The following is a 52,451-nucleotide window of genomic DNA, read 5'->3' on the forward strand; positions in this document are numbered from 1 at the left end:
ATGGAGGGGTTGGTAAGGGGGTAGGGGGCGCGCGCTCTCTCCCTCTCTCTCTCCAGAATGGAGGAGTAATCCCTCCAAGATCGTTACGCTACCTTGACAAAGTTCCTGTTTTGTTCTAGCTGTTCCGCAGCGGCAGACGCGGGGAGTGCGCATGCAGACAGCGACGGAGCAGCGGCGGGCTTTTGCAATTTGGTTGCGGACGGGGCGACATGTGCGCCTTGATGAAGGCGATCCCATCGAGGTCAAGTTCAACCCTTGGCATGATCCGGCTAATGGTCGTTTCACCTTCGCAGGAACCGGCAGTACCGCAAAGGGAGGCTTCGGCGTCGCCGGGAATCGGAATCGGAAGCGTGTTCCGCCATATGGAGACGATTCTAAGCTCAAGCCCATCGCGTCGCTTGAAGAGGCAGACGCATGGAAAGCGAGCGAATTGGCCAAGCATCCGGGGGATCCGGATTGGCGAGAAGCGATCGAGACTCGGTACCGCTACTATCAAAATCATTTCCGTCCCCCTTCCGCCTCACCGCCGCCGCCTCTGTCTTCTCTGACTGAGCGCGCGGAATTCGTCCGCGGTGGAGCGAGCGGCGGTGGCGGAGGATCTAGCGGTAGCTGGGGAGGGCCGCCGATTGCGAAGGATTCGGGCGTAGGAGATTCAGGCGGAGGTGGAAGCTTCGGCGGTGGAGGGGGCAGCGGGAGCTGGGAAGCCCCACCTGTCGATAAGCGCTCCGCAGATACCCACAGATATCGCGCCGGCACAGGCCTCGGCAGTCAATCCGATCAGCCAACTTGGCGGCACGTGTTTCGCAACGGCTATGACTATGAGATCGACGAGCGCGAGCGAACGCGGCGAGTCTCAGGTGTCTTGGTTCTTGCGCCGCCGCAGCCTCGATCGAGACGTCTTCAACGCAGTGCCGGTGGCACCGATCGACTGCCGAAGGACGATGGCGGGCATTACATCGCACCGCGCTTCAACGGGCCGACTGAGGCGTTCAATCACTTCGCACAGGACTCGAACGTCAACCGGGGCCGGTATCGGGCCATAGAGGATGAATGGGCGCGAGAGAAGCGTGCGGGACATTGGGTTACGGTCGCGATCGTACCGCATTTTCGAGCACTCTCTCAGCGTCCTACCACGATCGATGTCGTCTTCTATGTCGATGGCGTGAAGCGAAGTGTGAAGCTGCCCAATGAGCGGGAGGGAGGAGCGCATGTCCGCTGACGAGACGGAGCGTCTGCTTTTGGAGATTGGACAAATGCTCGCGGAGGATGCCGAGTATCCCGTCGAGAACAGCTTGCTCCATGCGGAGGTCGATCCTGAGATGATTGCGCCTGCAGTTTTCAAGGATGGTGGTAATCACGTCATGTACAGGGATGTGGATCTGGATCGATGGAGTGAGATATTACTCGATCTCTGGTATGCGCAGGAGGGGCCGGCGCGCTGGTCTGAAATCGAATATTTCATTCGTAGCGGGCGTTTCGAAGTACAGTATTTTTACCCTGATGATCCGAGCCGTGCCGGGAGTTTCTTGGAGCGTCGTCGCGATTTGACGCGCCGCTACTACGGCGACAAGCCTGTCCTATATCCGCCCTGGGAGGAGGTTGGGGGCCCCTCCTACACCCTCTAAAGTGAAAGCGGCGCGGAGCGCGACCGATGGGTTTCGAGGCTGGTGTGACGGTGTGCCGCCTCGACCGGGGATACCCCTCCGTCGGGCCTTCGGCCCGCCACCTCCCCTTGCAGGGATGGATCGCGACTCCCAATAGGGATGACGGCGCCGCGCCACTGCGCTACAGCCGCCGCTCCCATTCCCCATTGGATTGCTCAATGACGCTTTATGCTCGTTTCGCCGCGCATCTGAATCTGGCCCTGGATGCGCTCGTCCTCGCCGGTGATCTGCCCGGCGGGCTGGAGCGACGCGCGATCACCGTCGAGCCGCCGCGCGATCCGAGCCATGGCGATCTCGCCACCAATGCCGCGATGGTGCTCGCCAAGCCCGCCGGCACCAATCCGCGCGCGCTCGCCGAGAAGCTGGTCGCCGAGCTGGAGAAGCTGGACGAGGTCGCCGCCGTGTCGGTCGCCGGTCCCGGCTTCATCAACCTGACGCTCCACGAGGACAGCTGGCGCGGCGAAGTCGCCGCGATCCTGCAGGCCGGTGCCGATTATGGCCGCTCGTCGCTGGGCGCGGGGACGACGGTCAACGTCGAATATGTCTCGGCCAACCCTACAGGTCCGATGCACATGGGCCATTGCCGCGGCGCGGTGGTGGGCGATGCGCTGGCGAGCCTGCTCGAATATGTCGGCCACAAGGTGATCCGCGAATATTATGTCAACGACGCGGGCGGCCAGGTCGACGTGCTCGCCCGCTCGGCGCATCTGCGCTACCGCGAGGCGTTGGGCGAAACGATCGAGATCCCCGAGGGGCTCTATCCGGGCGATTATCTGAAGCCGGTCGGCCAGCAACTCGCCGCCGAGTTCGGCGACAAATATGTCGACGCGCCCGAGAGCGAATGGCTGGCGCTGTTCCGCAAGACCGCGGTCGCGGCGATGCTCGTCATGATCAAGGACGATCTGGCGCTGCTCGGCATCCATCACGACCTGTTCTCGTCCGAGGCCGAGTTGCAGGCCGCCGGCAAGCCCGAACAGGCCGAGGCATGGCTGCGCGAGCGCGGGCTCGTCTATGACGGCGTGCTTGAGGCTCCCAAGGGCGAGACGCCCGAGGATTGGGAGCCGGTGGAGCTGCCGCTGTTCCGCTCGACCCAGTTCGGGGACGACCAGGATCGCCCGATCAAGAAGTCGAACGGCCAGTGGACCTATTTCGGCGCCGATCTCGCCTATCACTTCCAGAAGGCGCAGTCGGCCGACCAGCTGATCGACATCTGGGGCGCCGACCATGCCGGGACGGTCAAGCGGATCGTCGCCGCGGTGCAGGCGCTGACCGGCGGCGAGACCCGCTTCGACGTCAAGCTCGTCCAGATGGTCCGCCTGCTGCGCGCCGGCGAGCCGGTGAAGATGTCCAAGCGCGCGGGCAATTTCGTCACGCTGGCGGACGTGGTGCGCGAGGTGGGCAAGGACGTGGTGCGCTTCACCATGCTCACCCGCAAGGCCGATGCCCAGATGGACTTCGACTTCGCCAAGGTGCTGGAGACCTCCAAGGAAAACCCGGTCTTCTACGTGCAGTACGCCCATGCCCGGGTGGCATCGGTGCATCGCCGCGCGGCCGAGGCGGGGATCAGCCTGGACGAGGCGGCGGACCTGTCGCTGCTCGACGGGCGCGAGCTGGCCGTGGCCAAGCTCGCCGCGCAGTTCCCGCGCGTGGTGGAAGCGGCGGCGAGCGCCCGCGAGCCGCATCGCATCGCCTTCTATCTCTATGATCTGGCCGCGGAATTCCACGCGCTCTACAATATGGGCAACGACTCTGCCGATCGGCGTTTCCTGGTGGTCGAGCAGCCGGCGCTGACCCGCGCGCGGCTGTTCCTCGGGCGCGCGGTGCAGCAGGTCATCCGCAACGGTCTCGCGCTGATGGGCGTGGAGGCGGCCGAGGAGATGTGACGGCGATGCGCGGCCGGTACGACGACAGCGAGCGGCTCCCCTGGCTGGAGACGGTGGAGGAGGCCTATGAGGAGCCGCGGCAGGGCCGCGTGTTCGTCACGGTCTTCCTCGCCCTGCTCGTGCTGGGCGCGGCGGGCGGCGTCTATTACTGGCTGCGGCACCAGGCCGCGCGCGACGGCAATGGCGCGCTGATCGCGGCGCCGGCCGAGCCCTACAAGGTGCGGCCGGACCAGCCGGGGGGCATGCGCGTCGACGGCGAGGGCGACATCGTCTTCCGCACCAGCCAGGGCGGGCCGAGCGAGGCGGGGATCAATGTCGGCGCGCTGCCCGAGGCGCCGGTCGAGGGGCAGAAGCCGCGCCCGACGCCGCGGACCGGCCCCAAGGCGAGCAGCAGCGCGACGATCGCGCTGCCTGCACCGACGATCGTCAAGCCGACGCCGACGCCAAAGGTGGCGGCGGCGGGCCTGGCGGGCGAGGGGGCGGGGGCGCTGGTCCAGCTCGGCGCCTTCCCGAGCGAAGGCGCGGCGAACATCGCCTGGACGCGGATGTCGAAGCGGTTCGGCTATCTCGCGCCGCTCGGCAAGCTGGTAGTCCCCTTCGCCACGCCGGATGGCAAGACCGTGTACCGGCTGCGGGTAAACGCCGGCAGCAATGGGCAGGCGCGCGAGATTTGCGGCAAGCTCAAGGTCGCCGGCGAGAACTGCTTCGTCGCGAGCTGAAGGGGGTTGCGGGCGAGGGCGGATCGGCTAGGCCTGCGCCCATGAAGCCCGTGATCTTCGGCCTGTCCGGCCCGACGCTTACCGACGACGAACGCGCCTTTTTCCGCGAGGCGGCGCCGCTCGGCTACATCCTGTTCAAGCGCAATTGCGTGGATCCCGCGCAGATGCGGGCGCTGACCGACGATCTGCGGAGCTTGAGCGGGCGGGCCGACTTGCCAATCCTGATCGACCAGGAAGGCGGCCGCGTCGCGCGGATGCAGCCGCCGGTCTGGCCGGCCTTTCCGGCGGGCGCGGCGTTCGACGCGTTGTACGAGCGCGCGCCGATCTCGGCGATCGAGGCGGCGCGGGCCAATGGTCAGGCGCTTGCCGCGATCCTGCGCGAGGCGGGGGTGACGGTGGACTGCGCGCCGCTGCTCGACGTGGCGGTGGAGGGCGGCACGCCTGCGATCGGCGACCGCGCGTTCGGGCGCGATCCGATGCGGGTGGCGGCGCTCGGCCGTGCGCTGCTGGACGGGCTGGCGCGCGGCGGCGTGGTCGGGATCATCAAGCACATGCCGGGGCATGGCCGGGCGATGGTCGACAGCCATCTCGAATTGCCGCGGGTCAAGGCGAGCGCCGAGGAACTGGAGGCGGACCTGCTGCCGTTCCAGCGGCTTGCCTCCGCGCCGATGGGGATGACCGCGCATATCGTCTTCGAGGCCTGGGATGCCGAGCTGCCCGCGACGCTCTCGCCGACGGTGATCCGCGAGATCATCCGGGGCCGGATCGGTTTCGACGGGCTGCTGTTCACCGACGATATCGACATGAAGGCGCTCTCCGGCACCGCGGGCGAAAAGGCCGAGCGCGCGCTGGCGGCGGGCTGCGACGTGGTACTCGATTGCTGGGCGCGGATGCCGGAGATGGTCGAGATCGTATCCCGGATCCCGGATGCGCCGGCGGCGTGCCTCGATCGGCTGGCGCGGGCGATGGGATCGGTCGGCGCGGCGGAGGACGTGCCGCTCGCCGAACTGCTCGCCAAGCGGGATGCGCTGCTGGAACTGAGGTGAGCGTCTCCTCCCCCAGCTTGCTGGGGGAGGGGGACCGCCGCCGAAGGCGGTGGTGGAGGGGCCGCGCCGGAAGGCGCGGAATGCATCCGCACGCCTACCGCCGCGTGCCGCGGCGGCCCCTCCACCATTTGCTGCGCAAATGGTCCCCTCCCGTGCGTGGCAGGGCAGGATTTGCCTGGGGGGCGTGCCCCTCCTATGACCACCAGGTGGACGGGGGCGACGACATTCTGAAGATCGAGGTCGAGGGCTGGGAAGGCCCGCTCGACCTGCTGCTCGCGCTCGCCCGCACGCAGAAGGTGGACCTGCGCCAGATTTCGATCCTCGAACTGGTCGAGCAGTATCTTGCCTATGTCCATGCCGCGCGCGAATTGCGGCTGGAGCTCGCCGCCGACTATCTCGTGATGGCGGCGTGGCTCGCCTATCTCAAATCCGCGCTGCTGCTGCCGCGCAACCCCGCCGAGAGCCCGAGCCCCGAGGAACTGGCGCTGCGCCTGCAGCTCCGCCTCGAACGGCTGAGCGCGATGCGGGAGGCGGGCGCGCGGCTGGTCGCGCGCGACCGGATGGGGCGCGACGTCTTCCCGCGCGGCGCGCCGGAAGGCCTGCGCGTCCAGCGCCAGGCCAAATGGGAAGTGGAAATCTACGACCTGATCGCCGCCTATGGCCGGATCAGCGCGCGGACGCGGCCGGTGATGCATGTCGTCGCCCACCGCGACGTGATGACGCTGGAGGCGGCGCTGGAGCGGCTCTCCACCCAGCTCGGCACGCGGATCGACTGGGCCGTGATCGAAAGCTTCCTGCCCGAAGGCGCCAGCGACCTCTTCCGCCGCTCGGCGCTCGCCTCGTCCTTCGTCGCCGCGCTGGAACTGGCGCGGCAGGGGCGGCTGGAGATCCGCCAGGACGCGCCCTTCGCGCCGCTCTACCTCAAGGCGATCCCGGTATGATCGACGCGGAGGATCCCATCCGCGCGGTCGAGGCGGTGCTGTTCGCGTCCGAGGCGCCGCTCAGCGTCGACGAGATCCGCGCCTATGTCGGGCCGGAGGTGGATATCCGCGCGGCGCTGGCGGCGCTCGGCGAAACCTATGCCGGGCGCGGCATCGAGCTGGTCCGCCGCGGCGATCGCTGGCATTTTCAGACCGCCGCCGATCTGGCGCACCTGCTCCGCCGCGACCGCGAGGACAGCCGCAAGCTGAGCCGCGCGGGCATCGAGACGCTGGCGATCATCGCCTATCACGAGCCGGTAACCCGCGCCGAGATCGAGGCGATCCGCGGCGTGCAGATCTCCAAGGGCACGATCGACGTGCTGATGGAGGCAGGCTGGGTGCGCCCCGCCGGTCGCCGCGAAGTGCCCGGGCGGCCGCTGATGTATGCCACCACGGCGGGGTTCCTCAGCCATTTCGGCCTTGCCAGCCGGCGCGACCTGCCGGGGATCGAGGACCTCAAGGCGGCGGGGCTGCTCGACCCCGTCGATCTCGCATTGGAACAGCTCGATGCGGCCGAGGCGGCGGCGGAAAGCGAAACTGTCACGGGCGAGGAATAGGCGGGTCCTCCCGGATTCGGCCGGTACAACCATGGTACAGGGTGATCAGCCGTTGCCGTGGGGAGCCGCGGGCCTTAGATAGGTCGAGATATCAAGGAGAATTCTCATGGGTAGCTTCAGCCTGATGCACTGGCTGGTCGTCGGCATCATCGCCATCCTGCTGCTGGGCGGCGGCCGTTTCTCCCACATGATGGGTGACGTCGCGAAGGGCATCAAGAACTTCAAGAAGGGCATGGCCGAGGACGATACCCAGACGCCGCCGACCCGGATCGAAGGCAAGCCGGCGCCCGAGCCGGGCTACACGCCGGAAGCCGAGCGCGCTCGCGAGGAGCAGCGCTGAGCCTCTGCCGGGGCGCCGCTACAGCCCGGCGGCCCGGACTTTGATCGCAGCGCGCCGGGGCGACCGGCGCATGCCGTGCGAGTGGATGCGCCGACAGAATGTTCAATATCGATTCCGGCGAGTTTTTGGTCGTGGCCATCGCCGCCCTCATCTTCATCGGGCCGAAGGACCTGCCGCGGGCGATGCATTTCGTCGGCAAATGGGTCGGCAAGGCCCGCGCGGTGGGCCGGCAGTTCCGCTCGGGCATCGATTCGATGGTGCGCGAGGCCGAGCTGGCCGAGCTCGAGAAGCAATGGGCGGCGGAGAATGAGCGGATCATGCGGCAGTATCCGCCGCAGCCGCTCGCCGCGCCCGACACGGTGCCGGCGATCGAGCATGTCGCGCAGGATCCCGTCTCGCATGAGCATGTCCCGCACGAGGGCGATGTCCCGGTGATGACGCCGCAGCCGGAGATCCATGCCGACCCGGCGCCGGTCGAGGTTTCCGCGCCGAAGCCGGCCGCGAACGATTCCAAGCCCGTGCCCCCTGCCAGCGAAGTGAAGCCGTGAGCGAGATCGACGACACCCAGGCCCCGTTGCTCGACCATCTGATCGAGCTGCGCAAGCGGCTGATCTGGTCGATCCTGTCGCTGCTTTTGGCATTTGGCGGCTGCCTCTATTTTGCGCGCGGCATCCTCTCTTTCCTCGTCGCGCCGCTCAAGACGGCGGGGCAGGCGAGGATCATCAACACGGACATCTTCGGCGGCTTCCTTGTCGAGGTGAAGGTGGCGTTCTTCGCCGGGCTGATGATCGCCTTCCCGATCATCGCCAACCAGCTGTGGCAGTTCGTCGCACCCGGCCTCTATCGCCGCGAGAAGCAGGCGCTGCTGCCGTTCCTGCTCGCCACACCGATCCTGTTCATCGCCGGCGCCTCGATGGCGTACTTCGTCGCGATTCCGGTGGCGCTGAAGTTCCTGCTCGGCTTCCAGGGCAATCTCGGCGGCGTCGAGCAGACCGCGCTCCCGGATGTGAACAACTATCTGAAATTCATCATGCAGTTCATTTTCGGCTTCGGGATCTCGTTCCTGTTGCCGGTGCTGCTGATGCTGCTCGAACATGCCGGCATCGTCACCTATGAGCAGTTGAAGGGCGCGTGGCGCTATGCGATCGTCGCCTCGGTGGCGATCGCGGCAGTGCTGACCCCGCCGGACGTGGGATCACAGCTGCTGCTGGCAGGCCCGCTGGTCGGCCTCTACTTCTTGTCGCTGGTGGCGATCTACTTCACCCGGCGGCGGCGCGAGCGTACGGCGGCGACCGAGGCGGAAGCGGCGGAATCCGAGGCCGAGGCCAAGACCGCCGAATGAGCGAAGCCCCAGCCGCAGGGGTGCGGCAGGGGCTCGCCAAAATCCTTACTTGGACTTTTCGGCCGCGTTGGCGACGGTGTCGCCCGCCGAGGCCACGTCCTTGCCGGCGCCTTCGACGGTGTTGCAGGCGGCGATCAGCAGGGTGCCGGCGAGCGCGGCGCACGCGATGAGTTTACGCATCGAAATTCTCCTTCATTCCCCGTTTGCCGGGACGGAAGGTTCAATGCGGCGCGCGTGGAAACGTTCCTGCAGCCCGGCGCAGCGGCGCCGGGGGGAAGCTTTATCCAGCGATGTCAGGAAGGAAGTAGGCCCGGAAGCGTCACCGGGGGGGGGAGGGTAGACGCTTCCGGGCCCATGTCGTGGACAGCGAGAGCGGGGGGGCAAAGGTCGCTATCCGAAGTGTAGAACGTCGCCCCCGTCGCGGGGTTCCACCGCCCGGACGCTTTTTTTCAGAAGCGGCCGGTGATCGCGATCGTGGTCTCGTAGGCGCCGACCAGCGGGTCGTGATGCAGCTGGGTGCGCAGCTGGCGGGCGAGGCCCAGCATCACGCGGCCATAGCGCTTGTCGACCAGCCCCTCGAAGGTCGGGCCGCCGACCAGCGCGGGCGAGGAGACGCGCAGCACGGCGCGGTCGGCGTCTTCGGGCGCCTTGATCGAGATGCGGATCTGCGCGGCCGCGTTGCAGCTGACCGCGAGCTCGATGATCTCGGTGAGCAGGAAGGAGACGGCGATCGCCACGTCCTGCGTGACGAGCAGCGATTCGACTTCGAGCGTGATGCCCATCCCGCGCGCCTGCTCGGAGGCGGTGGCGCGCAGATTGGCGGCGAGCTCGCCGATTACCGAGCGCAGTTCCAGCCCGCGATTTTCCTCCATCTCGGCATAATGGTGGCGGTGGACCACCGCGAGCGCATCGACCCGGCGCTGGATCGAGGCATAGGCGTTGGCTGCCTCCTCGCCGCGGGCGGCGCGGGCGTGGAAGTTGATCAGGCTGGAGATCACCTGGAGGTTGTTCTTCACCCGGTGGTGGACCTCGCGGGTGAGGCGGGTCTGCTGCACGAGGCCCTTGGCGAGGTCGGCCTCGTGCGCCTGCACGGTGCGGCTGATTTCGCTGAACGTGTCGCCCAGCTCGCGGATTTCCTGCGCGGGGATGGGCCCCAGCCGCTCGGTATCGATCACGTCGCCCGGCTGATAATTGGCGACGCTGCTGCGCAGCTGGCGCAAGGGGCGGATCAGCAGGATGTCGACGACGAACCAGCCGATCGCGGCGGCGGCGATCCACATCACCACCAGCAGCACGGTCGCGATCACCAGCGGCGAGGTGATCGGTGCGCCGGGCATGGTGGTCTCGAGCGCGAGATCGTCGACGCCGAGGTTGCTGCGCACGCTCTTGCCGCGATCGAGCGGGCCGTTGTCCTTGAGGGCGCGGAGCGTCAGCCGGTCGCCATGGCCGATCAGCGCCGCGCCATATTCGGGGACGAAGCCGCTGGGGCGGGCGAGGCCGGCGAGCAGGTCGCGGGGATAATAGGCGGTGGCGGTGGCGCCGTCGCCACCGCTGATCCGGAGCAGCAGGCCGCCGGGCACGATTCGTGCGGCGACGTCGCTGCGGGGGGTGTCTACCATGCGGATCTGCTCGAACGCACGGCCGCACAGCGTGCGCCCTCGACGGTCGAGCACGACGAAATGCGCCCGGCCCTGCGCGGCATAGGTGCCGGCCAATCGGGTGCAGCTGGGGGCATCGTTCGGATCGCGTTCGAGCGCGGCGAGCGCCTCGCCGAGCTGCGCGACGTGATTGGCGAGCAGATTTTCGAGATTGCCCGCGCTTTCCTGCGCGGTGACGCTCAGCCGCTCGCGTGCCTCGTCATCGGCGCTGCGGGTGGTCTGCAGCGTAGTGAACAGCGCGATGAGCGCCAGCGGCAGCAGCGCGCCGACCAGAATCAGGAAAACCTTGGCGCCGGTGGGCAATCGCCCGAGCGCCGCCGAGAAGCCTCGGCCGCGGAGCGGAGAATCCAGGCCGTTCATGGGTGGATTCGTTTAATCGAGCTTCTTCAGCAGGTCGAGCAGGTCATCCGGCACCGACTCGTTCAGCGTCTCGTCATATGTACGGCGCAATACGTCACCCACATCGGCGCTGGGGCGCGGCTTCTTGTCGCTCCCCCGCTCCGGCTGCGGCTGCTTGCCCTGATCATCTTTAGCGGAATGCACCAATTCCCCCCTAAGGGTCCGGAAAATGTCCGGACACCCGGACGAATGAACGATGTGACCGCTACCGCGAATAGTGATAACGACGCCGAGTGCAAGCACCCGGCGTCGCGATAACCATCCACGCGGTCCGGACGATGAAACCAAAGAGCGCCTCGATTGTTCCACCACCGATGCGAAATCCGGGGAGGGGCTTCTTCGGGTGACGGAATCGATTGAAATACCGCCCGTCGGGGCCGACAAAGGCTCCCGAACCTGATGGAGAAAACACAGCTCATGTCGCTTGGTCAGCAACTCGCGCCGCACCTTCCGCTCCTGCGGCGCTATGCCCGTGCGCTCACCGGCAACCAGGCCGAAGGCGACCGCTATGTCCGCGCCGCCCTCGAAGCGATCGTCGAGGCACCCGATCAGTTCCCGCGCGACGTCGATGCGCGGCTCGGCCTCTATCGCACCTTCCAGGTGATCTGGCAGTCGAGCCAGTGGGACGACAGCATCGACGCGGTCGAACAGGGCAGCGATGCGGAATCGATCGCGCGCAAGCGGCTCGCGCGCCTCACCCCGCTGTCGCGCCAGGCGCTGCTGCTGACGACCGTCGAAGGCTTCCCGCCCGAGGACGCCGCCTATCTGATCGGCGAGCAGCCCGCCCGCGTATCCGAGCTGGTCGCCGAGGCGGTGGCCGAGATCGAGCGTCAGACGCGTACCCGCGTGATGATCATCGAGGACGAACCGCTGATCGCGATGGATCTCGAGCAGATCGTCCGCGACCTCGGCCATGACGTGACCGGCGTCGCCGTCACCCGCGACGAAGCCGTCGCGCTGGCGATGGAGGATCGCCCGGGCCTGGTGCTCGCCGACATCCAGCTGGCCGACGACAGCTCGGGCATCGACGCGGTGAAGGACATCCTCGCCGAATTCGCGGTGCCGGTGATCTTCATCACCGCCTTCCCCGAGCGTCTGCTCACCGGCGAACGCCCCGAGCCGACCTTCCTGATCACCAAGCCGTTCCAGCGCGAGACGGTGAAGGCGACGATCAGCCAGGCGCTGTTCTTCGACGAGGCGACCGTCCCCGCCTGAGGCTAAAAAGGGCGGGTTCCACCCGGTACGGACCTAAAACGGTTTTCGGGTGTTTAGCATGTTATGGCTGAGCAAGACGAACCCGCCCACCTTTCCACGGATCGTGCCCGCGCCGGCACCACCCCTGGAGTGACGCGCTACGTGCTGATCATCGGCACGCTGCTGGTTATTGTGATTTTTGCTGTTATCTTGTTGGTTTGACGAGAAATGCTGCACAGCACGGTGCTTGACATCAAGCCGTCCGACCCCAGCTTGCCAACGAACCGCGACGCCCTGCGCGCTAACGATCGGGATTGCATGACCGAAGCTACCCACACGGATCACGACGAACCGGGCACGCCTGCGGCCCCGGTGGAACATGTTTCGCTGTCGGATCCCGAATTCAAGACGCAGCTGGCACAGGTGATCCCGCACCTCCGCGCGTTCGGTCGCTCGCTGTCGGGCAGCCGCGATCTCGCCGACGATCTGGTGCAGGAAACGCTGCTCAAGGCATGGGCCGCGCGCAAGCGCTTCCAGGCCGGCACCAACATGCGCGCCTGGACCTTCATCATCCTGCGCAACCTCTATCTCAGCCAGATGCGCCGTGCGCGCTTCAAGGGCGAATGGGACGATCTGGTCGCCGATCGCCTGCTGGCGGCCCCGGCGAGCCAGGATCGCCATGTCGAGCTGGCCGACATGCAGCGCGCGCTGCTCCATTTGCCGCAGCCGCAGCGCGAGGCGCTGATCCTCGTCGGCGCGGGCGGCTTCGCGTACGAGGAAGCCGCCGAAATCTGCCAGGTGGCGGTCGGCACGATCAAGAGCCGCGTCGCCCGCGGCCGCGTCGCGCTCGAAGCGCTGATGTCGGAAGGGCAACTGCCTTCGCGCCGCTCGACCTCCCTCAACGAGGATGGCCGCACCGCGCTCGACACGATCATGGGCGAAGTCGAAGACCTCAGCCGCGAGCGCTGAGGCGCGCCTTCGGGCTCCGGAAGGCTACGGATATCCATGGAAGCCTCCGCGTGACACGCTCCTGTCATACGGAGGCTTTTATGCGACTCGACCGCTTCGACGACCACCAGACCGGCTTCGGCCCCTGCGTGGCGACCATGATGGCGCTGCTGGCGATCGGCGCGCTGGTGGGCGGCATTCTCGCCCGACTGGCCGTGCTGACCCACTAAGCATCGCAAGGCTCTTGCCACCCGCCTGCGCTTCCCCCATATGCGCCGCGGGAGTCGGGCGGACGGGATCGTCGCCAACCCGGTCAGGTCCGGAAGGAAGCAGCCGTAACGATTTCGTCCCGGGTCGTTCCGGCTCCCACCCATCACCCTGTATCGCTGCATCCGTGAAGCTCCCGATGGCGCACCTGCGCCCTGGGCCGCAAAAGCCGTGCGTGCGGCAGCGGAGGGGCGGGCATGCGACGATCGAGCGGCGACATCGGGCTGTTCCTGCTGCTGGCATTCGGCTTTTCCTGGACGATCTGGATACCGATGGCGCTGCTCGGCGTGGTCGTGCGGCCGGGCACGCTGCCGACGCACTTCGGCGGGCTGCTCGGGCCCTGGGTTGCCGGCAGCGTGTGCATGCTGGCCTCGGCACCGAAAGCCGCGCGCGCGGCGTGGCTCCGCCGGCTGATTCGCCTGCCCCAGGGGTGGTGGGGCTGGATGCTGGCGCTGACGCCCTTCCTGCTGATCGCCGCGTTTTTGGTTGCCGCTGCGTGGACGGGCCATCCGATCGCGCTGGGCGCGCTGCTGCGGTTCAGCGGGCTGCCGGTCCTCTCGCCCTTGGCATTGTTCGTGATCGTGCTGGTGGTGAACGGCTATGGCGAGGAGGCGGGGTGGCGCGGCACTCTGCTGCCGCGCCTGCAGGCACGCTATGGCGCGATCGGCGGCGTGCTGGCGCAGGCCATACTCTGGATCGCCTGGCACGCCCCGCTGTTCTGGATCGTCGCGACCTACCGCGGCATGGGGCCGGCGATGCTGGTGTTCGGCTTCGGCTTGGGGCTGGTGCTTGGCGGGTTCGTGCTGGCGCAGGTCAGCGCCGCCTCGCGCGGCAGCGTGCTGGCGGCGGCCTTGTGGCATACCGGCTATAATTTCGGCACGGCGACCGAGGGCGGGGTGCTGCTCCAGGCCGGGCTTTCCGCCATTGTGATGACGTGGGGGGCGGCGCTGCTGCTCTGGGCGCTCGCCTCGCCCGCCGGTCGCCGCGCGATCACCGTGCCGGACTTCGACAAACGCCGCGCGAGCCCCTAGATAGGATCGTGATGTCCGATTCCCTGCTTGGCCTCGAAGAACCGCCGCAGCCTGCGAAGGCCGAAGCCTATCGCGTGCTCGCCCGCAAATACCGGCCGCAGACGTTCAGCGCGCTGATCGGCCAGGATGCGATGGTCACCACGCTGGGCAACGCGATCCGCCGCGACCGGCTGGCCCACGCCTTCCTGCTGACCGGCGTGCGCGGGGTGGGCAAGACCTCCACCGCCCGGCTGATCGCCAAGGCGCTCAACTGCATCGGCCCGGACGGGCAGGGCGGCCCGACGATCGATCCCTGTGGGCAGTGCGAGCCCTGCCGCGCCATCGCCGAGGGGCGCCATATCGACGTGATCGAGATGGACGCCGCCAGCCATACCGGCGTCGACGACGTGCGCGAGATCATCGAGGCGTCGCGCTATGCGGCGGTTTCGGCGCGCTACAAGATCTACATCATCGACGAAGTCCACATGCTGTCGAAGAACGCGTTCAACGCGCTGCTGAAGACGCTGGAGGAGCCGCCGGGGCATGTGAAGTTCCTGTTCGCCACCACCGAGGTGAACAAGGTGCCGGTGACGGTGCTGTCGCGCTGCCAGCGCTTCGACCTGCGCCGCATCCCGGCCGAGCTGCTCGCCGAGCATTTCGCCAGGGTGTGCGCGGCCGAGCAGGTCGAGGCCGAGCCCGAGGCGCTGGCGCTGGTCGCCCGCGCGGCGGAAGGCTCGGCGCGCGACGGGCTGTCGATCCTCGACCAGGCGATCGCGCATGCGGGGCTGGAGGGCGAGGGGGTGAAGGCGGAAGCCGTGCGCCAGATGCTCGGCCTGTCCGACCGCGGCGCGAACCGGGCGCTGTTCGGCACGCTGGTCGAGGGCCAGGCACAGCAGGCGCTGGCGGGGCTGCGCGCGCAATATGATCTCGGCGTCGATCCGCTCGCGGTGCTCCGCTCGCTGCTGGAGACGGTGCACGGCGTGACGCTGGTCAAGCTCGGCACGCACCGCCTCGCCGGCCAGTCGACCGAGGAGCGCGAGGCGATGGAGGGCTGGGCGAGCCGGCTGTCCTTCCCGGCGCTGCACCGGCTATGGCAGCTGCTGCTGCGTGGGCATGACGAGGTCGCCAAGGCGGCGCTGCCGATCGAGGCGACCGAGATGGCGCTGCTGCGGGTGATCCACGCAGCGCAGCTCCCCGATCCGGGCGAGCTGGCCAAGCAGATCCTCAGCGGCAGCATCGCGGTGCCCGCCGGTGCGCCGGCCGCAGCTGCGCCTGCCGAGCCTACCGCGCCGGCGCCCGCGACGGTGCAGGAAACCGGGCCGGTGCTGCCGACCAACCTCGCCGAACTCGCCGAGCATCTCGAGGCGCATCGCCGCCTCCAGCTCGCGATGTTCGTCCGCGATTATATGCGGCCGGTGCGCTTCGAGGGCAGCGAGATCGATTTCGGCGCGGCGCGGCCGCTGCCGCAGGATTTCGTGCGCGAACTGGGCGGGGCGCTCAAGGACAGCACCGGCGTGCACTGGAAGGTGACGCTGGTCGAGGGTGCCACCGCGCGGACGTTGCGCGAAGAACAGGCGGCGGCGGAAGCGGCCGAGCGCGAGGCGGTGCTCGCCTCGCCGATCGTTGCCGCCGCGATGCATGCTTTTCCTGAAGCCGAGTTGATCGGCTGGACCAAGACCGGGAGTGACGGATGAAGAGTCTCGAAGAAATCATGGCCATGGCGCAGAACGTCCAGGCCGAACTGACCAAGGCGCAGGCCAATCTCGACACGGTCGAGGTCGAAGGCGTGTCCGGCGGCGGCCTGGTCAAGGTGAAGGCCAGCGCCAAGGGCCGGATCATCGGCATCGCGATCGACGATTCGCTGGTCAACGTCGCCGAAAAGGCGATGCTGGAAGACCTGCTGGTCGCGGCGTTCAACGATGCACGCGTCAAGGCCGATGCGGCCTCGTCGGAAGCGATGAGCAAGATGACCAGCGGCCTGCCGCTCCCGCCGGGCTTCAAGCTCCCGTTTTGAGACAAGGGGTTAGGGAACCATAACTTCATCCCCTCGGTTGCTGTCGCCAGACGAACCGAGGAGAGATGATCATGGCCGAACGTATCGTTGAAGACGGCGTGGCGACCGACCGCGCGAGCCACACCACGGTGATCGAGCGCCGCAGCGGCGGCGGTGCCGGCATGGCACTGATCGGGCTGGCGGTGCTGATCGCCGTGGTGATCGGCGCCTTCTACCTGTTCAACCAGAATGCCCGCGAGAACGCCAAGACCGACGCGGTGACCAGCGCGGCGAGCAGCGTCGGCGATGCCGCGAAGGATGTCGGCGACGCAGCGAAGGATGCGGCGAAGTAGGGGCTACCCCAACACTCGTCATCCCGGCGGAAGCCGGGATCCATTGGCTTCACCGCTACGGCTCATGCTGCTTCGGAGTGGCGAATGGATCCCGGCTTTCGCCGGGATGACTGCTTAGATGGCGCTCACTTCAGGCAGCGATCCAGCCCGTTCCCCGCCACCACGTTGATCCGCGCATTGATCTTGTTGCCATAGCGCCGGGTGAACCCGCGCGGGTCGATCGCGGCGCGCTTCTTGGGCAGCGGCAGCACCGCGGCGATCAGCGCCGCCTCGCGGTCCGAGAGCTGGGATGCGTCGTGGTGGAAGTAGCGCATCGCCCCGGCGTTGACGCCGTAGGTGCCGATGCCGGTCTCGGCGACGTTGAGGTATACCTCCATGATCCGCCGCTTCCCCCAGATATTCTCGATCAGCACGGTGAACCAGGCCTCCAGGCCCTTCCGGAAATAGCCGCCGCCCTGCCACAGGAACACGTTCTTGGCGGTCTGCTGGCTGATCGTCGAGCCGCCGCGAATCTTGTGCGTGCCTTGGGCATTGCGCTGATAGGCCTTCTCGATCGCGGCGAAATCGAAGCCGTTGTGCTGGCAGAAGCGTGCGTCCTCCGCCGCGATCACGGCCCGGGCCATGCTCGGATCAATGCGGCTCAGTGGCATCCAGTCCTTGGTCACGCCATGCCCGGCGAACACGTCGCCGATCATCGTCCAGGTGATCGGCGGCGGCACGAAGCGATAGACCGTCACCATCAGCAGCGACAGCAGCACGAAGCCGAAAACGAACTGGACCCCCAGCACGATCAGCCGGCGCCACCAGGGCTTGCGCGGGTGGGCCGAGGAACGGCGGGGGGAAGAGGGGCGGGCGCGATTCTTGCTCACGTACCCGCCATGCCCCAGCCGGGGCGGTTCCTGCAATCACCTGGCAGGAACCGCGGCGCGATCAGTGGGTGGCGAGCAGGCGGCGATCGCCCGCGAGGCGCATCATCGCCTTTTGCAGCTTCTCGAACGCACGCACCTCGATCTGGCGGACGCGCTCGCGCGACACGCCATAGACCTGGCTCAGCTCCTCGAGCGTCTTGGGATCGTCGGTCAGGCGACGCTCGGTGAGGATGTGCTTCTCGCGCTCGTTGAGGTCTTCCATCGCCGAGACGAGCATGTCGTGGCGGACGTCCGCCTCCTGCGCCTCGGCGACGGCCTCATCCTGCAGCGGGCCTTCATCGGCAAGCCAATCCTGCCACTGGCTCTCGCCATCCTCGCGCATCGGCACGTTGAGCGAGGTATCCCCGCCCATCGCCATGCGGCGGTTCATCGAGGTGACCTCTTCCTCGGTCACGCCCAGATCGGTGGCGATCTTGGCGAGGTTCTCCGGGGAGAGATCGCCATCCTCGAACGCGTCGAGCTTGGCCTTCATCCGGCGCAGGTTGAAGAACAGCTTCTTCTGCGCGGCGGTGGTGCCCATCTTCACGAGCGACCAGCTGCGCAGGATGAATTCCTGGATCGAGGCGCGGATCCACCACATCGCATAGGTGGCGAGGCGGAAGCCGCGATCGGGCTCGAACTTCTTCACGCCCTGCATCAGGCCGATATTGCCCTCGGAGATCAGCTCCGAGACGGGCAGGCCATAGCCGCGATAGCCCATCGCGATCTTCGCGACGAGACGCAGGTGCGAAGTGACCAGCTGGGCCGCCGCATCGGTGTCGCCATGCTCCTGGAAGCGCTTGGCGAGCATATATTCCTGCTCGGGGCTCAGGATCGGAAATTTCTTGATCTCGGCCAGATAGCGATTGAGGCTCGCCTCGCCGCCGAGCGCGGGAATCGTCGCGGGGACGTTGCTGCCGCTAGCCATGATCGTTTCTCCCTTTCCAACGGGCGCCGGTCCGAACGGGGGGACTCGGGCGCCCAAAACTCATACGAGAAGCTGGTTGAACAGTTCCTGCATGTCTGCAGGCATTACGCTATCGAACGCCAAAGCGTTACTTTTGATCGGGTGGATGAACCCGAGACGTGCCGCATGCAAGGCCTGGCGCTGGAAACCCAAGCTTGCCAGAAGTCCGCGGTGCGCGGAACGCATACTTCCATATAGAGGATCACCCACCAGCGGGTGGCCGATCGACGTCATGTGCACGCGTACCTGGTGGGTACGTCCTGTCTCCAGCCGGCATTCGATCAACGTCGCATCGCGAAGCTGGTTCAATCTTGTCCAGTGCGTGATCGCATGTTTGCCGTGGCCGGGCGCGCAGACCGCGATCTTCTTGCGGTTGCTTGGCGAGCGGGCGAGCGGCGCGTTGACCGTGCCCGAGGCGGCGAGCACCCGGCCGCTGGCGATCGCCTGGTAGCGCCGGTCGATGCTGTGCGCCTTGAACTGGGCGGCGAGGCCGACATGCGCGCGATCGGTCTTGGCCGCGACCATCAGGCCCGACGTGTCCTTGTCGATCCGGTGGACGATCCCCGGCCGCGCGACGCCGCCGATGCCCGAAAGCTGGCCGGCGCAGTGGTGAAGCAGCGCGTTGACCAGCGTGCCGTCGAGATTGCCCGCCGCCGGATGGACGACCAGCCCCGCGGGCTTGTCGATCACGATCAGATGCTCGTCCTCGAACACCACGTTGAGCGGGATGTCCTGCGCTTCGTTGTGCGCGGGCGCGGGATCGGGCACCACGACCTGGAAGACCGCACCGCCCACCGCCTTGCGGGCGGGGTCGCGGGCGAGCGCGCCGTCCGGGCCGGTGACGGCGCCGGAGGAAATCAGCGCCTTCACGCGTTCGCGCGACAGCGTCGGCAGCGCATCGGTCAAGGCACGGTCGAGCCGCCAGCCATGCGCCTCGTCCGCGATCCGCGCTTCTAAGATGGAAACCCCCTGATTCATGTTTTACCGGAAATGGGCATGGGCGTTATGATTTCAATATCTATACTGGCCGGTATGAAAAAAGCTGCGACGGCTGCGGCGCCGCGGGAAGCGTGCGGGCTGTTGCTGGGGGCAGGAGGCAGGATCGAACGCTTCACCGAGTGTGCAAACGTTTCCGATGCGCCCGAGATCCGCTTCGAGATCGATCCCGCCGCGCTGTTCGCCGCGCTGCGGGCGGAGCGGGCGGGCGGGGATGCGCTGCTCGGCTATTGGCATTCGCATCCGAGCGGGGATGCGGCGCCCTCGCGCACCGATGCGGCGATGGCGGCGCCGGACGGGAAGCTGTGGGTGATCCTCGGCGGGGAGGACGTCACCTGCTGGCGGGCCGGGGATGCGGGCCGGTGGGACAAGTTCGCGGAAGAGGCACTGATCCTCGTTTAGAATCCGGAAGCGCCGCGTCCTCCCCCTGGCGGGGGGAGGATACGGTCAAGCGAGTTCTGGAGCGTGGTCCCCCGCTGCCAGCCCCGCCAGCACCAGCCGTCCGCAGGCGATCATCTCGCTGAGATGCGCGGCATAATGGTAGCGGATCGTCGGGAAGCCCTCGGGGTGGAACGCCCGCCGGCTAGGGCCGACGTGGAGCAGGAAGCGGTTCGCCTCGGCGCGCTTGAGCAGCCGGCGGACGTGCGGCTGCGACACGCCGAAGCGCCGGGCCAGTTCGGTGAGCGGCACGCTTGCGCCCGCGATCGGCACGAACGCATCGTCGGTGCAGGTCAGGGCCAGCGTGTGGAGGATGGCACAGCCGGCCAGCGGGTGCAGGAACGAGGCGCGGAGGCTGGGGAAGGGATCGGGCTCGCTCGCCAGCGCATAGAGCCGGCTCGCCTGGACACTGAGGAAATGCTGATAGTGCTTGGGGTCTTCCAGTGCTTCCGCAATGGCTGCCAGCGCCGGATCGAGCATCGCGGCGGGCTCCAGCGCTGCCTGGATGTGCCGGCACCAGGCGCGCTGGAAGGCAGGTGTCGTCCGGTACCCATGGTCGGCGGCGGGGGCGAGCACGCCGATATGCTGCATGAAGTCGATCAGCGCGGCGGCGCGGTTGGCGGTCAGCAGCCCGGTAGCTGCGCAGATCTGTCGGAGCAGGGTAAGGGTGAGGCCGCCGCGGGTGTCGAGATAGGCCGCCGACATCGCCGTTACATAATGGCCGGCATCCTTGAACACCGCGGCCAGCGTGCGATCGGACTCCGCAACCGCGAGGATGTTAGCGGCAAAACACCGCGCAGCTCTTCCGAAGTCCGGGTGCTGGGCGACCTCGATCCAGTGCGGGGGCAACGCCCCCGGATCCGTTGTTGCCGCCTGAAGCACCGTCATCGACCCTCAAATCTAGGTTGCACCCGCTAGCATGCGACTTTCGCCAAAAACAATTCGATTCCGTAACAAATTCGGGTTTTTCGCGTCAGTGCGCCTCTGCCGCGATCTGACGTAGTGCCTGCTCAAAGGCTTCCGGTGGCTGCCCACCGGAAATCAGGTAGCGCTGGTCGATGACGATGGCGGGCACCGACTGGATGCCGCGCGACTGCCACAGCGCCTCCTCGGCGCGCACTTCCTCGGCATAGCGGCCCTCGTCGAGCACGCGCGCGGCCTCCACCGCATCGAGCCCGGCCTGTTCGGCGGCGGCGAGCAGCACGTTCCGGTCGCCGGGGTTCTTGCCCTGGGTGAAATAGGCGGTGAACAATGCCATCTTCAGTCCGCGCTGGTCGCCGACCAGCCCGGCCCAGTGGAGCAGCCGGTGCGCGTCGAAGGTGTTGTAGATCCGGGACTCGTCGCCCATCGCCATGGTGAAGCCGAGTGCCGCGGCCCGCTCGCGGATCATCGCGCGGGTGCCGGCGGACTGTTCGGGCGTCGCGCCATATTTGCGGCCGATATGCTCGACGATGTTCTCGCCCTCGGGCGCCATTGCCGGGTTGAGCTCGAAGGGATGGAAGCGGATCTCGGCGGTGACCGCGTCGCCCATGCGGGAAAGCGCTTCCTCCAGCCCCTTCAGGCCGATCACACACCAGGGGCAGACGATGTCGGAGACGAAGTCGATCGTCAGGGTTCGGGCCATTGATGCGCGCTCCTGCAAGGCTCACGTTCGGCGCTAGACCAGACCGAAGCGTCTGAAAAGTCTGCGGTTGGCGCGCGCAGCCGGAACGATCCAGGCCTTCCTCACGTTAACCGGTCCGAATTTCAGGGAGAGATACAATGCTTTGGACGCTCGTCGTAATCCTGGTCATCCTGTGGTTGCTGGGCTTCTCGTTCCACATCGCCGGCGGGATCATCCACATCCTGCTCGTGATCGCGCTCGTGATCGGCCTGATCCAGCTGTTCACCGGTCGCAGGGTCTGACGCAGAGCCCGGCGGGACGCATCCGCCCCCGCCGGGCCGCCTAGGCGAAGAATACCGGGCCTCGCGCCCCCCCCCATGCTTTTCTACCCCGCCAGCAAGCGCAGCACTTTCGGCGCTTTGTATCGCGACTGCAGCGCACCCCTAGTCGTCCGACGAACGCCACCGATCGCGTGAGGATGCCGCCACGATGCTTGCAGCTTCCCATCCGCTGCGCCAAAGGGGATCCACAGCTGGAGCCTCAGAACTTGAATATCAGCCCTACCGAATTCGCGAGTCTGCTTTGTTCGCGCCTGTGCCACGACTTGCTGAGCCCCGTGGGTGCGCTCAACAACGGGCTGGAACTGCTTGCCGACGAACATGATCCGGAGATGCGCGCCCGCTGCCTGGAGCTGCTGGCGGAGAGCGCGCGGGCAAGCGCCAACAAGCTGAAGTTCTTCCGCCTCGCGTTCGGCGCCGCCGGCGGATTCGGCGAGACGGTCGACACGCGCGAGGCGCAGGCCGCGCTCGAAGGGCTGTTCGGCGACAATCACCGGGTGAAGATCGGCTGGATGGTCGAGGAGCCGGTGATGGCCAAGCAGGCGATCAAGGTGCTGCTCAACCTCGCGCTGATCGGCGGCGACGCGCTGGTCCGCGGCGGCCAGCTCGACATCGGCGCCGAGACCACCGAGGGCACGATCGAGATCGTGATCCGCGCCGACGGCCCGCGCATCGTGCTCGACCCCGAACTGCGCGGCGCGCTTGCCGGCGGCCGCGAGGAAGTGCCGATCACCCCGCGCGCGGCGGCGGCATTTCTCGCGCACGAACTGGTCGTCCAGCATGGCGGCCAGCTCCAGGTGAGCCCGCCCGATTCCGAAGTGCTGCTGTTCGGGGCGTCCTTCCCCGTAGGCTGAGCCGGGAAGGATCGAGCTCCATAACCGGGTATTAACCCTCGACCGCCATGGTGGCCCCCGGAAATTTCCACCGGGGCCCCATGGACGACCTGCTGCAGGACTTCATCGCCGAGACGCGCGAGACGCTCGAGGCGCTTTCGGGCGAGATCGTCGCCTGGGAGTCGCAGCCCGACGACCGGGCGCGGCTCGACGCCATTTTTCGCTTCGTCCACACCGTGAAGGGCAGCTGCGGCTTTCTCGACCTGCCGCGGCTGGAGCGGCTGGCGCACGCCGCCGAGGACGTGCTGGCGCAGGTGCGCGACGGCGCGCGGGTGCCCGATCGCGCGCTGGTCAATGCCGTGCTCGCGGTGGTCGACCGGATCGGCGAGATCGTCGAGGCGATCGATGCCGGCGCCGCGCTCGACGACAGCGGCGAGGAGTTGCTGATCGCCGCGCTCGCCGAGGGATCGGAGGAGATCGTGCTGCCGTCGCCGGTCGCGCAGCGGGCGCCCTCGCGCAGCGTGCGGCTGGGCGTGGACCTGCTCGACCGGATGATGAGCGGCATGTCCGAGATGGTGCTGGCGCGCAACGAGCTCGCCCGGCGGCTGCGGGTCGGCGAAATCGATCCGGCGGTCGAGGCGGCGCTGGAGCGGCTGTCGCTCACCGTCGGCGAGATGCGCGACACCGTCACCCGCACCCGCATGCAGAAGATCGACGCGCTGTTCTCGCCGCTGCCGCGCATGGTGCGCGATACCGCGGCGGGGCTCGGCAAGTCGGTGGCGCTGCAGATCGAGGGATCCGACGTCGAGCTCGACCGCGAGATGATCGAGGTGATGCGCGATCCCTTGGTCCACATCATCCGCAACGCGATCGACCATGGCATCGAGGCACCGGCCGAGCGCCGCGCCGCGGGAAAGCGCGAGGTCGGCCGGCTGTGCGTGTCGGCGCGGCAATCGGGCAACCAGATCATCATCGAGATCGCCGATGACGGGCGCGGGGTAGATGTCGCGCGGCTGGTCCAGAAGCTCGCGGCCAGCGGCATCCGCAGCGAACGCGACCTGCACGCGCTGAGCGACGCGGCCAAGCTCGAGCTGATGTTCCATCCGGGCCTGTCGAGCAAGGACATCGTGTCCGAGGTCAGCGGCCGCGGCGTCGGCATGGACGTGGTCAAGGCGAGCATCGACCAGATCGGCGGCCGGGTGGAGCTGGACAATGTCCCCGGCAAGGGCCTGCGCATCGCCATCCATGTGCCGCTGACGCTGTCGATCATCTCGGCGATCATCGTCGGCGCGGGCCAGCAGCGCTTCGCTATCCCGCGCCAGTCGATCGAGGAGATCGTCAGCGAGCGCGGCGAGGCGATCCGCATCGATCAGCTGGGCGGCACCCCGATCGCCACCGTGCGCGAGCGGCGGATGCCGCTGCTCGACCTTGGCCATCTGCTGGAATTGTGCCCGGACCGCGAACGGCATGGGCCGCGCATGCTCGTGATCGTCGGCGCGGGGGCGGGGAGCTATGCACTCGCCGTCGACGAGGTGCACGACAATGAGGAACTGGTCATCAAGCCGGCCTCGCCCGCGGTGATGGCGACCGGCATCTATGCCGGCCAGACTTTGCCCGATTCCGGGCTGCCGATGCTGTTGCTCGACAGCGCGGGCATGGCGCGGGTGGGCGGCCTCGATTTCAGCCGCGACCTGAGCGCCGCGTTCGGAGACGTCATCGAGGAAGCCGCGGTGCCCGGGCTGCCCGCGCTGCTGTTCGACGACCTCGACGGCGTCCGCCGCGCGGTGCCGCTGGCGGCGGTCGATCGCGTCGAGAAGGTGTCCGCCGCGCAGGTGCACCTCGCGGCGGGAAGTCACCGCCTGGCGATAGACGGGCGGATCGTGCCGCTGGCGATGCAGGGCGCGCTCGACGGGCGCGAGCGGCTGAGCGTGCTGCGGCTCAAGGACGAGGATGCCGAGGTCGCCTATGCGATCGACGAGGCGATCGAGATCGTGACCTTGCCGGCCGAGATCGCGCCGGCCCGCGCGCCGGGTGCGGCGATGGGGGTGGCGCTGGTCGAGGGCGAACAGATCGAGGTGCTCGACGTGCTGTGGGTGTTCGACATGCATGTCGACCGTGTCGCCGCCGAGGATGCGCCGCTCTGCCTGCTCGCCGGCGACAAGGACGGCTGGCTGGCGACCTTCGTCCGCCCGCTGCTGGAGACCGCCGGCTACCGCGTCGCCGCGAGCCTCGCGCCGGGGGAGATCCCGGCGGTGGTGCTCGCCGCCGATGCGGCCGATCCCGGTACGCCCGCCGCGCCGGTGGTCCGCCTGCGCCGCAAGCGCCAGGCCGAGCCGGGCGACGACAGCGTCTATCGCTATGACCGTGCAGGCCTGCTCTTCGCGCTCGAAGCGCGGGTCGGCGCGCGGGGAGGGTGCTGATGGCCGAGCAGCTCTATCTGATCGCCGAAGTGGCGGGCCGTACCGTCGCGATCGATTCGGACCAGGTCGAATCGGTGGTCGACATCGGCGAGGTCACCGCGGTGCCGCGCGCGGCCAAGGCGGTGCGCGGGCTGGCGGCGCTGCGCAGCCGCGTCGTCACCGTCGTCGATACCGAGGCGGCGCTGGGGATGAACGGCTGCACGCTGGCCCGGCGCGCGGTGATCACTGCGATCGACGGGCATCATTATGCGATGCTGGTCGACACGCTGGAGGATGTGGAGCCGTTCGAGCTGCGCCCCCTCGCCGGCGGCATCGCGCTCGAGGGAAATTGGCGGAATGCGGCGCGCGGGCTGGTCGAGCGCGACGGTGAGCCGATCCTGGTCGTCGACCTCGCGGCCTTGGTCCCCGCATCGGCGCTGCTTTCCTGAACGCGGATTAACGCGAAGCTTACACCTTGCAGGTAAAGTGGAATTTCAAAGACACCTGCCAGGGGATCAGGGACCGATGAAGACGTGCCTCGTCGTGGACGATTCGAAAGTGATCCGGAAAGTCGCCCGGCACATTCTCGAAACCCTCGATTTCGAAGTCCGCGAGGCCGGCGACGGGCGCGAGGCGCTCGATTCCTGCCTGGCCGCCACGCCCGACGTGGTGCTGCTCGACTGGAACATGCCGGTGATGAGCGGCATGGACTTCCTGCGCGCGCTCAAGAATTCGGGGCTGGAGAAACGCCCCAAGGTGGTGTTCTGCACCACCGAGAACGGCATGGCCTATATCCGCGCGGCGATCGAGGCCGGCGCCGACGAATATGTGATGAAGCCGTTCGATCGCGAGACGCTGGAAAGCAAGCTGCAGATCGTCGGCGTCGCCTGACCTCCTCCCGCCGGAGCGCGCCCGCGTGACGAGCCAGTCCTCCCCGCTGCCGGTCGATCCGGCGCATGCCCCCACCACGGGCCGCGTGCTGATCGTCGATGATTCGGTCGTCGCGCGCTCGGTGCTGAGCCGGATGATCGAAGGCACGCAGCGCTTCCGCGTGACGGCGGCGCTGAGCGAAGCGCGCGCGGCGCTCGACTATCTGGCGCGCGAGACGGTCGACATCATCCTGCTCGACATCGCCATGCCCGGGATCGACGGCCTCACCGCGCTGCCGGACGTGGTCACCGCGGGCCGGGGGGCGAAGGTGCTGATCGTCTCTTCCTCGGCGGACGAAGGCGCGGCGACCACGCTGCAGGCGCTGGCGCTGGGTGCTGCCGACACGCTGGTGAAGCCTGGCGTCGGCGCGTTCGGCGGGCGTTTCGCCGAGGTGCTGGAAGAGCGGCTCGCCAGGTTGTTCGACTTGCCGGGCGAGCCGGTCGCCGCCTGTCCGCCGGCCCCGGCGCCGCGGCCCGCGAACGCGAGCGTCCAGCTCGATGCCTTCCAGATCGTCGCGATCGGTGCCTCGACCGGCGGTATCCATGCGCTCAGCCAGTTCTTCCGGCAGATCCCGGCGAGCTTCCAGCTGCCAATCCTGGTCACCCAGCATCTGCCGGCGAGCTTCATGACCTATTTCGCCACCCAGCTCGCGGTGCTCGGCAGCCGGCCGTGCGACGTCGCGACCGATCGGATGCGGATCCGCCCCGGCCGGATCGTGATCGCGCCCGGCGACGCGCACATCAAGGTGGTGCGTACCTCCGAGGGGGCGGCGATCCGGCTGAGCACCGAATGGGCGCGGAGCGGCTGCATGCCCTCGGTCGACCCGATGTTCGAAAGCATCGCCGAGGTGTTCGGCGCGCGGGCGCTGGGCGTGGTGCTGAGCGGCATGGGCCGCGATGGCTGCGAAGGCGCGGGGCGGATGGTCGAGGTCGGCGCCAAGGTGCTGGTGCAGGACCAGGCCAGCTCGGTCGTCTGGGGCATGCCGGGCGCAGTGGCGACGGCGGGACGGGCGAGCGCGGTGCTGCCGCCCGACGAAATCGGACGGCTGATCGGCAGGGGAGGGGCGCGATGATCGACCATATGGCGCCAAGCGGCGGGGCGATGCAGCTGATCGGGGCGCTGCTCGAACAGCGGACCGGCCAGCAGATCGCCGCCAATCGGGCATGGCGGATCGAGACGGCGCTGAAGCCGGTGCTTCGCGAGCGCGGGCTGCCGAGCCTCGATGCGCTGGTCGGGCAGCTGCTCGGCGCGCGCTCGGGCGAGCTTGCCGACCAGGTGGTGGACGTGCTGCTCAACCAGGAAACCAGCTTTTTCCGCGACGTGGCGGTGCTGGATCAGATCGCCGCGGCCGCGGTGGCGACGCAGGCGGCGATCGGCAACCGCCGGCTGCGCATCTGGTCGGCCGGCTGCTCCACGGGCCAGGAGCCGCTGTCGCTGGCGATGCTGTTCGACGAAAAGGCCGACGCCTTCCCGATGCCGCCCGAGATCGTCGCCACCGACGTGTCCGCCGCGGCACTCGCCCGGGCACGGGCGGGGCGCTATTCGCAGTTCGAGATCCAGCGCGGGCTTCCCGTGCGCCGGATGGTCCAGTGGTTCGATACCGAGGGCGGCGACTGGGTCGCGCGGCAGGAACTGGTCCGCCGCGTCCAGTTCCGCCAGCAGAACCTCACTGCGGATGTGCCCCCGCCGGGCAAGTTCGACATCATCCTGTGCCGCAACGTGATGCTCTATTTCTCGCTGCCGCTCCGCCGCCAGGTGTTCGACCGGCTGGCGACCGCGATCCAGCCCGGCGGGCTGCTGGTGCTCGGCGCGGGCGAGACGGTGATCGGGCTGACCGAGCATTTCACCCCCAGCGAAGCCTTTCGCGGCTTCTATCGCACCGCCGATGCCGAGTCCGCGCCGGTTGCGGCAGCTGGTTGAGCCGGGCGGATTGTCAGCGCCGATGCGTGCAGTAGAAGAATGCATGACCAGCGGCCTCGACATCCTCGACGCGCCTTCGCCCAATTTCGGCGAGCGCCTCTCCCCCGTCTCGATGATCGTGCTTCACTACACGGGCATGGAGAGCGGGGAGGCCGCCCTGGCGCGGCTGCGCGATCCGGAGGCGCAGGTCTCGGCGCATTATCTGATCGAGGAGGATGGCCGCATCTTCCGCCTGGTCGACGAGGGCAAGCGCGCCTGGCACGCCGGCCGCGCGCACTGGCGCGGGATCGACGACGTCAACTCTGCCTCGATCGGCATCGAGATCGTCAATCCCGGCCATGAATTCGGCTACCGGCCCTTCACCCCCGAACAGATGAGCTCACTGATCCCGCTGGTCGCCGACATCAAGGAGCGGCACGGCATCACCCGCGGCAACGTGGTCGGCCATTCGGACGTGGCGCCGGCGCGCAAGCAGGATCCCGGCGAGCTGTTCAACTGGCACGCGCTCGCCCGCCTGCGGCTGGCGCTGCCGCGGCCGACGCGCAACCTGGTCGATCCCGGCTGGCCCGATGGCGGCTTCATGCTGGCGCTGGAGCGCTTCGGCTATGACGTTACCGATCCGGTCGCGGCCGTGACCGCCTTCCAGCGGCGGTTCCGCCCGGAGATGATCGACGGCGAGATCGACATGGAGTGCCGCTGCATCCTGCTCGCGCTGCTGCTGCCGCGCCCGCAGGGAGAGGACTGACGCGAATCGATACCCGCTAACCATGTTTGGTTACGGAATTCTAAGCGGAATTTGATTGGGTGCACGCCGGAGGTACGAACGGTGAGCAACTCGATTCGCGCTGCAATGGCACCCATGGGCCCGGTGCATGTCCGCCTGACCAGTTTCGTTCGCGGCGACGCGAAGGGGCCCGGCATCGGCATCATGAACGCGCCTACCGCTGCCGAGGCGAGGGCCGAGCTGCACCGGGTCGCCCGCGTCGCCGGCGCGGACAAGGTGGTGAGCGTTGCCGCCGACTATCGCCGTGCCGCGCTCGCCGGCGGGACCACCAGCACCCAGTGGCGCATCGACGTACAGGCCTGGGGCACCGCGATGGCGCCGGTCAAGGTCGAGCCGAGCGAGCAGCCCGAGGAACAGCGCGCACAGGACGCCGACAAGACGAAGGATCAGGCCAAGGACCAGGACGCCGCCAGGAAGGCGCAGGACGCCCGCGGCGATGCGCAGGATACGGCCGAGCAGGCCAAGTCGCGCGAGGTCGCGGCGGTCGAGCAGGCCGCTGCGCCGCGTGTCGAGGCGGCACCGCAGCCGGCCGCGCCAGCATCTGCGCCCAGTGTAGAAACCGCATCGGTAACCACCACCCAATCCGCGCCCGCGCCGAGCGCGCCGCCCGCCGCGCAGCGCTGAACCGCTTGCGCAGCGGCGCGAAGCCGCTAGAGCGGACCGCGCCAGAGGGTCGGGCGGCCGCCGCCTGCTGCAAAGCAGGGGGAGGAAAGTCCGGGCTCCACGGAACGACGGTGGCGGGTAATGCCCGCCGGGGGCGACCCCAGGGAAAGTGCCACAGAGAGCAGACCGCCCACTGCCCCGGTTCGCCGGGGTAAGGGCAAGGGTGAAAGGGTGCGGCAAGAGCGCACCGCGCGACCGGTAACGGAAGCGGCTTGGTAAACCCCACCGGGAGCAAGACCGAATAGGGACGGCACATGCGCCTCGTTCCGGCGCGTCGTCCGGGTTGGTTGCTGGAGCGGCGGAGCGATCCGTCGCCTAGAGGAATGGTCGCCTATCCCCGTATGGGGTGGACAGAACCCGGCTTACAGACCCTCTGGCATTTTGCTTCCGGCGCGCGGGCACTGGCCAAGGCTGGACCGCGCCCCTATTTGGGCGGGCTATGGCGCGACACACGCGATCGATGGACTGGGGCTTTCCCCGCTGGCGCGAGTACGGCTCCGAGCGCGAGGCCGCGCGCGTGCGGCTGTGCGACCGCGACGGCTGCGAAAAGCCGGGCGACCGGCCCGCGCCCAAATCCCCCAACAACCCGGACCGCTGGTATTTCTGCGAGGAACATGCCGCGGAATATAACCGCAACTGGGACTATTTCGCCGGGCTTACCGCCGAAGAAGCGGCGCAGCGCGAGGCCAATGAGCGCCGCACCGCCAACGGCTATGCGCATTCGGCGACCAACAGCTGGGCCGGCCCCGGCGACGGCAGCCGCTCGCGCGACGAGATGAAGGCGCTGGAAGTGCTGGAGCTGGAGGTCGACGCGAGCTTCGAGGCGGTGCGCGGCGCCTGGCGCCGGCTCGCCAAGGAATATCATCCGGACGTGCGGCCGAACGATAGCGCCGCCGCCAGGCAGTTCCAGGCGATCCAGGCGGCCTATGACGTGCTCAAGACCGCCGAGGACCGGCGCCAGTGGAAGCCGCAATGAGCCAGCTGGTCGCCTCCAACTGGGGCAATGCGGTGCTGGTCTGCGGGAAATGCTCGAAGAAGCTCGGCGGCGGCTTCGGCCCCAAGGGCAAGACCTCGCTCGCCAAGGCGCTGCGCAAGGAGTTCGGACTCGGCAAGGGGCGCAAGGCCGAGGTCGGCGTCGTCGAGACCAAGTGCCTCGGCGTTTGCCCCGGCGGCGCGGTGACCGTGGTCAACGGCGCGCAGGCGCGGGAATGGCTGATCGTGAAGAAGGGCGCGGACCTCGAAGAGGTCGGGCGCGAACTGGGGCTTTCGTAGCGTCTCCTCTCCCTTGAGGGAGAGGATAGCGTAGCTTGCGAGCTTGCTCGCCAGCGCAGCTTGGAGAGGGTGAGCGGTTGCGTAGCAACCGCGCGAGGCGAGCCTCGCTGTGCCCCTCTCCCTCCCACTGCCTCCGGCAGCGGGCCCCTCCCTCTCCCCGAAGGGGAGAGGGTTTTCTAAGTCAGGCGTACCGCTCCGCCGTTTCGCGGATCAGCGCGATCATGTTGGGGATGCCCTGGGTCCGGTTCGAGCTGAGCTGGTTCTTCAGGTCGAACGGCGCCAGCGCGGCTTCGATGTCTGTCGCCAGGATCTCGGCGGGGCTGCGATCCTGCACGGTCAGCAGCACCAGCGCGATGATGCCCTTGGTGATCGCCGCGTTCGAATCCGCCAGGAAGTGGAGCCGTCCGTCGTCGGTTCGCGTCGGATAGACCCAAACCGAAGCCGAGCAGCCGCGCACCAGCGTCGCATCGGTCTTGAGCGGGTCGGGCATCGGCTCGAGCGCCTTGCCGAGATCGATCAGCAGGCGATAGCGATCGTCGGCGTCGAGAAACCCGTATTCTTCCTGGAGATCGTCGAGGCTGGTCATGGTCCCCGCGCTAGCGGGGTAGCGCGGGCTTTTCCAGCCTCGTGGTTACTTCGTCGCCGGGGCGTCGTAGCGCAGGCCGAGCCGGGGGCGGGGTGCCCGCGCCGGCGCCGGGGCGGGCTGGGCCTCCGCCACCGGCGGGGTCGCCTGGCTCACAGGTCCACCCCGGCGGCGATCGCCTCCAGCTTGCGGATGCGTTCCTTGAGGTCGGCCAGCTCGATCCGCGAGGCGGGGCTGGGCATTGTCGCGGCGGTCGGCTCGGGCCGGCGGAGTTCGACCAGTTCGCGGTGCTTCAGCGCCAGCCAGCCGCGCCAGCCGGACAATGCCGCGGCGGTGATCATGCCCAGCCCGGCCAGGCCGGAGACGGCGAGGGTGATGGTGGTTTGCGGGTCGATGGTCATGGGGTTCGCTCCCAGAAACATGGCTCAGATCCGGTTCTTGTCGCGCAGCTTCTCGATCTCGTGGTCGAGCCGCAGGCTGTTTTCATTGTCGGTGATGACGCGTTCGAGCACCTGGACGCGCTCCTTGAGGGCGCGGATCTCGTCGCGAAGGCGGTCGGCCTCGAACTTCTCGGCTGGATCGCGGACGGCGAGGCCTTCCATTCGGTCGCCCCGGCCCGCCTTGACCACGCCGTAGCGCGCCTGGAGAACCTTGCCGATCGTGATCACGACGATGATGGCCACGACCATTTCGAACGGGTTCATTGCACCTTACTCCCCTGTACCGGCGCGTGTGGCGCCTCAATTTCCTGCTTGCGATGCCTGGGCGGCGCGGAGGGCGCGGCGGCGGGGGCGATCGCGGCTTTCGGCGAGGGCAATAGCTCCCCCGCACAGTGCGGCAAGCACTGCGAGCATGACAATCATCGAAATTTCCTTGCGTGGAAGAAGGTGGAAACGTTTCTTCAGTTCAGCGGCGCGTCGCGCAGCGTTTCGATTTCTTCGGCGAGACCCATGCCGCGATCGGTAATGATCCGTTCCAGCACCCGCAGGCGCTGCTCCAACCGTTCCGTCTGTGCGGCATATTGTGCCGCTTTCTCCGCCGTCTGGGCGTTGAGCGCCTGGGCCATCGCCTCCTTGTGCTTCAGCCACCGGCGGAACATGTCGCTGCCGACGCCGGCGACGACGGGGATGACCACCACGAGCGTGAAAAACGCGATCATGTTGAGGTTCATCGAAGCCTCCTCAGTTCGAGCGGTTGCGCAGTGCCTCGATCTCGCGATCGAGCTGGTGGGCGCCATCGGTCACGATGCGTTCGACATTGGCGAGCCGGTCCTTGACCGAACCGAGCTCGGCGCGCAGCTGGGCGTTCTCCTGACTGATCAGCTTGATCCGCTCGATCGCCTCGTCGTTGCGCTGCGGATACACTGCCTTGCCCCAGCTGTTTTCGAGCGGGTACCCGTTCTTGACGCGGAGCCAGGTGGTGAACAGCCAGCCGCCGACCCCCAAAAAGCCCATGGCGATTCCGGCCAGGATGATCCAGGGCATGAACGGGGCGAGTGCTACTTCGATCATTGTGCGTCTCCCTGAGCTCAGCGCAGCGCGTCGATGGCGCGGGCGGTGCGCTCGGCGGGATCGGTGGCGATCCGTTCGAGCACCGAAATTCGGTCTTCCAGTCGGCTGATCTGGCCTGCGAGCCGTTCGTTCTCGGCTGCGAGCAGGTCGATCTTGCGATTGGTGTGGGCGTCGATCTTGTCGATATTCTTGCCGTGATCGTCGCTGATCGAATAGCCGTGCTTGGCGCGGATCCAGTTGTTGGCCAGCCACCCGAAGGTGGAGATCGCCACCAGTGCGATCACGAAGCCGGGGCCACTCCAGTCCATCGTCGTGCCTCCCTGTTGGCAGCCTGCGCCTCAGCGCAGGCTTTCGATCTCGTCAGCCAGCCGGGTGTTGCGGCTGGTGTAGAACATCTCGATGTCGGCGAGCCGGCGATCGATGTCGCGGAACTTGGAGCGGACCTCCGAGGTCGAGCGCTTGGGGCTGGAGCGGACGCCCTGCCAGAAGCGTTCGTCTTCCGGCGTGTCGTAGAGGCCCACCGGCTTGGGGTTCGCGATCCAGGCGATCACGAAATACCCCAGGGCGCCCCAGCCGGTGGCCAGGGTGAGCAGCACGGTGGCCACGCGCACCCAGGTCACGTCGATGCCCGTGTAATCCGCCAGGCCGGCGCAGACGCCCATGAACTTGCGGTTCTGACGATCGAGATAGAATTTGGTGCGAGCGGACATCTCAGTTCCTCCGTGAAGGATCATATTGGCCCGGCTCGGGGCGCTGGGCCGAGAGCGGGCGATAGTCGGGGTTGTCGGCGGCGATGATGCGTTCGACCGTCATCAGCCGGTCTTCGAGCATGCGCGCCGTGCGATACAGGTCATCGAGCAGGTTCTCGTCTTCCCGGGTGATCGTTCCTGCCTGCTTCCACTTCGTGACGTAGTGGAAGACGATCCAGGGAAGACCGAGGAAGAGTATCGCGCAGACGAAGACCGGAATGATGATTTCGTCCACCGGTTATGCTCCCTTGTTCAGCCGTGCCTTGAGCGCCTCGAGTTCGGCATCGACCTTTTCCGACGAGCGGAGTTCGGCGATTTCCTCTTCGAGCGTCTTCGGGTTGCCGCCCAGGCCCATCGCATCGGCACGGCCTTCGGCCAGATCGACGCGGCGTTCCAGGATGTCGAAGCGCGAGAAGGCGTCCTGCATCTTCGACCCGTTGGTCATTTCCCGCAAGCGGGCGCGGTTGTTGGCGCTTTCCAGGCGGGCGACGATCGAGTTCTGCCGGGTGCGCGCCTCGCGCAGCTTGTTCTGCAGCTTGTTGATGTCCTCTTCCGAGGCGCGGAGCGCTTCGTCGAGCACCGCGATCTCCTGCTGCAGCTGGTCGCACATGTCGGCGGCCTTCTGGCGTTCGACCAGGGCGGCCTTGGCGAGGTCCTCGCGGTCCTTGGACAGGGCCAGCTCGGCCTTTTCGGTCCAGCTTTCCTGGAGCTTTTCGAGCTTCGCGATGTGGCGGCGCATTTCCTTCTGATCGGCGATCGTCCGGGCGGCGCTGGCGCGAACCTCGACCAGCGTTTCCTCCATCTCGAGGATGATCATGCGGATCATCTTTGCCGGATCTTCAGCCTTGTCGAGCAGGTCGGTAACGTTGGCGGCGATGATGTCGCGGGTTCGCGAGAAGATACCCATGATATTGCGCTCCTTCGTATGTTCTTTGGGGGTGCCGCCGGAAGGGATGGGGGCCCTTCCGGCGGCCCCGGCACTACCGAGGGAGGCAGTGCCGGGGAGACCTCGTGTGCCCGCCTCAGGCGATCGCCGGGGCCACCGCGCCGGCGGTGAGAACCACGCTGGCGAGGAAGGCGAAGGAAACCGCCACGAAGGCGTTGCGGAGGGTGTGGATCTGGTTGGTCATGATCGTGTTCCTGAACCTTGGCAGGTTGATGTTGCTGCCCGTCATCGGGCTTGCCTCCATCTTTGCAGGAGGCGTGCCAATTTTTGAAAATGGCGGAAAACTGACGTTTCCGGGTCGACTACAAATGTAGTTACGCAAATTGCACTTGCTAATAGTTGGGAAAATTCGCCAAGCTTGGGGAATGGAGCGGATCACCCAGGTCATCGGCCAGTCTTCGGCCTTTATCGACGCGCTGGAACAGGCGAGCCGGGCGGCGGCACTCGATCGCCCGGTGCTGGTGATCGGCGAACGCGGGACCGGCAAGGAACTGGTCGCCGAGCGTCTCCACCGGCTGAGCCCGCGCTGGGACCAGCCGCTGGTCACGATGAACTGCGCCGCACTTCCCGAGACGCTGATCGAGGCCGAATTGTTCGGGCACGAAGCCGGTGCCTTCACCGGCGCCACCAAGGCGCGCACCGGCCGCTTCGAGGAGGCCGATGGCGGCACGCTGTTCCTCGACGAACTCGGCACGCTCTCGATGGGCGCGCAGGAGCGGCTGCTGCGCGCGGTGGAATATGGCGAGATCACGCGGATCGGCTCCTCGCGCCCGGTGCGCGTGGACGTCCGCATCGTCGCGGCGACCAACGAACATCTGCCGTACCGGGTGGAGAAGGGGACCTTCCGCGCCGATTTGCTCGACCGGCTAAGTTTCGAGGTGGTGACATTGCCGCCGCTACGTCACCGCGGTGGTGACGTGGAGGTGCTGGCGGAGTTCTACGGCCGGCGCATGGCCTCCGAACTGGGCTGGCAGGATTGGCCCGGCTGGGGTCCGCATGCGCTCGACGCGCTGCTGTCCTACGACTGGCCCGGCAATGTCCGCGAGCTGCGCAACGTGGTGGAGCGCGCGGTCTATCGCTGGGACCGCGGCGGGCCGATCGACCATATCGAGATCGATCCGTTCGCCTCGCCCTATCGACCGCGGCCGATGGCCTCGTCGATGCGCCCGGTGGACAAGCCTGCCGAGCCGGCGGCCCCGGCTGCGGCCGCACCCGCTGCCGCGCCCCCGGCGCCAGCGGATCTGGGCGGGGATTTCAAGACGCGGGTTTCGCGCTTCGAGAAGCAGCTCCTGTCGCAGGCGCTGGCCGAGCATCGCTTCAACCAGCGCGCGACTGCCGAGGCGCTGGGACTGACCTACGACCAGCTTCGCCATGCCTTGCGCCGGCACGATCTGCTGGGGGCAGGGGGCTAATTATTGCGAACCGTTCGCGATATTATTGCGAGCGGTTAGCGATAAGGGGCGCCAGGGCCCCGCTACTCCCCGAACGCCTGCGCCGCGATGAAATCCGCGACCTGCTTGCCCTGCGGCGTGGCGGGCGCGATGACGTTGCGGTGGTCTGCCCCGCCGGGGGCGAGCTTCACCACCGTGTCGCCCGAGGCAAGCGCGGCCTGGACATAGGGCGCCATCTCCGCGCCCAGCGCGCCGACGACGATCAGCTGATGGACGCCGAGCGGCAGATGTCCCTGCGGGCTGGCGAGCGCATAGGCTTCGGGCTTTTCCGCCGGCGTGCCGCCCATGAAGCGGGTGGCGGCGGCCTCGCCACAGGCCTGCGCAGCGGCACCGAGTAGCGGGCCAAGCGTACCCGGCCCGTCGATCGCGACGGCGGTCACCGGGCGTACCGCCATCGCGCCCGCGATCGGGTTCCCGAGCCTCGGCCGGGCGGCAACCCAGAGTGCGAGTTGTGCGCCGGTATCATGTCCCACCACGGCGACATGGTCGAGATCGAGCGGCTGGGTGCGGGCGAGTACCGCGAGATGGTCGGTCGCGGCGGCCACGTCCTCGAAGGTGCCGGGCCAGCCGCCCCCCGGAGTGCCGGCGCGCCGATATTCGATGTTCCAGGTCGCGATGCCACGCGCCGCCAGTGCCTCCGCGAGCGGCGCGGTGTCGCGCAGTTCGCCCTGCGTCGCGTCCCAGCAGCCGCCATGAAGTACCACCGCGACGGGGAAGGGGCCCTTGCCGTTGGGAAGGCGCAACTCGCCCAGCTGCAGCGGATCGGCGCCATAGCGGGCGACCAGCGTCGCTGGGGAGGGCGCCGCCAATCGTCCGGAAGATTCGTCTTGCGCGCGAGCGGGAACCGCTATGGTTAACAATAGCAGCGGAAGCAGCGAGCGAAGCATCAGGCGATCCTGGTCATGATGGCGTACAGGGGAAACTGCGGTCAGGCGCTATAGCCTTGCCATGCGCGACTGGCGAGGGGGCGCGGGAGGCCCCGTTTTGTCTTCGCGGACGCGGCGAATCATGGTAGAAGCGCGTAAGGTCGCAGCTGCGTCCAGCGATTGCCGGGGAGCCGTCGCGGCGTGGATTCTCATGGTCACCGGGGGGTGAACGATGCGCGCCTTTTCCATGCTGCTTTCGCTGCTTGCATTGTGTTGGGCACCTTTTGTCACTGCGCAGGAACTGCCGGCGCTGGGGGCGGATCGCACGCAAGTCTCCGTCTCGGGACTTTCCTCCGGCGGCTTTATGGCGGTGCAATATTCGGTTGCGTGGTCGAGCGAGGTCATGGGCGTCGGCGTCGTGGCGGGCGGGCTCTACAATTGCGGTGCACGGTTCGCGCTTTCGGGCGCCCAGGCGGTGGTCGCGAACTGCATGGACCGGCCTTGGTCTGCCGAGGACAGCTGGCGGGCGGTAACCGGATTCGCACGTGACCGGGTGATCGATCCCGTTTCCAACATCGCCCGCCAGCGCGTCTATCTGTTCAGCGGCAGCCATGACTCGGTCGTCGTGCCCGCCGTGATGCGCTCGGTATTCGATTTCTACACGCTCGCCCGGGTGCCCAGGTCCGCGCTGCGTTATGTCGATGCGCTGCCGGCCAGCCATGCCTTCGTCTCCGCCGAGGTGGGGGGGCGATGCGAGGACAAATCGCCCGTTTATGTCGTGCAGTGTACCGAGAATGGCCGACCCTATGATCAGCCGCATGCAATTCTGGATCACATCTATGGGTTGAAGCGCGAAGCGGCGGCGTCGCTTTCGGCCAGGCCGTTCGCGTTCGACCAGCGCCGCTATGGCAGCGGTGCGGCCGCCATGGCGAACACGGGCTATGCCTATGTGCCCGCAGACTGCAGCGCGCGTCCGGGATGCCGCGTACACGTCGTCTTTCATGGTTGCGTGCAGAGCGTCAATTCGCTCGGCGGCAGCGACGTGATCTACGCGCAGCTCGGCTATAATCGCTGGGCCGACACCAACCGGATCATCTTGCTCTACCCGCAGGTCGACCGATCGGCGACCTGGTGGAACATCCCGGTGGAGCAGGGCGGCATCCCGCTGACCTGGCAGGCCAATCCGTTCGGTTGCTGGGACTGGTGGGGCTACAGCCAGACCTTCGGCTTCCAGCTCCGCCACGGGCTGCAGATCGACTCGGTGCGGCGAATGGTCGCGCGGCTGGAGCAGCAGCCCTGAGCCGGAAGGTTACGCCTTGGCGGTGCGCGCGTCGAACGCTGCCCGCGCTGCCTCGATCCGCTCGAGATGGGTCGCCGCCCAGATCCACACGCCACAGAACGCCTCGGCCAGCGTGCCCCCCAGATCGGTGAGCCGATAGTCGACCCGCGGCGGGATCACGGCGTGGATGGTGCGGGTCACCAGCCCGTCGCGCTCCATCTGGCGCAGCGTCTGGGTGAGCATCTTCTGGCTGATGCCGGGCACCGCCTTGCCGATCTGGGTGAAGCGCAACTCGCCCTGCTCGGTCAGCGTTTCGAGGATGAGCATCGTCCATTTGTCGGCGACGCGGCCGATCACCTCGGTGACCAACGCTTCCACGCGCGGGTCGAGATCCGGATAGTCGGCATGGGGTGTGGCAGCGGGGGCAGGCATCGAGTCACTCTCTTTTGGGTGGGTATAAATCTTTCGGGTGCCTTCTTTCGTTGGGAGCCTAGCGGCGTACATCGCCGCCAGCAATCAGCACTGGAGGCGATGATGAAGACCCAAGGCAACACCATCCTGATCACCGGCGGCGGCTCGGGCATCGGCGCGGCACTCGCGCACCGGTTCCACGACGCCGGCAACACCGTGATCGTCGCGGGGCGGCGGCGCGAGGCGCTGGAGGCGGCCTGCGAAGGCCGGGCCAACATGCACGCGCTGACGCTCGACGTGGAAACCGCCGAGGGCGTGGCGGACTTCGCCGGCCGGCTGCTGGCGGCACATCCCGCCGTAAACGTCCTGATCAACAATGCCGGGATCATGCGCTTCGAGGCGCTCGACGCCAAGCGCGACCTCGCCGATGCCGAGGCGACGATCGCGACCAATCTGCTCGGCCCGATCCGGCTGATCGATGCGCTGGTCGAGCATCTCGCGGCGACGCCCGACGCGGCGATTGTCAACGTCACCTCGGGGCTGGCCTTCGTGCCGCTGGTGACGACGCCGACGTACAACGCCACCAAGGCGGCGATGCACAGCTACACCGTGTCGCTGCGCGCGGTGCTGGACGGCAAGGTCGAGGTGATCGAGCTTGCCCCGCCCGCGGTGCAGACCGAGCTGACCCCGGGGCAGAGTCAGCGCCCGGGCTACCAGCCGCTCGACAACTTCGCCGACGAGGTGCTGGCGCTGTTCGGGAAACAGCCGACGCCGAAGGAGGTGCTGGTGGAGCGGGTGAAGTTCCTCCGCGATGCCGAGCGCGAAGGCCGGTTCGACGAGACGCTCGCGCAACTGGCGGCAATGACCAAGGCAGCGCGCGAAGCGGTGGAGACTTCTTAAGTCCCTCCTCCTCCTCGGAGGTGGGGGTGGAGGGATTCCAGAACCTCTGCTGGTCTCGGTGAGACACTTCCCCACCCCAACCCCTCCCCTGAAGGGGAGGGGCTAGAGCATTTTCAAGTTGACCGTATACGGTCAACGACTCGGAAAATGCGGCAAACAAACATCTAGAGCGTCTTCACCCATGGTGAAAACGCTCTAGGAGTGCGACCTCGGTGTCGAGTTCCTTAGCCCCTGAAAATGAAACGGCCGGGGATCGCTCCCCGGCCGTTCCGTTTGTCGGTCCCGAAAGGCTCAGGCGAACAGCTTCGCCCAACCGCGCTTGGCGCGATCCTTCCAGTAGCCGCGGTGATAGGCGTCGGACGCCAGCAGCGGCATCACCGAACCGGCTTCCGCGAACACCATCTGCTCGATGCCGGTGTTCACCTTGCCCCAGCTGGCGGCTTCCTGCAGCGTCGAGGACGAGCAGGCGCCGTCGCGCACGTCGGCGACGGTGATCTGCACGGCGTACTTGTGCACTTCCACGTCCTCATGGCCGAGGATCTCGGCGCACACGACGGTGTCCTGGATGAAGTTCTTCGGCACGCCGCCGCCGATCATCAGCAGGCCGGTGGTGCCCGCCTGGATCTTGATCTCGGTCAGCTCGCGGAAGTCCGCGACCGCATCGATCATCAGGTACGGCTTGCCCGCCTTCATCTGATCGACCTGGTGCTTGACGAGGCCGAAGCCGGCCGAGCTGTCGACGAACGCCGGGCAGAAGATCGGCACGTCATGCTCATAGGCGAGCTTGACCAGGCTGTTTTCCTTCTTGCCGTGCTCCGAGAGGTACTTGCCCATCTCGCGAATGAAGGCGCGGCTCGAATAGGCGCGCGGCTCCAGCTCGTTCGCGATCTTGTTGATCGTGAAGTCGCAGTCCTGGAGCTGCTCCTCGTCGATGTAGGTGTCGTAGATGCGGTCGATGTAGAGCGAGCGCAGCGTGTCGTCGTCGGGGATTTCGAGCGCCTGATAGTGCTTGTGGCCCAGGCCCTCGAAGAAATCCATGTCGACGATGGTCGCGCCGGTGGCGACGATCACGTCGACCATGTTGTTGCGCACCAGCTCGGCATAAAGGTCCATGCAGCCGCCGGCCGAGGTCGAGCCCGCGATCACGAGGCAGACCGTGCAGTCCTTGTCGGCCAGCATGTCGTTGTAGATCTTGGTCGCGCGGCCGAGGTCGCGGCTGGTGAAGCTCATGTCGCTCATCGCATCGACGATCGGACGCGCGTCGAAGCTCTTGATGTCGATGTGCTTGACCTGCTTCGAAAGCAGTTCGGCCTTACGGGTGTCGTTGATCGGGGCGTTGGCCGCCGCGGTCTTGGTGAGGCTTTCGGACATGGGAACTCCCATTTTCACATGGCCGCCGTCATTCAAAGGGGACGCGGAAACCCGTTCTTGCTCCCCCTCCCGCGTGCGGGAGGGGGCCGGGGGGTGGGCGCCCGCTCGCCACCGGCGATCCGGTGCGAGGATGGCGGGGGCCCACCCCCAGCCCCTCCCGCATGCGGGAGGGGAGTGCCTTTCGTCGCTACGAGTGCAGCGTTACAGCTTGACGACGTTCGAGGAAACCTCGGCCGTCTCGTCTTCGCCGGTATAGAGCGAGACCATCGGCTCGTCGTCGACGATCACCGTATCACCGGCCGTGAAGCCGTTGAAGCCGGTGCGCATCGCCGCGCCGTACGCGCCGAGCATGCCGATCTCGATATAGTCGCCCGCCTGGATGTCGGCCGGCAGCTCGAACGGGCCCGCCATGCGATCCATGTCGTCGCAGGTGGGGCCGTAGAAGCTGAAGCCCATGTCCTTGGCGTTCGAATCCGGCTCGCGGAGGAGACGGACCGGGAAGCGCCAGCCGATATGCGCCGCATCGAACAGTGCGCCATAGGCACCATCATTGATGTACAGTTCGTCGCCGCGACGACGCTCGACGCGTACGATCAGCGAGCTGTATTCGGCGCACAGCGCGCGGCCCGGCTCGGCCCACAGCTCTGCCGAATAGGAAATCGGCAGGCTTTCGAAGGCGCGGTGGATCGTCGCGAAATAGCGCTCGAGCGGTGGCGGCTCCATGCCGGGATAGCTGGACGGAAACCCGCCGCCGACATCGACGACATCGACCGTAACGCCCGCCTCGACGATGGCGGCGCGGGCGCGCTCCATCGCATTGGCATAGGCTTCCGGCGACATCGCCTGGCTGCCGACATGGAAGCAGATGCCCAGGGCATCCGCCACCTGGCGAACCGCGATCAGCAGGTCCTTGCTCTCGCCCGGGCCGACGCCGAACTTCGACGCGAGGCTGAGCTTCGAGTGATCCGACGAAACGCGGAGGCGTACGCACAGCGTGAGATCGGTGGCGCCCTTGGTGGCACGCACGATCTTGTCCAGCTCTTCCATGCTGTCCAGGCTGAATACGCGAACGCCATGCTCGAAATACGCCTCGGCGATGGCTTCCTCAGCCTTTACCGGGTGCATGAAGCACAGGGTTGCTTGCGGCGCGACACCGGCAACGAGGCGAACCTCGGCGATCGATGCGACGTCGAAATGCGTGATTCCGCTCTCCCACAGGATCCGGATCAGATCCGGCGAGGGATTGGCCTTCACGGCATACATCGAGCGACCCGGGAACTTCTCTGCGAAGAACCGGGCCGCACGCGATGCGGCGTGCGGGCGGACGAGCGTTACCGGCTGGACCGGACGAAGCTTAGCGATATCGGCAACACGGGTGGTGCCGACGAGGGTGGTCGCTAACCCCAGCGCGCGATGATGCTTGTGCAACTCAAGGGACCTCCAAATGCCGTGAGGCAAACATTGACGAAAAGCTGCCTTGCGGTTGGAAGTCCCATGGGGCAGCGGAGGAGCGCACATATGCGCGTCGGTCCCCCGTGTAAAGTGATTCTGGGGTAGGTTTTTCTACGGCGAGGGATGTTCTGTGACGATTTTGCGACAGCCTACCCGTGCAGGGGTCCGCGATGCCGCCGCCAAGGTGGCGGCGATCCTGCCGCCGACCCCGCTGCTCGTGCAGGAGGTGCGTGGCGTGGCGGTGGCGTTCAAGGCGGAAAGCCTGCAGCCGATCGGCGCGTTCAAGATCCGTGGCGCCTGGCACCGGCTGACCGCATTGGACGCGCGGGTGCGGGACAAGGGCGTGGTCGCCTTCTCCTCGGGCAATCATGCGCAGGGCGTCGCCTGGGCGGCCAAGCGGCTGGGCATTCCTGCGGTGATCGTGATGCCGGCCGACGCGCCCAGGGTGAAGCTGGAGGCGACGCTGGCGCTGGGGGCCGAGGTGGTGCGCTATGACCGCGCCACCGAAAGCCGCGAGAAGATCGCCGAGCAGCTCGCCCATGCCCGCGGCGCGGCGCTGGTGCCGAGCTTCGACGACACCTGGATCATCGAGGGGCAGGGGAGCGCCGGCATCGAAGCCGCCAGGCAGATGGCCGAGGCGGGGCGGGAAGGCCCCGCGCGGGTGCTGGTGCCCTGCGGCGGCGGCGGGCTTTCGGCCGGGATTGCGCTGGCGCTGCCCGAGGCGGAGATCTTCCCCGTGGAGCCCGAAGGCTGGGACGACATGCGCCGGAGTCTCGAAGCGGGTTGGATCGAACCGGTTGGGGACAATCCGCCCCCCACGGCGTGCGATTCACTGCAGACTCAGCGGGTTTCGTCGCTTACCTTCGACGTGCTTGCGCGGCGTGGTGCGACCGGCATCGCGGTGAGCGAGCGGGAGATCAGAATCGCACAACGCTGGGCGGCGGCAAAGCTGCGCCTGGTGGTGGAGCCGGGCGGGGCGGCGGGAATCGCCGCGTTGCTCGCGGGCAAGATACCGGCGGAACCCGGAACGCTGGTGATCGTTTCGGGCGGCAATGTCGACCAGGAGGACTATGCGCGGACGCTCGGGGGCACGGAATGATCGCGGGAATCCGGTCGGCGGGGCCATCGCCCAGGTCGCCAGCATCGGCACGCTGGCGCTCGGCCATTTCCTCTGGTTCACGCTGCGCATCGCCTATCGCAGTGATCCCAAGCTGGCGGCGGCCGCGGCCTGCGGCTGCGTCTGCGTCGTCACGGGCGTGACCGTATGGGCGGTGGTGACCTGAGCGCGCTTTCGGGCCTGTATCCGCTGACCATGGGCCTCGCCATGCTGGCGGTGCTGGCGCTCGGCTGGGGTGGGGTGACGGTGCTCCGCCGCGGCGATCGCCAGCGCGGCGTGCTGATGCTGGTATGTGCGCTGGTGATTTTGGCCAACGTGTTGATCTGGACGGTGTAGGGCTGCGACCTCGCAAGCTGCGCTCCCCTCCCGCTTGCGGGAGGGGGCGGGGGGGGGGGATGGCCGAAGCGTTGCTATTCCCTCCACGTCGGTCCCTCCCCGAGCCCCTCCCGAAAGCGGGGAGGGGCGCTCACGGGCGCGGGATCGTTACATCTTGCGACCTTTTCCGAGTCGACCCACCCGGCACCCACGCGATATCCTGCCGCTCGCAGCAGGAGAGCCAGGATGCGCGCGATCGGGTGGGTGGTAGCCGGACTGTTCCTCGCGGGCCCGCCCGTGCTCGCCCAGCAGCAAGTCGCACCCGCGGCGCCCTTGGCCTCCGCACCGAAGCACAACCTCGCCTACGGCACCGCGCCCGAGCAGACGCTCGACTACTACCCGCCGACCGTCTTCACCCGCAGCGCGCCGCCGCTGATCGTCTTCGTCCATGGCGGCGGCTGGGAGCATGGCGCGAAGGACAATGCGACCGGGGCGGCCAAGATCCGGCATTTTACCGGCAATGGCTATGCCTTCGCCACGATCGACTATCGGCTGGTGCCCGGCGCCACCGTGGAGCAGCAGGCGCAGGACGTGGCGACCGCACTCGCCTGGCTGGTGGCGCATGCGCGCGACCTCGGCTTCAACCCGAACCGCATGGTGCTGATGGGGCATAGCGCCGGCGCGCATCTTGCCGCGCTGGTCGCCACCGATCCGCGCTACATGCACGCGCAGGACCTGATGCTCGACCAGCTGCGCGGCGTGGTGCTGCTCGATGGTGCGGCCTATGACGTGCCCGCGCAAATGGCCGAGGCCGGGCGCTTCATGCGGCCGATCTATACCAAGGCGTTCGGCACCGATCCGGCGCGGCAGCGCGCGCTGTCGCCGGTCGCGCATAGCAAGGGGCCGAACGTGCTGTCGTTCCTGATCCTCCACGTCCAGCGCGAGGACGGCACGCGCCAGTCCGAAGCGCTCGCCAGGGCGCTGCGTGCGGAAGGATCGAAGGTGGAGGTGCAGGGCTTTGAAGGCCGGGGCCTGCGCGGTCATGTCGCGATGAACCGGCAACTGGGCGAGGCGGACTATCCCGCCACCGCCGTGGTCGATCGCTGGCTCAGCGCGACGTTCGCGCCGCGCTGAGCCGCCAGGATCCTCAGCGGATCGGGCAGTTGGGGTCGAGCCGCATGTCGAGATAGCGGTCGACCGAGCCCATCAGCTGGTCCATCTCGTGCTCGAAGAAATGGTTCGCGCCGGGCACGGTATCGTGGTGGATGGTGATGTGCTTCTGGGTGCGCAGCTTGTCGACCAGCTTCTGCACCGCGCCGGGGGTCACGACCTCGTCCTGCTCGCCCTGGATGATGATGCCCGAGCTGGGGCAGGGTGCGAGGAAGGTGAAGTCGAACATGTTCGCCGGCGGCGCGACCGAGATGAAGCCGCGGATTTCCGGGCGGCGCATCAGCAGCTGCATGCCGATCCAGGCGCCGAAGCCGAAGCCCGCGACCCAGGTGGACGACGCCTCGGGGTGGAAGCTCTGCACCCAGTCGAGCGCGCTCGCCGCGTCGGAGAGTTCGCCGATGCCGTTGTCGAAGGTGCCCTGGCTCTTGCCGACGCCGCGGAAGTTGAAGCGCAGCGTCGCGAAGCCGCGGCGCTGGAAGGTCTTGTAGAGATCCTGGACGATGCGGTTGTTCATCGTGCCGCCCGCATTGGGATGCGGGTGGAGGATCATCGCAACCGGTGCGCGCGGGCGCGGCGCGGGAGCGAAGCGGCCCTCGAGGCGGCCTTCGGGTCCGGGGAAAATGACTTCGGGCAAGGCGGATCCTGTTCAATAGGGAGATGCGCGGTGGAGCGCAGGAACATGGTCGCTATATAGGCAGCGGGTCCCTTCACGCAATTGGAACGCCATTGGCCGCTCGACTCTATCTGGATCATGCCGCGACGACCCCGATGCTGCCGGAGGCAGTGACGGCGGTGACGGAGGGGATGGCACACTGGGCCAACCCGTCCTCGCCGCATGGCGACGGGCGGGCGGCGCGGGCGGCGCTGGAGGATGCGCGGCGGCGGATCGCCGCGGCCTATGGCTGGGCGCACGAACTGCTGCTGACCAGCGGGGCGAGCGAATCGCTGGCGATCGCGATGAATCGGAGCGTGGCCGCGCGGCGGCTGATCACCGCGGTGGAGCATGATGCGGTATTGCGGCTGGGCGAGGGCGCGGCCTTGCTGCCGGTGACGGCGGGCGGCTTGCTGGATCTGGAGGCCCTGGCGGGAGCGCTGCAAGGCGGAGGCCGGACGCTGGTCTGCGTGCAATGGGCGAACAGCGAGACCGGGGTGCGCCAGCCGACCGCGGCGATTGCGGACATCGTCCACGGCGCGGGCGGGCTGCTGCTGGTCGATGCCGCGCAGATGCCCGCGCATGCCGATGCCGAGGTGCTGCGCCATGCCGATCTTGTCGCGGTCTCCGCTCACAAGCGCGGTGGGCCGCCGGGCGTCGGCGCGCTGCTGGTGCGCGATCTGGGCGTGCTGCTGCCGACCGGCGGACAGGAAAAGGGCTATCGCGCGGGCACCGAGAATTTGCCGGGCGCGCTCGGTTATGCCGCCGCGGTGGAGATGCCGGAGGATCTGGCGGAAATGGCCCGGCTGCGCGCGCGGTTGGAGGCTGCGATCCTCGGGGCTGGCGGCGAAGTCGTTGGGGCGGAGAGCCCGCGCAGTCCGCTGATCGGGGCCTATCGGATGCCGGACGTCTCCTCGGCGGCGCAGCTGATCCGCTTCGATCTGGCGGGCGTGGCGGTATCGGCGGGCAGCGCCTGCTCCTCGGGCAGCATGCGGCCCAGCCATGTGCTGACCGCGATGGGTTGGGCCGAACCGGCCTTGCGCGAAGTCGTGCGGGTCAGCTTCGGGCGGAGCACCACGGAGGGCGATGTCGATCGCTTCGCCGCGCTGTGGCGGGCGACCTTTGCCGAGGCGCGAGCGCGGGCGGCATGATCTATCTCGACTATCAGGCGACCACGCCGCTCGCCCCGGAGGCGCTCGCGGCGATGCTCCCCTGGCTCGAATCGCAGCACGCCAATCCGCATTCGCCCCACACTGCGGGACGGGCGGCGCGGGCGGCGGTGGAAGTCGCGCGGGCGCAGGTCGCGGCGCTGCTGCCGCCGGGCGGCACGCTCGCCTTCACCAGCGGCGCGACCGAGGCGCTCAACTGGGCGATCAAGGGCACCAGCGGATCGATCGTCACCCTCGCCACCGAGCATGCGGCGGTGCTGGACACCGTGGCGGCGACCGGGCGGCCGGTGACGGTGCTGCCGGTTGGTCCTGACGGGCTGGTGGATCTGGAGACCGCCCGAGCGGCGATCGTGCCCGGCACCGGGCTCGTCGCGGCGATGCTGGTCAACAACGAGATCGGCGTGCTCCAGCCGATCGCGGAACTCGCGGAGATCGCCCACGAGGCGGGCGCGCTGTTGCTGTGCGACGCGGTGCAGGGCTATGGCCGGGTGCCGATCCCGCCGGCGTGCGACCTGGTCGCGATCTCCGCGCACAAGATCCACGGACCCAAGGGCATCGGCGCGTTGTGGGTGCACGACGGCGTGACGCTGGCGCCGCTGCTGCATGGCGGCGGGCAGGAGGCGCTGGGGCGATCGGGGACGCTGTCGCCGGCGCTGTGTGCGGGGTTCGGGGCTGCGGCGAGGGCGGCGGCAATGCGGCGCGCAGAGGATGCGGCGCATGTGGCCCGATTGTTCGGACTGGCCGCCGAGCGCCTTCAACTATCCCCCCTCCCTCCCGCAAGCGGGAGGGGAAATTTGGGCTGGACCCTCAACGGCGCCGCCACCCACCGCTACTCCGGCAACCTCAACCTCCGCCGCGAGGGCCTCGACGTCGCCCGGCTGATGTCCGACCTGCGCGACATTGCCTTTTCCGCGGGTTCGGCCTGCGCCAGCGGCTCGGGCCGGCCGAGCCATGTGCTCCGCGCACTGGGGCTTTCCGACGCACAGGCGCGTTCCAGCATTCGTATCGGCTTCGGCCGGATGACCACCGAGGAGGAATTGATGACCGCACTCGACCGACTCTGCGCCGCCGCCGACGCCCAGCGGGTGGCCGCATGATCCGGGTGCGGTTCGAGGCCGTTGGCGGTGCGGTGCAGGAAGTGGAGGCGCCGCCCGGCGCGCGGCTGCTCGAGGTGGCACAGAATGCGGGTCAGCCGCTGGAGGGCACGTGCGAGGGCCAAATGGCGTGTTCCACCTGCCATGTGATCGTCGCGCCCGCCGATTTCGATCGGCTGCCCCCCGCGAGCGAGGCGGAGGAAGATATGCTGGATCTCGCGATGGGCGCGGTGCGGACCAGCCGTCTCGCCTGCCAGATCCTGCTCACCGACGCGCTGGACGGTCTGACTGTACGAATGCCGAGCGCGCACCGGGACATGCAGGGGCGGTGACGCCTACCAGTGGCAGCGGGGATCGCGGTCGTTCAGCTTGGCGAGCAGCATCGCCATGTCCTGCGGCAGGCCGAGTTCGCGCGCATAGGCATTGGCGATCGCCCGACCGATCCCGTCGCATGCCCGCGGCGGCTCGATGCGACAGGGAGTCGCGATATCTGCCGCCAGGGCCTGGGAGGGTGTCATCTGAACCACGCTCCCCAAACGGCCATGGGTCGGTTTCGTTGCCTGCGATAGTTGCAATCCATCGCAGATTTTCGGTTTTTGGGCGATAAGGTGTTTCCGGTGGGCGAACCTGGCTTTTCCGACGCGCTGGCGCGGATTTCCGAGCATTCTCCGTTTCTTGGGCTCGTCTTGGGGCGCGAGGGCGACATCGCGGCCGACCCCGCGGCGGCGATTGCCGATCCGATCACTGTCTCGGCCGCCCCGACCCGGGACATGGTCGAGCCGCGGGCGCTGCGCATCCAGCGGCGGCGGCTGGCGCTGATCGCGGCGATCGGCGACCTGTCCGGCGCCTATGATTTCGGCCGCACCACAAGGTTGCTCAGCGACTTTGCCGATGAGGCGCTCGACCGCGCGATCCGCGCCGCGATCCGCGGGCGCACCCCCGATGCCGAACCGCACGGTTTTGCGGCGATCGCACTCGGCAAGCAGGGCAGCCGCGAGCTCAATTACTCGTCGGACATCGACCCCATCCTGATCTTCGACCCCGCGACGCTGCCGTGCAAACCCCGCGAGGCGCCCGAGGAAGCGGCGGTGCGGATCGCGCGACGGGTGCTGGAGGTCCTCCAGGCGCGCGACGGCGACGGCTATGTGCTGCGCGTCGACCTGCGGCTGCGCCCTTCGCCCGAGGTGACGCCGATCGCGCTGCCGGTCGAGGCCGCGATCAGCTATTATGAAAGCCAGGCGCTGCCCTGGGAGCGCGCCGCCTTCATCCGCGCCCGCGTTGCCGGCGGCGACGGCGCGCTGGGCGAGAGCTTCCTCGACGCGATCCGCCCCTTCGTGTGGCGGCGCGCGCTCGACTATGGCACGATCCGCGAGATCCAGGAAATCTCGCGCCGCATCCGCGATCACTACCAGCAGGGCCAGCGCTTCGGCCCAGGCTACGACCTCAAGCGGGGCAGGGGCGGCATCCGCGAAGTGGAGTTCTTCGCGCAGATCCACCAGCTGATCCATGGCGGCCGCGATCCGGCGCTGCGGGTGCCCGCCACCCGCGATGCGCTCGCGGCGCTGGCGGCGGCCGGGCGGATCGATGCGGGCGAGGCGGCGGCGCTCGACGAGGCCTATGTGCTGCTCCGCACGATCGAGCATCGCCTGCAGATGATCGACGATCGCCAGACGCACACGCTGCCGAGCGACCCCGCCGCGCTTGACCATGTGGCGCGGCTGCATGGGCTGGAGGAAGGCGCTGCGCTGATCGCGCTGCTCCAGCCGCATGTCGAGCGGGTCGGCCGCATCTATGATGCGCTGGCCGAGGCGGGCGGCAGCGGGCTGCCGAGCGATCCCGACACGCTGGGCGCGCGGCTGGCAGAGGCGGGGTTTCCCGACGCCGAAATCGCCCGCCGCGTGGTGGAGGGCTGGCGCGGCGCTACCTACCCGGCGCTGCGCAGTCCGGCGGCGCAGAGCGCGCTCGAGGCGGTGCTGCCCACGCTGATGAGCGGCTTCGGCGGTGCGCCCGATCCGCAACATGCGATCACCCGCTTCGATGCGATGCTCAAGCGGCTGCCGAGCGCGGTCAACATCTTCCGCCTGCTCGAGGCACAGCCGGCGCTCACCCGGCTGCTGAGCGCGATTCTCAGCCATGCGCCGACATTGGCCGAACAGCTCGGTCGCCGCGCGGAGCTGCTCGACGGGCTGATCGATGCGAGCGCCTTCGCGCCGGTGGGTGACGTGCCCGAACTGATGGCGGCGATGGCCGCCGAGGAGCGCGGCGCGGACTATCAATGGCGGCTCGAGCATGTCCGCCGCATCGTCAACGAGAAGCGCTTCGCCCTCGGCGCGCAGATCGTCGCAGGGGCGAGCGACCCGCTCGACGTGTCCGCCGGCTATGCGCGGGTTGCCGAAGCCGCGATCGAGGTGCTGACGGCGGCCACGGTGGAGGAGTTCGCCAGTCAGCACGGCCATGTGCCCGGCAGCGAGCTGGTGATCCTCGCGCTCGGGCGGATGGGCGGCGGGGCGCTGACCCATGCCTCGGACCTCGACCTGATCTACCTGTTCACTGGCGACTATGCGGCGGAATCGGACGGGCGGCGGCCGCTCGGCGCGGTGACCTATTACAACCGGCTGGCCCAGCGGGTGACGGCGGCGCTTTCGGTACCCACCGCCGCCGGGCCGCTCTACGAAGTGGATACCCGGCTGCGCCCTTCGGGCACCCAGGGACCCTTGTCGGTCTCGCTGGAAGGCTTTGCGACCTATCAGGAAAAAGACGCCTGGACCTGGGAGCATATGGCGCTGACCCGCGCCCGGCCGGTGTTCGGCTCGGCGGAAGCCCGCGCGCAGGTGCAGGCGATCATTATCCATGTGCTCCACGGCGCCCGGCCCGAGCGCGACATCCTCGCCGATGCCGCCAAGATGCGCGCCGACATGGCCGCGCACAAGCCGCCGGCGGGGCCGCTCGATGCCAAGCTGCTCGACGGCGGGCTAGTCGATCTGGAGTTCGCGGTGCACGTCCAGCAGCTGTGCCACCGTACCGGCTTCGATCCGCAGCTGGGCAAGGCGATCGACGCACTGGTGGGGCAGGGGATCGTGCCCCCGGCGCTGCGACCGGCGCACGACTTCCTCACCCGGCTGCTGGTGACGCTGCGGCTCGTCGCGCCCGATGCGCAGCCGCCGGGCGAGCGGACCCGCGCGCTGATCGCCCGCGCGCTCGGCCTGCCCGATTGGGAAGCGGTGGTTGCGACGCTGGGCGCAACGCGGCAGGAGGTGCGCGACTGCTGGGCCGCGATCCAGGCCGGCAACTGACGGAGACCAGACGATGAGCATCGAGCAGGGCGACGCGCTCCCCAAGCACGCGCTGGTGGCGGCGGACGGCAGCGCGATCGCGCTTCCCGAATGGGGCGCAGGCGCGCCGTTCGTCCTCTATTTCTATCCCAAGGACGATACCTCGGGCTGCACCCGCGAGGCGCAGGACTTCACCGCGCTGATGCCGGAATTCGAGGGGCTCGGCGTAAAGCTGCTCGGCATCTCCAAGGACCCGCCCGCCAAGCACCAGAAGTTCACCGCCAAGTACGACCTCGCCGTCCCGCTTGCCACCGATGAGGACGGCGCGCTGATGGAAGCGCTGGGCGTGTGGGTGGAGAAGTCGATGTACGGCAAGAAGTATATGGGCATCGAGCGCTCGACCTTCCTGTTCGACGCCGCGGGCACGCTGGTCCGCGCCTGGCGCAAGGTGAAGGTGCCCGGCCATGCCGCCGAGGTGCTGGACGCGGCAAAGGGGCTGGGGTGACCGAAGGACGCAGCGTGGGCGCGGCGGTGCGGGCGGTGCTCGACGCCGCCGATCCGACCGCCAAGGTGATGCGGGCCCGCGCCGCCGCGCGCGACTGGCGGCTCGGGCGGCTCGACTTCCGCTTCGACGTCGCCATGCCCGATCGCCCCGCGCGCCCCGATGCGCCCGAGCTGCTGCCGCCCAACCGCATGCCCAAGCGCGGACGCGGTGGCTCCGAGCGCGGCCGGATCGCGCTGATCCATGCGCTGGCGCATATCGAGTTCGTCGCGATCGACTTGGCGTTCGACCTGATCGGCCGCTTCGGCGCGCAATTCCCGACCGGCTTTACCGACGACTGGATGCGCGTCGGCGCCGACGAGGCGATGCATTTCGCGCTGCTCGACCGGCGGCTGCGCAGCCTTGGCAGCCACTATGGCGCACTGCCTGCGCATGACGGGCTGTGGGACGCGGCGACCGAGACCGCGCATGACGTCAAGGCCCGGCTTGCCGTGGTGCCGATGGTGCTCGAGGCACGCGGGCTGGACGTGACGCCCGCCACGATCGAGCGGTTCGACGCGGCCGGCGACGCGGTCACCGCCAGGATTCTGACGCGCATCGTCACCGATGAGGTACGGCACGTAAGGGCTGGTACGGAGTGGTTTGAGTCGGCCTGCAAGGCCGACGATTGCGCACCCGAAACGACCTGGCAGGCGCTGGTCCGAACCCATTTTCGGGGAGCCGTTAAGCCGCCGTTCAACGACTCGGCGCGCGAAGCAGCCGGTCTGACGCGCGATTACTACCAAGCGCTTGCCGCGGGCTGATTATCCTCCAAAAGAGTCCCCAAGCGGGACGGCGAGGTCAGGGGCTGCCCAATCCGTCCGCATCATCCTGAAGTAGAAGGTCGGGTCGCACCGGCTTTGCTTCCATGAATGCGCCGGGGACTCATGGCTGTACCGTCTGAACGCAAGAACGACGAATTCGCACGCAAGTTCCGGGACTTCTTCACCACCCGCGATGTTATTCTCCACGAGGGCGGCAAGCTGCGCCGCTTCAGCGTGGGCGGCCGTTCGCAGGCGCTGTTCGCCTCCGCCGCGACGTTGACCGTGCTCTTCTCCGGCTATGGCATGTCGCAGGCGATGGCCGGCGCGATCGCCTATACCGCGCCGGCGGCGGGGTCGCCCGAGGCGCAGGTCGCCGCGATGCGCGCCGAGGTTGCCCATATGCGCGCCGAAGTCGCCGCCGCCAAGGAAGCCGC

Annotated in this window: 68 protein-coding genes and 2 other RNA genes (1 of these 70 running past the window's edge); 47 read left to right on the forward strand and 23 right to left on the reverse strand. The window is 67.9% G+C overall.

From position 1 onward, the window contains the following. Positions 1-151: 151 nt before the first annotated feature. From CA234_RS24850 to tatC, 10 genes are all read left to right on the forward strand, one after another. Positions 152-1,219: a DNA/RNA non-specific endonuclease gene (locus CA234_RS24850; RefSeq protein ID WP_241213407.1), complete on the forward strand. Its 1,068-nt coding sequence runs from the start codon at positions 152-154 to the stop codon at positions 1,217-1,219. Further along, positions 1,209-1,625 (forward strand): hypothetical protein, encoded by a 417-nt coding sequence (locus CA234_RS09095; RefSeq protein WP_125977347.1) that lies wholly within the window; start codon positions 1,209-1,211, stop codon positions 1,623-1,625. The genes CA234_RS24850 and CA234_RS09095 overlap by 11 nt, the downstream gene beginning before the upstream one ends. A 197-nt stretch (positions 1,626-1,822) precedes the next feature. Then, positions 1,823-3,547, forward strand: a complete 1,725-nt coding sequence (argS, locus tag CA234_RS09100; protein ID WP_126001496.1) for an arginine--tRNA ligase — start codon at positions 1,823-1,825, stop codon at positions 3,545-3,547. Positions 3,548-3,552: 5 nt separating this feature from the next. Beyond that, positions 3,553-4,266 carry an SPOR domain-containing protein gene (locus CA234_RS09105; RefSeq protein ID WP_126001497.1) on the forward strand — a complete coding sequence of 238 codons (714 nt, stop codon included), beginning with the start codon at positions 3,553-3,555 and terminating at the stop codon, positions 4,264-4,266. A 41-nt stretch (positions 4,267-4,307) separates the two neighbouring features. Next, positions 4,308-5,312, forward strand: coding sequence for a beta-N-acetylhexosaminidase (gene nagZ / locus CA234_RS09110; protein WP_126001498.1), 1,005 nt, complete (start codon positions 4,308-4,310; stop codon positions 5,310-5,312). 206 nt (positions 5,313-5,518) lie between these two features. Beyond that, positions 5,519-6,253 (forward strand): ScpA family protein, encoded by a 735-nt coding sequence (locus tag CA234_RS09115; protein ID WP_126001499.1) that lies wholly within the window; start codon positions 5,519-5,521, stop codon positions 6,251-6,253. Continuing rightward, positions 6,250-6,849, forward strand: a complete 600-nt coding sequence (gene scpB / locus CA234_RS09120; RefSeq protein WP_125977352.1) for an SMC-Scp complex subunit ScpB — start codon at positions 6,250-6,252, stop codon at positions 6,847-6,849. Before CA234_RS09115 ends, scpB begins: the two co-directional genes overlap by 4 nt. 106 nt (positions 6,850-6,955) lie before the next feature. Further along, positions 6,956-7,189, forward strand: a complete 234-nt coding sequence (locus tag CA234_RS09125; protein WP_093297553.1) for a twin-arginine translocase TatA/TatE family subunit — start codon at positions 6,956-6,958, stop codon at positions 7,187-7,189. A gap of 98 nt (positions 7,190-7,287) precedes the next feature. Continuing rightward, positions 7,288-7,737 (forward strand): twin-arginine translocase subunit TatB, encoded by a 450-nt coding sequence (locus CA234_RS09130; RefSeq protein ID WP_126001500.1) that lies wholly within the window; start codon positions 7,288-7,290, stop codon positions 7,735-7,737. Further along, the gene (tatC, locus tag CA234_RS09135) at positions 7,734-8,531 is read left to right on the forward strand and encodes a twin-arginine translocase subunit TatC (RefSeq protein WP_126001501.1); all 798 of its coding nucleotides are present in this window, start codon (positions 7,734-7,736) and stop codon (positions 8,529-8,531) included. Before CA234_RS09130 ends, tatC begins: the two co-directional genes overlap by 4 nt. Before the next feature lie 45 nt (positions 8,532-8,576). Here the strand turns inward: tatC and CA234_RS09140 are convergent, their stop codons facing one another. The 3 genes from CA234_RS09140 to CA234_RS24310 form a co-directional block, all read right to left on the reverse strand. Next, complete coding sequence (locus tag CA234_RS09140) at positions 8,577-8,711, reverse strand: entericidin A/B family lipoprotein (RefSeq protein WP_125977355.1); 135 nt, start codon at positions 8,709-8,711, stop codon at positions 8,577-8,579. A gap of 269 nt (positions 8,712-8,980) precedes the next feature. Next, positions 8,981-10,549, reverse strand: coding sequence for a histidine kinase dimerization/phosphoacceptor domain -containing protein (locus tag CA234_RS09145; protein ID WP_125977356.1), 1,569 nt, complete (start codon positions 10,547-10,549; stop codon positions 8,981-8,983). A gap of 12 nt (positions 10,550-10,561) precedes the next feature. Continuing rightward, positions 10,562-10,732 (reverse strand): NepR family anti-sigma factor, encoded by a 171-nt coding sequence (locus CA234_RS24310; RefSeq protein ID WP_164521757.1) that lies wholly within the window; start codon positions 10,730-10,732, stop codon positions 10,562-10,564. 273 nt (positions 10,733-11,005) lie between these two features. Here CA234_RS24310 and CA234_RS09150 point away from each other — a divergent pair, with 273 nt between their 5' ends. The 9 genes from CA234_RS09150 to CA234_RS09180 all read left to right on the forward strand — a co-directional run bounded on the left by CA234_RS09150 (position 11,006) and on the right by CA234_RS09180 (position 16,353). Further along, on the forward strand, positions 11,006-11,803 hold the full coding sequence (locus CA234_RS09150) for a response regulator (RefSeq protein WP_126001577.1): 798 nt from the start codon (positions 11,006-11,008) through the stop codon (positions 11,801-11,803). 63 nt (positions 11,804-11,866) lie between these two features. Further along, the gene (locus CA234_RS24315; RefSeq protein ID WP_164521758.1) at positions 11,867-12,004 is read left to right on the forward strand and encodes a hypothetical protein; all 138 of its coding nucleotides are present in this window, start codon (positions 11,867-11,869) and stop codon (positions 12,002-12,004) included. Positions 12,005-12,100: 96 nt separating this feature from the next. Beyond that, complete coding sequence (locus tag CA234_RS09155) at positions 12,101-12,751, forward strand: sigma-70 family RNA polymerase sigma factor (RefSeq protein WP_125977358.1); 651 nt, start codon at positions 12,101-12,103, stop codon at positions 12,749-12,751. Positions 12,752-12,831: 80 nt separating this feature from the next. Continuing rightward, complete coding sequence (locus tag CA234_RS25175) at positions 12,832-12,960, forward strand: hypothetical protein (RefSeq protein WP_277600117.1); 129 nt, start codon at positions 12,832-12,834, stop codon at positions 12,958-12,960. Positions 12,961-13,006: 46 nt separating this feature from the next. Further along, positions 13,007-13,104: signal recognition particle sRNA small type (gene ffs, locus CA234_RS09160), an RNA gene on the forward strand. A gap of 90 nt (positions 13,105-13,194) precedes the next feature. Further along, positions 13,195-14,028: a type II CAAX endopeptidase family protein gene (locus CA234_RS09165; RefSeq protein WP_126001502.1), complete on the forward strand. Its 834-nt coding sequence runs from the start codon at positions 13,195-13,197 to the stop codon at positions 14,026-14,028. Positions 14,029-14,039: 11 nt separating this feature from the next. After that, positions 14,040-15,701, forward strand: coding sequence for a DNA polymerase III subunit gamma/tau (locus tag CA234_RS09170; protein ID WP_126001503.1), 1,662 nt, complete (start codon positions 14,040-14,042; stop codon positions 15,699-15,701). Continuing rightward, complete coding sequence (locus CA234_RS09175) at positions 15,698-16,021, forward strand: YbaB/EbfC family nucleoid-associated protein (RefSeq protein WP_125977361.1); 324 nt, start codon at positions 15,698-15,700, stop codon at positions 16,019-16,021. The genes CA234_RS09170 and CA234_RS09175 overlap by 4 nt, the downstream gene beginning before the upstream one ends. Positions 16,022-16,092: 71 nt before the next feature. Then, on the forward strand, positions 16,093-16,353 hold the full coding sequence (locus tag CA234_RS09180) for a hypothetical protein (RefSeq protein ID WP_125977362.1): 261 nt from the start codon (positions 16,093-16,095) through the stop codon (positions 16,351-16,353). 125 nt (positions 16,354-16,478) lie between these two features. Here the strand turns inward: CA234_RS09180 and mtgA are convergent, their stop codons facing one another. From mtgA to CA234_RS09195, 3 genes are all read right to left on the reverse strand, one after another. Then, positions 16,479-17,147, reverse strand: coding sequence for a monofunctional biosynthetic peptidoglycan transglycosylase (mtgA, locus tag CA234_RS09185; protein ID WP_241213427.1), 669 nt, complete (start codon positions 17,145-17,147; stop codon positions 16,479-16,481). 136 nt (positions 17,148-17,283) lie between these two features. Beyond that, entirely contained in the window at positions 17,284-18,189 is a 906-nt protein-coding gene (gene rpoH, locus CA234_RS09190) for an RNA polymerase sigma factor RpoH (protein WP_125977365.1), read from the reverse strand. A gap of 60 nt (positions 18,190-18,249) precedes the next feature. Further along, positions 18,250-19,206, reverse strand: coding sequence for an RluA family pseudouridine synthase (locus CA234_RS09195; RefSeq protein WP_126001505.1), 957 nt, complete (start codon positions 19,204-19,206; stop codon positions 18,250-18,252). Positions 19,207-19,260: 54 nt separating this feature from the next. On the opposite strand from CA234_RS09195, the gene CA234_RS09200 reads away from it, so the two are divergent. Then, complete coding sequence (locus CA234_RS09200) at positions 19,261-19,626, forward strand: M67 family metallopeptidase (RefSeq protein WP_126001506.1); 366 nt, start codon at positions 19,261-19,263, stop codon at positions 19,624-19,626. A 45-nt stretch (positions 19,627-19,671) separates the two neighbouring features. Here CA234_RS09200 and CA234_RS09205 read toward each other — a convergent pair whose 3' ends face one another. Together CA234_RS09205 and CA234_RS09210 are read right to left on the reverse strand one after the other, a co-directional pair. Further along, the gene (locus tag CA234_RS09205; protein ID WP_126001507.1) at positions 19,672-20,550 is read right to left on the reverse strand and encodes a hypothetical protein; all 879 of its coding nucleotides are present in this window, start codon (positions 20,548-20,550) and stop codon (positions 19,672-19,674) included. Positions 20,551-20,635: 85 nt separating this feature from the next. Continuing rightward, entirely contained in the window at positions 20,636-21,286 is a 651-nt protein-coding gene (locus CA234_RS09210; RefSeq protein ID WP_125977368.1) for a DsbA family oxidoreductase, read from the reverse strand. Positions 21,287-21,423: 137 nt separating this feature from the next. Between CA234_RS09210 and CA234_RS09215 the strand changes: the two genes are divergently transcribed. From CA234_RS09215 to CA234_RS09270, 12 genes are all read left to right on the forward strand, one after another. Next, on the forward strand, positions 21,424-21,567 hold the full coding sequence (locus tag CA234_RS09215) for a lmo0937 family membrane protein (protein WP_121078233.1): 144 nt from the start codon (positions 21,424-21,426) through the stop codon (positions 21,565-21,567). Between the two features lie 245 nt (positions 21,568-21,812). Beyond that, positions 21,813-22,457, forward strand: a complete 645-nt coding sequence (locus CA234_RS09220) for a histidine phosphotransferase family protein (RefSeq protein WP_125977369.1) — start codon at positions 21,813-21,815, stop codon at positions 22,455-22,457. 80 nt (positions 22,458-22,537) lie between these two features. Next, positions 22,538-24,856, forward strand: a complete 2,319-nt coding sequence (locus CA234_RS09225) for a chemotaxis protein CheW (RefSeq protein ID WP_125977370.1) — start codon at positions 22,538-22,540, stop codon at positions 24,854-24,856. Next, positions 24,856-25,284 (forward strand): chemotaxis protein CheW, encoded by a 429-nt coding sequence (locus CA234_RS09230; RefSeq protein ID WP_126001508.1) that lies wholly within the window; start codon positions 24,856-24,858, stop codon positions 25,282-25,284. Before CA234_RS09225 ends, CA234_RS09230 begins: the two co-directional genes overlap by 1 nt. A gap of 76 nt (positions 25,285-25,360) precedes the next feature. Further along, a complete protein-coding gene (locus CA234_RS09235) occupies positions 25,361-25,726 on the forward strand; it encodes a response regulator (RefSeq protein ID WP_125977372.1) in 366 nt (121 codons plus the stop codon). Between the two features lie 25 nt (positions 25,727-25,751). Further along, on the forward strand, positions 25,752-26,837 hold the full coding sequence (cheB, locus tag CA234_RS09240) for a chemotaxis-specific protein-glutamate methyltransferase CheB (protein WP_277600214.1): 1,086 nt from the start codon (positions 25,752-25,754) through the stop codon (positions 26,835-26,837). Next, positions 26,834-27,685 carry a protein-glutamate O-methyltransferase CheR gene (locus CA234_RS09245; RefSeq protein ID WP_241213408.1) on the forward strand — a complete coding sequence of 284 codons (852 nt, stop codon included), beginning with the start codon at positions 26,834-26,836 and terminating at the stop codon, positions 27,683-27,685. The genes cheB and CA234_RS09245 overlap by 4 nt, the downstream gene beginning before the upstream one ends. A 43-nt stretch (positions 27,686-27,728) precedes the next feature. After that, positions 27,729-28,430, forward strand: coding sequence for an N-acetylmuramoyl-L-alanine amidase (locus CA234_RS09250; protein WP_125977396.1), 702 nt, complete (start codon positions 27,729-27,731; stop codon positions 28,428-28,430). An 81-nt stretch (positions 28,431-28,511) separates the two neighbouring features. Further along, on the forward strand, positions 28,512-29,093 hold the full coding sequence (locus tag CA234_RS09255) for a hypothetical protein (RefSeq protein WP_241213409.1): 582 nt from the start codon (positions 28,512-28,514) through the stop codon (positions 29,091-29,093). A 41-nt stretch (positions 29,094-29,134) separates the two neighbouring features. Next, an RNA gene (rnpB, locus tag CA234_RS09260) (RNase P RNA component class A) lies at positions 29,135-29,513 on the forward strand. 58 nt (positions 29,514-29,571) lie between these two features. After that, the gene (locus tag CA234_RS09265; protein WP_125977374.1) at positions 29,572-30,108 is read left to right on the forward strand and encodes a J domain-containing protein; all 537 of its coding nucleotides are present in this window, start codon (positions 29,572-29,574) and stop codon (positions 30,106-30,108) included. Next, positions 30,105-30,404, forward strand: a complete 300-nt coding sequence (locus tag CA234_RS09270; RefSeq protein WP_121078213.1) for a (2Fe-2S) ferredoxin domain-containing protein — start codon at positions 30,105-30,107, stop codon at positions 30,402-30,404. The genes CA234_RS09265 and CA234_RS09270 overlap by 4 nt, the downstream gene beginning before the upstream one ends. A gap of 181 nt (positions 30,405-30,585) precedes the next feature. On the opposite strand, the gene CA234_RS09275 is transcribed toward CA234_RS09270, so the two are convergent. The 9 genes from CA234_RS09275 to pspA all read right to left on the reverse strand — a co-directional run bounded on the left by CA234_RS09275 (position 30,586) and on the right by pspA (position 34,154). Further along, positions 30,586-30,990, reverse strand: a complete 405-nt coding sequence (locus CA234_RS09275) for a SufE family protein (protein ID WP_126001509.1) — start codon at positions 30,988-30,990, stop codon at positions 30,586-30,588. A 149-nt stretch (positions 30,991-31,139) separates the two neighbouring features. Then, positions 31,140-31,388, reverse strand: a complete 249-nt coding sequence (locus CA234_RS09280) for a hypothetical protein (RefSeq protein WP_126001510.1) — start codon at positions 31,386-31,388, stop codon at positions 31,140-31,142. Positions 31,389-31,412: 24 nt separating this feature from the next. Further along, positions 31,413-31,691 carry a hypothetical protein gene (locus CA234_RS09285; protein ID WP_126001511.1) on the reverse strand — a complete coding sequence of 93 codons (279 nt, stop codon included), beginning with the start codon at positions 31,689-31,691 and terminating at the stop codon, positions 31,413-31,415. Between the two features lie 197 nt (positions 31,692-31,888). Beyond that, positions 31,889-32,086: a hypothetical protein gene (locus CA234_RS09290; RefSeq protein ID WP_241213429.1), complete on the reverse strand. Its 198-nt coding sequence runs from the start codon at positions 32,084-32,086 to the stop codon at positions 31,889-31,891. Positions 32,087-32,168: 82 nt separating this feature from the next. Next, positions 32,169-32,498: a hypothetical protein gene (locus CA234_RS09295; RefSeq protein WP_125977380.1), complete on the reverse strand. Its 330-nt coding sequence runs from the start codon at positions 32,496-32,498 to the stop codon at positions 32,169-32,171. Between the two features lie 17 nt (positions 32,499-32,515). After that, on the reverse strand, positions 32,516-32,806 hold the full coding sequence (locus CA234_RS09300; RefSeq protein WP_125977381.1) for a hypothetical protein: 291 nt from the start codon (positions 32,804-32,806) through the stop codon (positions 32,516-32,518). Between the two features lie 30 nt (positions 32,807-32,836). Continuing rightward, entirely contained in the window at positions 32,837-33,208 is a 372-nt protein-coding gene (gene pspC / locus CA234_RS09305) for an envelope stress response membrane protein PspC (RefSeq protein ID WP_125977383.1), read from the reverse strand. Position 33,209: 1 nt separating this feature from the next. Beyond that, a complete protein-coding gene (gene pspB, locus CA234_RS09310) occupies positions 33,210-33,482 on the reverse strand; it encodes an envelope stress response membrane protein PspB (protein ID WP_125977384.1) in 273 nt (90 codons plus the stop codon). A gap of 3 nt (positions 33,483-33,485) precedes the next feature. Then, positions 33,486-34,154, reverse strand: coding sequence for a phage shock protein PspA (gene pspA, locus CA234_RS09315; RefSeq protein WP_125977385.1), 669 nt, complete (start codon positions 34,152-34,154; stop codon positions 33,486-33,488). Positions 34,155-34,375: 221 nt separating this feature from the next. On the opposite strand from pspA, the gene CA234_RS25180 reads away from it, so the two are divergent. After that, on the forward strand, positions 34,376-34,507 hold the full coding sequence (locus tag CA234_RS25180; protein ID WP_277600119.1) for a hypothetical protein: 132 nt from the start codon (positions 34,376-34,378) through the stop codon (positions 34,505-34,507). A 51-nt stretch (positions 34,508-34,558) separates the two neighbouring features. Further along, on the forward strand, positions 34,559-35,605 hold the full coding sequence (gene pspF / locus CA234_RS09320; RefSeq protein ID WP_126001513.1) for a phage shock protein operon transcriptional activator: 1,047 nt from the start codon (positions 34,559-34,561) through the stop codon (positions 35,603-35,605). Positions 35,606-35,667: 62 nt separating this feature from the next. Here pspF and CA234_RS09325 read toward each other — a convergent pair whose 3' ends face one another. After that, on the reverse strand, positions 35,668-36,453 hold the full coding sequence (locus CA234_RS09325; protein ID WP_164521759.1) for an alpha/beta hydrolase: 786 nt from the start codon (positions 36,451-36,453) through the stop codon (positions 35,668-35,670). A gap of 304 nt (positions 36,454-36,757) precedes the next feature. Between CA234_RS09325 and CA234_RS09330 the strand changes: the two genes are divergently transcribed. Further along, complete coding sequence (locus CA234_RS09330; protein ID WP_126001514.1) at positions 36,758-37,810, forward strand: depolymerase; 1,053 nt, start codon at positions 36,758-36,760, stop codon at positions 37,808-37,810. A 9-nt stretch (positions 37,811-37,819) separates the two neighbouring features. Here the strand turns inward: CA234_RS09330 and CA234_RS09335 are convergent, their stop codons facing one another. Next, a complete protein-coding gene (locus tag CA234_RS09335; protein WP_125977390.1) occupies positions 37,820-38,221 on the reverse strand; it encodes a helix-turn-helix domain-containing protein in 402 nt (133 codons plus the stop codon). Positions 38,222-38,323: 102 nt separating this feature from the next. On the opposite strand from CA234_RS09335, the gene CA234_RS09340 reads away from it, so the two are divergent. After that, on the forward strand, positions 38,324-39,100 hold the full coding sequence (locus CA234_RS09340) for an SDR family oxidoreductase (RefSeq protein WP_126001515.1): 777 nt from the start codon (positions 38,324-38,326) through the stop codon (positions 39,098-39,100). Between the two features lie 291 nt (positions 39,101-39,391). Here CA234_RS09340 and CA234_RS09345 read toward each other — a convergent pair whose 3' ends face one another. Both CA234_RS09345 and CA234_RS09350 read right to left on the reverse strand, forming a co-directional pair. Beyond that, positions 39,392-40,471, reverse strand: coding sequence for a deoxyhypusine synthase (locus tag CA234_RS09345; RefSeq protein ID WP_126001516.1), 1,080 nt, complete (start codon positions 40,469-40,471; stop codon positions 39,392-39,394). Positions 40,472-40,672: 201 nt separating this feature from the next. Continuing rightward, the gene (locus tag CA234_RS09350; RefSeq protein ID WP_125978408.1) at positions 40,673-41,899 is read right to left on the reverse strand and encodes a type III PLP-dependent enzyme; all 1,227 of its coding nucleotides are present in this window, start codon (positions 41,897-41,899) and stop codon (positions 40,673-40,675) included. A gap of 154 nt (positions 41,900-42,053) precedes the next feature. Between CA234_RS09350 and CA234_RS09355 the strand changes: the two genes are divergently transcribed. The 4 genes from CA234_RS09355 to CA234_RS09370 all read left to right on the forward strand — a co-directional run bounded on the left by CA234_RS09355 (position 42,054) and on the right by CA234_RS09370 (position 44,489). Beyond that, positions 42,054-43,022: a threonine/serine dehydratase gene (locus CA234_RS09355; RefSeq protein ID WP_125978406.1), complete on the forward strand. Its 969-nt coding sequence runs from the start codon at positions 42,054-42,056 to the stop codon at positions 43,020-43,022. Beyond that, positions 42,994-43,206, forward strand: a complete 213-nt coding sequence (locus CA234_RS09360; protein WP_125978404.1) for a hypothetical protein — start codon at positions 42,994-42,996, stop codon at positions 43,204-43,206. The genes CA234_RS09355 and CA234_RS09360 overlap by 29 nt, the downstream gene beginning before the upstream one ends. Then, the gene (locus CA234_RS09365) at positions 43,188-43,376 is read left to right on the forward strand and encodes a hypothetical protein (RefSeq protein WP_125978402.1); all 189 of its coding nucleotides are present in this window, start codon (positions 43,188-43,190) and stop codon (positions 43,374-43,376) included. Before CA234_RS09360 ends, CA234_RS09365 begins: the two co-directional genes overlap by 19 nt. Positions 43,377-43,601: 225 nt before the next feature. Then, positions 43,602-44,489: an alpha/beta hydrolase gene (locus CA234_RS09370; RefSeq protein ID WP_125977432.1), complete on the forward strand. Its 888-nt coding sequence runs from the start codon at positions 43,602-43,604 to the stop codon at positions 44,487-44,489. 13 nt (positions 44,490-44,502) lie between these two features. On the opposite strand, the gene CA234_RS09375 is transcribed toward CA234_RS09370, so the two are convergent. Next, the gene (locus CA234_RS09375) at positions 44,503-45,159 is read right to left on the reverse strand and encodes an alpha/beta hydrolase (protein WP_125977433.1); all 657 of its coding nucleotides are present in this window, start codon (positions 45,157-45,159) and stop codon (positions 44,503-44,505) included. 92 nt (positions 45,160-45,251) lie between these two features. Between CA234_RS09375 and CA234_RS09380 the strand changes: the two genes are divergently transcribed. The 3 genes from CA234_RS09380 to CA234_RS09390 are packed head-to-tail and all read left to right on the forward strand — an operon-like array spanning position 45,252 to position 47,772. Next, positions 45,252-46,328 carry an aminotransferase class V-fold PLP-dependent enzyme gene (locus CA234_RS09380; protein ID WP_125977434.1) on the forward strand — a complete coding sequence of 359 codons (1,077 nt, stop codon included), beginning with the start codon at positions 45,252-45,254 and terminating at the stop codon, positions 46,326-46,328. Further along, positions 46,325-47,443 carry a cysteine desulfurase family protein gene (locus CA234_RS09385; RefSeq protein WP_126001517.1) on the forward strand — a complete coding sequence of 373 codons (1,119 nt, stop codon included), beginning with the start codon at positions 46,325-46,327 and terminating at the stop codon, positions 47,441-47,443. Before CA234_RS09380 ends, CA234_RS09385 begins: the two co-directional genes overlap by 4 nt. Then, entirely contained in the window at positions 47,440-47,772 is a 333-nt protein-coding gene (locus tag CA234_RS09390; RefSeq protein WP_125977436.1) for a 2Fe-2S iron-sulfur cluster-binding protein, read from the forward strand. Before CA234_RS09385 ends, CA234_RS09390 begins: the two co-directional genes overlap by 4 nt. Before the next feature lie 3 nt (positions 47,773-47,775). Here the strand turns inward: CA234_RS09390 and CA234_RS09395 are convergent, their stop codons facing one another. After that, positions 47,776-47,958, reverse strand: a complete 183-nt coding sequence (locus tag CA234_RS09395) for a hypothetical protein (protein ID WP_125977437.1) — start codon at positions 47,956-47,958, stop codon at positions 47,776-47,778. A 99-nt stretch (positions 47,959-48,057) separates the two neighbouring features. Here CA234_RS09395 and CA234_RS09400 point away from each other — a divergent pair, with 99 nt between their 5' ends. From CA234_RS09400 to CA234_RS09415, 4 genes are all read left to right on the forward strand, one after another. Further along, complete coding sequence (locus CA234_RS09400; RefSeq protein ID WP_241213410.1) at positions 48,058-50,733, forward strand: bifunctional [glutamine synthetase] adenylyltransferase/[glutamine synthetase]-adenylyl-L-tyrosine phosphorylase; 2,676 nt, start codon at positions 48,058-48,060, stop codon at positions 50,731-50,733. 13 nt (positions 50,734-50,746) lie between these two features. Further along, on the forward strand, positions 50,747-51,217 hold the full coding sequence (locus CA234_RS09405; protein ID WP_125977438.1) for a peroxiredoxin: 471 nt from the start codon (positions 50,747-50,749) through the stop codon (positions 51,215-51,217). After that, positions 51,214-52,017: a ferritin-like domain-containing protein gene (locus CA234_RS09410; RefSeq protein ID WP_206431153.1), complete on the forward strand. Its 804-nt coding sequence runs from the start codon at positions 51,214-51,216 to the stop codon at positions 52,015-52,017. Before CA234_RS09405 ends, CA234_RS09410 begins: the two co-directional genes overlap by 4 nt. A 123-nt stretch (positions 52,018-52,140) precedes the next feature. Beyond that, a protein-coding gene (locus CA234_RS09415; protein ID WP_126001518.1) for a M23 family metallopeptidase crosses the window boundary here: on the forward strand, positions 52,141-52,451 show its beginning. The gene runs 865 nt beyond the window's last position; the window shows 311 of its 1,176 coding nt (coding positions 1-311); it begins with the start codon at positions 52,141-52,143; the stop codon falls past the right edge of the window.

This window comes from Sphingomonas sp. ABOLE, assembly GCF_003950455.1.
Classification (GTDB): Bacteria; Pseudomonadota; Alphaproteobacteria; order Sphingomonadales; family Sphingomonadaceae; genus Sphingomonas; species Sphingomonas trueperi.

What these genes read in the sequence shown, in the direction of transcription:
- CA234_RS24850 (WP_241213407.1), top strand. Translation starts at nt 152, where the DNA reads ATGCAGACAGCGACGGAGCAGCGGCGGGCTTTTGCAATTTGGTTGCGG.
- CA234_RS09095 (WP_125977347.1), top strand. Translation starts at nt 1,209, where the DNA reads ATGTCCGCTGACGAGACGGAGCGTCTGCTTTTGGAGATTGGACAAATG.
- argS (WP_126001496.1), top strand. Translation starts at nt 1,823, where the DNA reads ATGACGCTTTATGCTCGTTTCGCCGCGCATCTGAATCTGGCCCTGGAT.
- CA234_RS09105 (WP_126001497.1), top strand. Translation starts at nt 3,553, where the DNA reads ATGCGCGGCCGGTACGACGACAGCGAGCGGCTCCCCTGGCTGGAGACG.
- nagZ (WP_126001498.1), top strand. Translation starts at nt 4,308, where the DNA reads ATGAAGCCCGTGATCTTCGGCCTGTCCGGCCCGACGCTTACCGACGAC.
- scpB (WP_125977352.1), top strand. Translation starts at nt 6,250, where the DNA reads ATGATCGACGCGGAGGATCCCATCCGCGCGGTCGAGGCGGTGCTGTTC.
- CA234_RS09125 (WP_093297553.1), top strand. Translation starts at nt 6,956, where the DNA reads ATGGGTAGCTTCAGCCTGATGCACTGGCTGGTCGTCGGCATCATCGCC.
- CA234_RS09130 (WP_126001500.1), top strand. Translation starts at nt 7,288, where the DNA reads ATGTTCAATATCGATTCCGGCGAGTTTTTGGTCGTGGCCATCGCCGCC.
- CA234_RS09140 (WP_125977355.1), bottom strand. Translation starts at nt 8,711, where the DNA reads ATGCGTAAACTCATCGCGTGCGCCGCGCTCGCCGGCACCCTGCTGATC.
- CA234_RS09145 (WP_125977356.1), bottom strand. Translation starts at nt 10,549, where the DNA reads ATGAACGGCCTGGATTCTCCGCTCCGCGGCCGAGGCTTCTCGGCGGCG.
- CA234_RS09150 (WP_126001577.1), top strand. Translation starts at nt 11,006, where the DNA reads ATGTCGCTTGGTCAGCAACTCGCGCCGCACCTTCCGCTCCTGCGGCGC.
- CA234_RS24315 (WP_164521758.1), top strand. Translation starts at nt 11,867, where the DNA reads ATGGCTGAGCAAGACGAACCCGCCCACCTTTCCACGGATCGTGCCCGC.
- CA234_RS09155 (WP_125977358.1), top strand. Translation starts at nt 12,101, where the DNA reads ATGACCGAAGCTACCCACACGGATCACGACGAACCGGGCACGCCTGCG.
- CA234_RS25175 (WP_277600117.1), top strand. Translation starts at nt 12,832, where the DNA reads ATGCGACTCGACCGCTTCGACGACCACCAGACCGGCTTCGGCCCCTGC.
- CA234_RS09165 (WP_126001502.1), top strand. Translation starts at nt 13,195, where the DNA reads ATGCGACGATCGAGCGGCGACATCGGGCTGTTCCTGCTGCTGGCATTC.
- CA234_RS09170 (WP_126001503.1), top strand. Translation starts at nt 14,040, where the DNA reads ATGTCCGATTCCCTGCTTGGCCTCGAAGAACCGCCGCAGCCTGCGAAG.
- CA234_RS09175 (WP_125977361.1), top strand. Translation starts at nt 15,698, where the DNA reads ATGAAGAGTCTCGAAGAAATCATGGCCATGGCGCAGAACGTCCAGGCC.
- CA234_RS09180 (WP_125977362.1), top strand. Translation starts at nt 16,093, where the DNA reads ATGGCCGAACGTATCGTTGAAGACGGCGTGGCGACCGACCGCGCGAGC.
- rpoH (WP_125977365.1), bottom strand. Translation starts at nt 18,189, where the DNA reads ATGGCTAGCGGCAGCAACGTCCCCGCGACGATTCCCGCGCTCGGCGGC.
- CA234_RS09195 (WP_126001505.1), bottom strand. Translation starts at nt 19,206, where the DNA reads ATGAATCAGGGGGTTTCCATCTTAGAAGCGCGGATCGCGGACGAGGCG.
- CA234_RS09200 (WP_126001506.1), top strand. Translation starts at nt 19,261, where the DNA reads ATGAAAAAAGCTGCGACGGCTGCGGCGCCGCGGGAAGCGTGCGGGCTG.
- CA234_RS09205 (WP_126001507.1), bottom strand. Translation starts at nt 20,550, where the DNA reads ATGACGGTGCTTCAGGCGGCAACAACGGATCCGGGGGCGTTGCCCCCG.
- CA234_RS09210 (WP_125977368.1), bottom strand. Translation starts at nt 21,286, where the DNA reads ATGGCCCGAACCCTGACGATCGACTTCGTCTCCGACATCGTCTGCCCC.
- CA234_RS09215 (WP_121078233.1), top strand. Translation starts at nt 21,424, where the DNA reads ATGCTTTGGACGCTCGTCGTAATCCTGGTCATCCTGTGGTTGCTGGGC.
- CA234_RS09225 (WP_125977370.1), top strand. Translation starts at nt 22,538, where the DNA reads ATGGACGACCTGCTGCAGGACTTCATCGCCGAGACGCGCGAGACGCTC.
- CA234_RS09230 (WP_126001508.1), top strand. Translation starts at nt 24,856, where the DNA reads ATGGCCGAGCAGCTCTATCTGATCGCCGAAGTGGCGGGCCGTACCGTC.
- CA234_RS09235 (WP_125977372.1), top strand. Translation starts at nt 25,361, where the DNA reads ATGAAGACGTGCCTCGTCGTGGACGATTCGAAAGTGATCCGGAAAGTC.
- CA234_RS09245 (WP_241213408.1), top strand. Translation starts at nt 26,834, where the DNA reads ATGATCGACCATATGGCGCCAAGCGGCGGGGCGATGCAGCTGATCGGG.
- CA234_RS09250 (WP_125977396.1), top strand. Translation starts at nt 27,729, where the DNA reads ATGACCAGCGGCCTCGACATCCTCGACGCGCCTTCGCCCAATTTCGGC.
- CA234_RS09265 (WP_125977374.1), top strand. Translation starts at nt 29,572, where the DNA reads ATGGCGCGACACACGCGATCGATGGACTGGGGCTTTCCCCGCTGGCGC.
- CA234_RS09270 (WP_121078213.1), top strand. Translation starts at nt 30,105, where the DNA reads ATGAGCCAGCTGGTCGCCTCCAACTGGGGCAATGCGGTGCTGGTCTGC.
- CA234_RS09275 (WP_126001509.1), bottom strand. Translation starts at nt 30,990, where the DNA reads ATGACCAGCCTCGACGATCTCCAGGAAGAATACGGGTTTCTCGACGCC.
- CA234_RS09280 (WP_126001510.1), bottom strand. Translation starts at nt 31,388, where the DNA reads ATGACCATCGACCCGCAAACCACCATCACCCTCGCCGTCTCCGGCCTG.
- CA234_RS09285 (WP_126001511.1), bottom strand. Translation starts at nt 31,691, where the DNA reads ATGAACCCGTTCGAAATGGTCGTGGCCATCATCGTCGTGATCACGATC.
- CA234_RS09290 (WP_241213429.1), bottom strand. Translation starts at nt 32,086, where the DNA reads ATGTTCCGCCGGTGGCTGAAGCACAAGGAGGCGATGGCCCAGGCGCTC.
- CA234_RS09295 (WP_125977380.1), bottom strand. Translation starts at nt 32,498, where the DNA reads ATGATCGAAGTAGCACTCGCCCCGTTCATGCCCTGGATCATCCTGGCC.
- CA234_RS09300 (WP_125977381.1), bottom strand. Translation starts at nt 32,806, where the DNA reads ATGGACTGGAGTGGCCCCGGCTTCGTGATCGCACTGGTGGCGATCTCC.
- pspC (WP_125977383.1), bottom strand. Translation starts at nt 33,208, where the DNA reads ATGTCCGCTCGCACCAAATTCTATCTCGATCGTCAGAACCGCAAGTTC.
- pspA (WP_125977385.1), bottom strand. Translation starts at nt 34,154, where the DNA reads ATGGGTATCTTCTCGCGAACCCGCGACATCATCGCCGCCAACGTTACC.
- CA234_RS25180 (WP_277600119.1), top strand. Translation starts at nt 34,376, where the DNA reads ATGATCGTGTTCCTGAACCTTGGCAGGTTGATGTTGCTGCCCGTCATC.
- pspF (WP_126001513.1), top strand. Translation starts at nt 34,559, where the DNA reads ATGGAGCGGATCACCCAGGTCATCGGCCAGTCTTCGGCCTTTATCGAC.
- CA234_RS09330 (WP_126001514.1), top strand. Translation starts at nt 36,758, where the DNA reads ATGCTGCTTTCGCTGCTTGCATTGTGTTGGGCACCTTTTGTCACTGCG.
- CA234_RS09335 (WP_125977390.1), bottom strand. Translation starts at nt 38,221, where the DNA reads ATGCCTGCCCCCGCTGCCACACCCCATGCCGACTATCCGGATCTCGAC.
- CA234_RS09340 (WP_126001515.1), top strand. Translation starts at nt 38,324, where the DNA reads ATGAAGACCCAAGGCAACACCATCCTGATCACCGGCGGCGGCTCGGGC.
- CA234_RS09345 (WP_126001516.1), bottom strand. Translation starts at nt 40,471, where the DNA reads ATGTCCGAAAGCCTCACCAAGACCGCGGCGGCCAACGCCCCGATCAAC.
- CA234_RS09360 (WP_125978404.1), top strand. Translation starts at nt 42,994, where the DNA reads ATGCGCGGACGCTCGGGGGCACGGAATGATCGCGGGAATCCGGTCGGC.
- CA234_RS09365 (WP_125978402.1), top strand. Translation starts at nt 43,188, where the DNA reads ATGGGCGGTGGTGACCTGAGCGCGCTTTCGGGCCTGTATCCGCTGACC.
- CA234_RS09370 (WP_125977432.1), top strand. Translation starts at nt 43,602, where the DNA reads ATGCGCGCGATCGGGTGGGTGGTAGCCGGACTGTTCCTCGCGGGCCCG.
- CA234_RS09385 (WP_126001517.1), top strand. Translation starts at nt 46,325, where the DNA reads ATGATCTATCTCGACTATCAGGCGACCACGCCGCTCGCCCCGGAGGCG.
- CA234_RS09390 (WP_125977436.1), top strand. Translation starts at nt 47,440, where the DNA reads ATGATCCGGGTGCGGTTCGAGGCCGTTGGCGGTGCGGTGCAGGAAGTG.
- CA234_RS09395 (WP_125977437.1), bottom strand. Translation starts at nt 47,958, where the DNA reads ATGACACCCTCCCAGGCCCTGGCGGCAGATATCGCGACTCCCTGTCGC.
- CA234_RS09405 (WP_125977438.1), top strand. Translation starts at nt 50,747, where the DNA reads ATGAGCATCGAGCAGGGCGACGCGCTCCCCAAGCACGCGCTGGTGGCG.